45 protein-coding genes and 3 pseudogenes are annotated in these 49,172 nt (G+C 40.6%); 28 read left to right on the top strand and 20 right to left on the bottom strand.

What is annotated here, in order from left to right; genetic code table 11:
* Window positions 1–320: 320 nt before the first annotated feature.
* Window positions 321–1,766 carry a DEAD/DEAH box helicase gene (locus OMHG_RS04615; RefSeq protein WP_010648732.1) on the top strand — a complete coding sequence of 482 codons (1,446 nt, stop codon included), beginning with the start codon at window positions 321–323 and terminating at the stop codon, window positions 1,764–1,766.
* Between the two features lie 91 nt (window positions 1,767–1,857).
* Here the strand turns inward: OMHG_RS04615 and OMHG_RS04610 are convergent, their stop codons facing one another.
* On the bottom strand, window positions 1,858–2,664 hold the full coding sequence (locus tag OMHG_RS04610) for a YitT family protein (protein ID WP_010648730.1): 807 nt from the start codon (window positions 2,662–2,664) through the stop codon (window positions 1,858–1,860).
* Between the two features lie 269 nt (window positions 2,665–2,933).
* On the opposite strand from OMHG_RS04610, the gene OMHG_RS04605 reads away from it, so the two are divergent.
* On the top strand, window positions 2,934–3,485 hold the full coding sequence (locus OMHG_RS04605) for a hypothetical protein (RefSeq protein WP_010648727.1): 552 nt from the start codon (window positions 2,934–2,936) through the stop codon (window positions 3,483–3,485).
* Window positions 3,486–3,865: 380 nt separating this feature from the next.
* Here the strand turns inward: OMHG_RS04605 and OMHG_RS04600 are convergent, their stop codons facing one another.
* The 6 genes and pseudogenes from OMHG_RS04600 to OMHG_RS04575 all read right to left on the bottom strand — a co-directional run bounded on the left by OMHG_RS04600 (window position 3,866) and on the right by OMHG_RS04575 (window position 11,849).
* The gene (locus OMHG_RS04600; RefSeq protein WP_010648725.1) at window positions 3,866–4,585 is read right to left on the bottom strand and encodes a YebC/PmpR family DNA-binding transcriptional regulator; all 720 of its coding nucleotides are present in this window, start codon (window positions 4,583–4,585) and stop codon (window positions 3,866–3,868) included.
* A gap of 734 nt (window positions 4,586–5,319) precedes the next feature.
* Window positions 5,320–6,326 (bottom strand): annotated as a pseudogene (locus tag OMHG_RS04595) (FecCD family ABC transporter permease).
* On the bottom strand, window positions 6,323–7,327 hold the full coding sequence (locus tag OMHG_RS04590; protein ID WP_010648719.1) for a FecCD family ABC transporter permease: 1,005 nt from the start codon (window positions 7,325–7,327) through the stop codon (window positions 6,323–6,325). The pseudogene OMHG_RS04595 and the gene OMHG_RS04590 overlap by 4 nt, the downstream one beginning before the upstream one ends.
* A gap of 40 nt (window positions 7,328–7,367) precedes the next feature.
* Window positions 7,368–7,931: pseudogene (locus OMHG_RS04585) on the bottom strand (ABC transporter substrate-binding protein); the annotation flags it as partial.
* Between the two features lie 95 nt (window positions 7,932–8,026).
* Window positions 8,027–10,978, bottom strand: a complete 2,952-nt coding sequence (locus OMHG_RS04580) for a Tn3 family transposase (protein ID WP_010648716.1) — start codon at window positions 10,976–10,978, stop codon at window positions 8,027–8,029.
* Between the two features lie 40 nt (window positions 10,979–11,018).
* Window positions 11,019–11,849, bottom strand: coding sequence for a tyrosine-type recombinase/integrase (locus OMHG_RS04575; protein WP_010648715.1), 831 nt, complete (start codon window positions 11,847–11,849; stop codon window positions 11,019–11,021).
* Window positions 11,850–12,298: 449 nt separating this feature from the next.
* Between OMHG_RS04575 and OMHG_RS04570 the strand changes: the two genes are divergently transcribed.
* From OMHG_RS04570 to OMHG_RS04545, 6 genes are all read left to right on the top strand, one after another.
* Window positions 12,299–13,132 carry a class I SAM-dependent methyltransferase gene (locus OMHG_RS04570; protein ID WP_010648714.1) on the top strand — a complete coding sequence of 278 codons (834 nt, stop codon included), beginning with the start codon at window positions 12,299–12,301 and terminating at the stop codon, window positions 13,130–13,132.
* A gap of 82 nt (window positions 13,133–13,214) precedes the next feature.
* Complete coding sequence (locus tag OMHG_RS04565; protein WP_010648713.1) at window positions 13,215–14,024, top strand: class I SAM-dependent methyltransferase; 810 nt, start codon at window positions 13,215–13,217, stop codon at window positions 14,022–14,024.
* Window positions 14,025–14,406: 382 nt separating this feature from the next.
* Entirely contained in the window at window positions 14,407–15,603 is a 1,197-nt protein-coding gene (locus tag OMHG_RS04560) for a hypothetical protein (RefSeq protein WP_010648712.1), read from the top strand.
* Window positions 15,596–16,834, top strand: a complete 1,239-nt coding sequence (locus OMHG_RS04555; RefSeq protein ID WP_010648711.1) for an arginase family protein — start codon at window positions 15,596–15,598, stop codon at window positions 16,832–16,834. The genes OMHG_RS04560 and OMHG_RS04555 overlap by 8 nt, the downstream gene beginning before the upstream one ends.
* On the top strand, window positions 16,812–18,077 hold the full coding sequence (locus tag OMHG_RS17475) for a cupin domain-containing protein (protein ID WP_010648710.1): 1,266 nt from the start codon (window positions 16,812–16,814) through the stop codon (window positions 18,075–18,077). The genes OMHG_RS04555 and OMHG_RS17475 overlap by 23 nt, the downstream gene beginning before the upstream one ends.
* 206 nt (window positions 18,078–18,283) lie before the next feature.
* Window positions 18,284–19,555, top strand: a complete 1,272-nt coding sequence (locus OMHG_RS04545) for an MFS transporter (protein ID WP_081498487.1) — start codon at window positions 18,284–18,286, stop codon at window positions 19,553–19,555.
* A gap of 233 nt (window positions 19,556–19,788) precedes the next feature.
* On the opposite strand, the pseudogene OMHG_RS04535 reads toward OMHG_RS04545, so the two are convergent.
* Window positions 19,789–20,154: pseudogene (locus OMHG_RS04535) on the bottom strand (ABC transporter substrate-binding protein); the annotation flags it as partial.
* Window positions 20,155–20,166: 12 nt separating this feature from the next.
* Window positions 20,167–20,952 (bottom strand): ABC transporter ATP-binding protein, encoded by a 786-nt coding sequence (locus tag OMHG_RS04530; protein WP_010648705.1) that lies wholly within the window; start codon window positions 20,950–20,952, stop codon window positions 20,167–20,169.
* Between the two features lie 171 nt (window positions 20,953–21,123).
* Between OMHG_RS04530 and OMHG_RS04525 the strand changes: the two genes are divergently transcribed.
* Window positions 21,124–22,173 carry an NAD(P)/FAD-dependent oxidoreductase gene (locus tag OMHG_RS04525; protein WP_010648704.1) on the top strand — a complete coding sequence of 350 codons (1,050 nt, stop codon included), beginning with the start codon at window positions 21,124–21,126 and terminating at the stop codon, window positions 22,171–22,173.
* 103 nt (window positions 22,174–22,276) lie between these two features.
* Here the strand turns inward: OMHG_RS04525 and OMHG_RS18735 are convergent, their stop codons facing one another.
* Window positions 22,277–22,444, bottom strand: coding sequence for a hypothetical protein (locus OMHG_RS18735; RefSeq protein ID WP_010648703.1), 168 nt, complete (start codon window positions 22,442–22,444; stop codon window positions 22,277–22,279).
* Between the two features lie 309 nt (window positions 22,445–22,753).
* Here OMHG_RS18735 and OMHG_RS04520 point away from each other — a divergent pair, with 309 nt between their 5' ends.
* The 13 genes from OMHG_RS04520 to OMHG_RS04460 all read left to right on the top strand — a co-directional run bounded on the left by OMHG_RS04520 (window position 22,754) and on the right by OMHG_RS04460 (window position 33,864).
* Entirely contained in the window at window positions 22,754–23,443 is a 690-nt protein-coding gene (locus OMHG_RS04520) for a GntR family transcriptional regulator (protein ID WP_010648702.1), read from the top strand.
* A gap of 145 nt (window positions 23,444–23,588) precedes the next feature.
* Window positions 23,589–24,011 (top strand): phosphonate C-P lyase system protein PhnG, encoded by a 423-nt coding sequence (gene phnG, locus OMHG_RS04515; protein ID WP_010648701.1) that lies wholly within the window; start codon window positions 23,589–23,591, stop codon window positions 24,009–24,011.
* 22 nt (window positions 24,012–24,033) lie between these two features.
* On the top strand, window positions 24,034–24,630 hold the full coding sequence (gene phnH, locus OMHG_RS04510) for a phosphonate C-P lyase system protein PhnH (protein ID WP_010648700.1): 597 nt from the start codon (window positions 24,034–24,036) through the stop codon (window positions 24,628–24,630).
* Window positions 24,630–25,745, top strand: coding sequence for a carbon-phosphorus lyase complex subunit PhnI (locus OMHG_RS04505; protein ID WP_010648699.1), 1,116 nt, complete (start codon window positions 24,630–24,632; stop codon window positions 25,743–25,745). Before phnH ends, OMHG_RS04505 begins: the two co-directional genes overlap by 1 nt.
* Entirely contained in the window at window positions 25,735–26,601 is an 867-nt protein-coding gene (locus OMHG_RS04500) for an alpha-D-ribose 1-methylphosphonate 5-phosphate C-P-lyase PhnJ (protein WP_010648698.1), read from the top strand. Before OMHG_RS04505 ends, OMHG_RS04500 begins: the two co-directional genes overlap by 11 nt.
* Window positions 26,594–27,436, top strand: coding sequence for an ATP-binding cassette domain-containing protein (locus OMHG_RS04495; protein ID WP_010648697.1), 843 nt, complete (start codon window positions 26,594–26,596; stop codon window positions 27,434–27,436). The genes OMHG_RS04500 and OMHG_RS04495 overlap by 8 nt, the downstream gene beginning before the upstream one ends.
* A gap of 16 nt (window positions 27,437–27,452) precedes the next feature.
* Complete coding sequence (phnM, locus tag OMHG_RS04490; RefSeq protein WP_010648696.1) at window positions 27,453–28,634, top strand: phosphonate metabolism protein PhnM; 1,182 nt, start codon at window positions 27,453–27,455, stop codon at window positions 28,632–28,634.
* Between the two features lie 17 nt (window positions 28,635–28,651).
* Window positions 28,652–29,374, top strand: coding sequence for a phosphonate C-P lyase system protein PhnL (locus OMHG_RS04485; protein ID WP_010648695.1), 723 nt, complete (start codon window positions 28,652–28,654; stop codon window positions 29,372–29,374).
* Window positions 29,364–30,170 carry a PHP domain-containing protein gene (locus tag OMHG_RS04480; RefSeq protein WP_010648694.1) on the top strand — a complete coding sequence of 269 codons (807 nt, stop codon included), beginning with the start codon at window positions 29,364–29,366 and terminating at the stop codon, window positions 30,168–30,170. Before OMHG_RS04485 ends, OMHG_RS04480 begins: the two co-directional genes overlap by 11 nt.
* 123 nt (window positions 30,171–30,293) lie before the next feature.
* On the top strand, window positions 30,294–31,331 hold the full coding sequence (locus OMHG_RS04475) for a PhnD/SsuA/transferrin family substrate-binding protein (protein ID WP_010648692.1): 1,038 nt from the start codon (window positions 30,294–30,296) through the stop codon (window positions 31,329–31,331).
* Between the two features lie 108 nt (window positions 31,332–31,439).
* A complete protein-coding gene (gene phnC, locus OMHG_RS04470) occupies window positions 31,440–32,204 on the top strand; it encodes a phosphonate ABC transporter ATP-binding protein (RefSeq protein ID WP_010648690.1) in 765 nt (254 codons plus the stop codon).
* An 11-nt stretch (window positions 32,205–32,215) separates the two neighbouring features.
* Window positions 32,216–33,001, top strand: a complete 786-nt coding sequence (locus OMHG_RS04465) for a PhnE/PtxC family ABC transporter permease (protein WP_010648689.1) — start codon at window positions 32,216–32,218, stop codon at window positions 32,999–33,001.
* The gene (locus OMHG_RS04460) at window positions 33,001–33,864 is read left to right on the top strand and encodes an ABC transporter permease subunit (RefSeq protein WP_010648687.1); all 864 of its coding nucleotides are present in this window, start codon (window positions 33,001–33,003) and stop codon (window positions 33,862–33,864) included. The genes OMHG_RS04465 and OMHG_RS04460 overlap by 1 nt, the downstream gene beginning before the upstream one ends.
* A gap of 69 nt (window positions 33,865–33,933) precedes the next feature.
* Here OMHG_RS04460 and OMHG_RS04455 read toward each other — a convergent pair whose 3' ends face one another.
* The 3 genes from OMHG_RS04455 to OMHG_RS04445 form a co-directional block, all read right to left on the bottom strand.
* A complete protein-coding gene (locus OMHG_RS04455) occupies window positions 33,934–34,374 on the bottom strand; it encodes a VOC family protein (RefSeq protein ID WP_010648685.1) in 441 nt (146 codons plus the stop codon).
* A gap of 19 nt (window positions 34,375–34,393) precedes the next feature.
* On the bottom strand, window positions 34,394–35,425 hold the full coding sequence (locus tag OMHG_RS04450; protein ID WP_010648683.1) for a S66 family peptidase: 1,032 nt from the start codon (window positions 35,423–35,425) through the stop codon (window positions 34,394–34,396).
* A 170-nt stretch (window positions 35,426–35,595) separates the two neighbouring features.
* On the bottom strand, window positions 35,596–36,129 hold the full coding sequence (locus tag OMHG_RS04445; RefSeq protein WP_010648682.1) for a hypothetical protein: 534 nt from the start codon (window positions 36,127–36,129) through the stop codon (window positions 35,596–35,598).
* A 464-nt stretch (window positions 36,130–36,593) separates the two neighbouring features.
* Here OMHG_RS04445 and OMHG_RS04440 point away from each other — a divergent pair, with 464 nt between their 5' ends.
* Complete coding sequence (locus OMHG_RS04440) at window positions 36,594–37,193, top strand: YpjP family protein (RefSeq protein WP_237566134.1); 600 nt, start codon at window positions 36,594–36,596, stop codon at window positions 37,191–37,193.
* Between the two features lie 51 nt (window positions 37,194–37,244).
* On the opposite strand, the gene OMHG_RS04435 is transcribed toward OMHG_RS04440, so the two are convergent.
* A complete protein-coding gene (locus OMHG_RS04435; protein ID WP_010648679.1) occupies window positions 37,245–37,949 on the bottom strand; it encodes an NAD-dependent protein deacylase in 705 nt (234 codons plus the stop codon).
* Between the two features lie 168 nt (window positions 37,950–38,117).
* Here OMHG_RS04435 and htpG point away from each other — a divergent pair, with 168 nt between their 5' ends.
* On the top strand, window positions 38,118–39,998 hold the full coding sequence (gene htpG, locus OMHG_RS04430; protein ID WP_010648678.1) for a molecular chaperone HtpG: 1,881 nt from the start codon (window positions 38,118–38,120) through the stop codon (window positions 39,996–39,998).
* A 207-nt stretch (window positions 39,999–40,205) separates the two neighbouring features.
* Here htpG and OMHG_RS04425 read toward each other — a convergent pair whose 3' ends face one another.
* The 4 genes from OMHG_RS04425 to OMHG_RS04410 are packed head-to-tail and all read right to left on the bottom strand — an operon-like array spanning window position 40,206 to window position 43,986.
* Window positions 40,206–41,282 (bottom strand): ABC transporter substrate-binding protein, encoded by a 1,077-nt coding sequence (locus tag OMHG_RS04425; protein ID WP_010648676.1) that lies wholly within the window; start codon window positions 41,280–41,282, stop codon window positions 40,206–40,208.
* The gene (locus tag OMHG_RS04420; RefSeq protein ID WP_010648674.1) at window positions 41,279–42,082 is read right to left on the bottom strand and encodes an ABC transporter permease; all 804 of its coding nucleotides are present in this window, start codon (window positions 42,080–42,082) and stop codon (window positions 41,279–41,281) included. Before OMHG_RS04420 ends, OMHG_RS04425 begins: the two co-directional genes overlap by 4 nt.
* Window position 42,083: 1 nt before the next feature.
* Window positions 42,084–42,887: an ABC transporter permease gene (locus OMHG_RS04415; protein ID WP_010648672.1), complete on the bottom strand. Its 804-nt coding sequence runs from the start codon at window positions 42,885–42,887 to the stop codon at window positions 42,084–42,086.
* Window positions 42,877–43,986 (bottom strand): ABC transporter ATP-binding protein, encoded by a 1,110-nt coding sequence (locus tag OMHG_RS04410; RefSeq protein ID WP_010648669.1) that lies wholly within the window; start codon window positions 43,984–43,986, stop codon window positions 42,877–42,879. Before OMHG_RS04410 ends, OMHG_RS04415 begins: the two co-directional genes overlap by 11 nt.
* Before the next feature lie 493 nt (window positions 43,987–44,479).
* Here OMHG_RS04410 and OMHG_RS04405 point away from each other — a divergent pair, with 493 nt between their 5' ends.
* The 3 genes from OMHG_RS04405 to OMHG_RS04395 all read left to right on the top strand — a co-directional run bounded on the left by OMHG_RS04405 (window position 44,480) and on the right by OMHG_RS04395 (window position 46,225).
* Window positions 44,480–44,890 carry a Spx/MgsR family RNA polymerase-binding regulatory protein gene (locus OMHG_RS04405; RefSeq protein WP_010648667.1) on the top strand — a complete coding sequence of 137 codons (411 nt, stop codon included), beginning with the start codon at window positions 44,480–44,482 and terminating at the stop codon, window positions 44,888–44,890.
* A 39-nt stretch (window positions 44,891–44,929) separates the two neighbouring features.
* On the top strand, window positions 44,930–45,214 hold the full coding sequence (locus tag OMHG_RS04400; protein ID WP_010648666.1) for a hypothetical protein: 285 nt from the start codon (window positions 44,930–44,932) through the stop codon (window positions 45,212–45,214).
* Between the two features lie 264 nt (window positions 45,215–45,478).
* Complete coding sequence (locus OMHG_RS04395; protein WP_010648665.1) at window positions 45,479–46,225, top strand: hypothetical protein; 747 nt, start codon at window positions 45,479–45,481, stop codon at window positions 46,223–46,225.
* Between the two features lie 25 nt (window positions 46,226–46,250).
* Here OMHG_RS04395 and OMHG_RS04390 read toward each other — a convergent pair whose 3' ends face one another.
* Complete coding sequence (locus tag OMHG_RS04390) at window positions 46,251–47,318, bottom strand: YkvI family membrane protein (RefSeq protein ID WP_010648664.1); 1,068 nt, start codon at window positions 47,316–47,318, stop codon at window positions 46,251–46,253.
* A 284-nt stretch (window positions 47,319–47,602) separates the two neighbouring features.
* Between OMHG_RS04390 and alr the strand changes: the two genes are divergently transcribed.
* Window positions 47,603–48,736: an alanine racemase gene (gene alr, locus OMHG_RS04385; RefSeq protein WP_010648662.1), complete on the top strand. Its 1,134-nt coding sequence runs from the start codon at window positions 47,603–47,605 to the stop codon at window positions 48,734–48,736.
* A gap of 92 nt (window positions 48,737–48,828) precedes the next feature.
* On the opposite strand, the gene OMHG_RS04380 is transcribed toward alr, so the two are convergent.
* A complete protein-coding gene (locus OMHG_RS04380; RefSeq protein WP_010648660.1) occupies window positions 48,829–49,020 on the bottom strand; it encodes an H-type small acid-soluble spore protein in 192 nt (63 codons plus the stop codon).
* Window positions 49,021–49,172: the final 152 nt, after the last annotated feature.

The following is a 49,172-nucleotide window of genomic DNA, read 5'->3' as shown; positions in this document are numbered from 1 at the left end:
CGATTTTGGAGCTTATTCCGCGCGCCGCTCGATAATTCCGCGGTTTTGGAGATAATTCCGCGCGCCGCTCGATAATTCCGCGATTTTGCAATTAATTCCGCGCCTCGCCCGGTAATTCCGCGGTTTAGGAGATAATTCCGCGCGTCGCCCGGTAATTCCGCGGTTTAGGAGATTATTCCGCGCGCCACTCGATAATTCCGCTTTTTTCCCTTAAACAATCGCCATATCAAAAGAAATGGTATGATTGCTTTCCGTTGAACTGTATAATGAAAGAATCTGTATGGAAATAATAAGTGAAAACTTAAAAAAGAGGCTAAAGAATGAGTATGCAAAGTTTTAACGAATATAACTTAAGTGAAGAGATCATAAAGGCGTTGACCAATCTAGGGTATGAAACACCAACAGAGGTTCAAAGCAAGGTATTATCGCTTGCTCTGGATAAGAAAGATCTCGTTGTGAAGTCCCAGACAGGGAGCGGTAAGACGGCATCGTACGGGATTCCCGTCTGTGAACTGGTGGACTGGAAGGAAAATAAGCCCCAGGCATTGGTTCTGACACCGACAAGGGAACTTGCTGTCCAGGTGAAGGAAGACATTACAAACATCGGCAGATATAAACGTATCAAGGCAACGGCGGTATATGGCAAACAACCGATTGCCATCCAAAAGACAGAATTGAAACAGAAGACACATGTTGTGGTTGGGACGCCAGGACGCGTCACCGATCATATTGATAGAGGGACACTGTCATTGGATAAGATAGACTATCTAATCATTGATGAAGCGGATGAGATGCTGAATATGGGCTTTATTGAGCAAGTGGAGGCCATTATTAAAGAATTACCGGAAAATCGTGTGACCATGCTATTTTCGGCAACCCTGCCTGAGGCGGTCAAGCGGTTATCCCATCAATATATGAAATCGCCAATTGATATTGAGATCAAGGCAACAGGCCTTACCACAGAGAAGATTAATCATGTGCTCTATGAAATACATGAGAATGACAAATTTGATCTGCTAAAGGATGTATCGATTATCGAGAATCCGGATAGCTGTATCATTTTCTGTCGTACGAAAGACCGCGTGGATACCATCAATGACCAGTTAAAGAAGTCTGGATATAGCTGTGATAAAATTCATGGTGGAATGGAACAGGATGACCGTCTTGCTGTTATGAATGGTTTCAGAAGAGGGGAATTCCGTTATTTGGTTGCGACAGATGTAGCTGCCAGGGGCATTGATATTGATAGCATTACCCATGTCATCAACTATGATCTGCCGCTTGAGAAGGAAAGTTATGTACATCGTACGGGAAGAACCGGACGGGCTGGGCAGAAGGGAAGGGCAATAACTTTTGTTACTCCGTTTGAAGATCGATTTTTAAAGGAAATTGAGGCATATATCGGTTTTGAAATTGAGAAAATAACTATCCCCGCCAAAGAGGAAGTTTCGAGGAAAAGATCGGCCTTTCAAGCGAAAATGCAGCTAGAGCCGATTGTTAAAAAGTCAAAAGGCGAGCAATTAAACAAACAAATCATGAAGCTTTATTTCAATGGCGGCAAGAAAAAGAAGCTGAGAGCTGTCGACTTTGTAGGTACTATCGCCAAAATTGATGGTGTTTCAGCGGATGATATAGGCATCATTACGATAAAGGATACCGCTTCCTATGTGGAGATATTGAATGGTAAAGGTCCGCTTGTATTGAAAACAATGAAAGATACAAAGGTGAAGGGCAAACAGTTGAAGGTTTTTGAGGCCAATAAGTAAACAGAATCAAACATTGTCAGTCCTGCAGGCGTTCTATAGATACTGCCTGTAGGACCTTTATCATGCGATTTATTACAAAATTCAACCCCGCCTAATTCCGGGCGAACTCCCCATCAACCTCTACGGTTTCAAATATGTTAATAAAGGCATTCTTATCATGTGAGCGAACAATATTCTTTATTTGCAATGTCTCATATCGTGTAACGACCATCATCAATATCTGCTTACGTTCCTGTGTATAGCCGCCATAGCCATCTGTAATGGTTATGCCGCGATAGATTGATTCAAGCAATTCCTCGCGAATGGCATCCCCTTTTGTCGTCACAATCTGCATCGTCAATTTAATATGGTTGGTATGGACCTTGTCGATCATTCTGCCTGTCAAGTAGATGGATAACAGTGTATACAGTGCAATATCCCAGCCGAAAACTAGGCCGGAAATGACCACAATGATTCCATTCATAGCTGTCAGCAATAGACCGACACTGGCATTGCTTTTCCGTGAAATAATGATGGCAATGATGTCTAAGCCGCCGGATGTACCGGAATACTTCATGACCGTTCCGATTCCAATCCCGCTTATTACCCCGCCGAAAATGGCTGCCAGCAATATATTGTCGGTGATCATAACGACCGGCAGTATGTATAAAAAGAGAGAAAGTGTCACTACACAGATCATTGTATTGATTGTTATATCCTTACCGAGTATGAAATAGCCAAGAAGAAGTATGGGCAGGTTAAATACGAAATTCAATATACCTGTATCGAAAGGCGTGATTAGACCAAACAGGATTGCAATCCCGCTAATGCCACTGCTTAGAATTTCAAAAGGTACGAGGAAAAAGTTAAAAGCAACAGCGATGATTAATGAGCCTATAATAACCATGAGATTTTTCATGTGCTGGATATACCTCCTAAACGATTATGTTGTATGCATGGATGCAGAGGATTTTAAGATATCACTAAAATAGTTTACCCGAAAAAAGCAGTCATGTCAGCAAATATACTATTTAGGAACGAAATATTTCTGGGGTTATGTTAATTTTCCTCACATGCGGCATGATTTATGCTCGATCGGCAGTACGGAAAAATATTTTTATGGTATTATTTTTGATAGCTGACAACAAGTAATTGATAAATTAAGAACTGGATAGGAGGAATGATAGAATGGATAGTACCATTCAGATGTATTTTGCCAATTTGGAGGCTCCAGATAAGCAAGCCCAATATGAAGCTTTTAACCAAATTCTTGCGGTTATTGAGCATGAAGTGGACTGGAGCTATGAAGTGTGGGATGAGCTGATTGAAGGACTGACTTCGGCTGATAATCATAAGCGTTCCAGGTATGCCCAGTTCCTGTCCGGATTGGCGAAAAGTGACCCGGAGAAACGGATGCTGGCAGACTTCCCTAAGCTATGGCAGGTGACCAAGGATGATAAATTCGTTACTGCAAGACATGCATTGCAGACAATCTGGAAGGTTGGTCTTGCCGGAGAAGAGCAAAAAGAGATGGTCGTGGGTCATCTAGCCGAGCGGTATAAAAACTGCGAAGATGAAAAAAATACTACATTGATACGTTTCGACATTATTCAGGCACTGCGAAACCTTTACGATGTGCAGGCGGATGGTTCTATAAAGCAATTGGCACTCGATTTAATCGAACTGGAGGAGGACCCGAAGTATCAGAAAAAGTATGCGAAAGTATGGAAAAATGTCTAGCGTAGCGTGGAATAGAAAAAGAGGCTAGGACAACATATTTAAGTTAAAGTAAAATTCGAACTAGGTAAATCAGTTCGAATTTTACTGTTTGGATGTTTGCATAACAAGCTATTAAGCTGCCTGATTGAAGTGGAGGGCAGTCGACTCCTGCGGGAACAGCACGTGTCTGAAGACCCCGGATCGGCGGTCTACCATGAGGAGACTGAGGCCGCGCCCTAAGGTGTGTGACTGCCCGGAGCGAAAATCAACGAAGCAGTCACTTCGTAGTTTATAGAATATATATTAATACTCAACCGCTAAAAATGAACTTTCAGAGCTTCCTTCTCTATAATCGTTCGTCTTTAGATTGGTGATTTTTAGTAATGTCCTGCCTCCCCTTATTATTCGGCTAGCTCGACATTATGGTAAACCTGCTGCACATCTTCTAAATCTTCCAATGCGTCGATCATCTTTTCGAATTGCTCCTGATCGTCAGAAGAGAGAGTTAGCTCATTTTGTGCGAGCATCGTCAGTTCTGCAACTTTAAATTCTGTGATTCCGATGGTTTTAAAGGCTTCCTGTGCTGCCTGGAATTGATCGGGTTCGGTATATACAATGATTGTACCGTCCTCCTCGGAAATATCGCGGACTTCAACATCGGCTTCCATAAGCAATTCAAGTATTTCATCCTCTGTTTTACCTACAAGCCCGAATACTGCAACATGATCAAACATATATGCAACAGACCCGCTCACACCCATGTTTCCGCCATTTTTTCCGAAGGCGGCACGTACCTCAGATGCAGTCCGGTTCACATTGTTTGTCAGAGTATCGACAATGACCATTGAACCATTTGGCCCGAAGCCCTCATAGCGGTTTTCGTCATAGTTTTCCTCAGAACCGCCTTTTGCTTTTTCGATGGCACGGTCAATAATATGTTTAGGTACACTGTATGTTTTAGCACGTTCAAGCACAACTCTTAGTGATTCATTTGATTCGGGATCCGGTTCCCCCTGTTTTGCGGCAACATAGATTTCCCGTCCGAATTTAGCATATATACGACTAGTATTGGCATCCTTTGAAGCTTTCTTTTCCTTAATATTATTCCATTTACGACCCATTATGTTCACTCTCTTTCAATTGACTCTATATAAAACTATAAAACTTTGTCGGCGACATTGCTAGTCTTTTTTCAAAAAGGCTGTTTTCTCAAAGATTGTTGTTTTTACATAAAATATATAAACTGCAACGTACTAGTAACTGCCGATTTCCGCGGGCAACGCTTCAGCTTCCTCGGAAGAACCCCACTTCCTGCGGGATCTTCAGCTGTTGCTTTTCTTGCTGTACTTCCCTGGTTTCTATCAGCCGTCTAAAATTATTTATAGATTTATTCTAATACAATCGAATAAGAATAAAACTCAATAAATAAGATAACCGCTTCGGCCGATTTCCGCTCCGGGCAGTCGCTTTCCGCGGGCAACGCTTCGGCTTCCTCGGAAAAAACCCACTTCCTGCGGGATCTTCAGCCGTTGCTTTTCCCGTTGGAGTCGAATGCCCTGCGCTCCAATCAATCAGCTTAATAATTATCAGTAATTTGATTCAGAAAACCCAATTATAGCGGAGGAAATACATGGAGACTCCAGCGGGAAAGCGCAGTGTATTTCCGGAGCGGGGATAAAGCACCAATCATTTCTTGTTATGTCACAATTTCCATCAAATACAAAGTTAGAAATAACAACAATACTTACGAAAGAGCCTTTCATAAAGGGGCGTGAATTGCGTTTTTCGATTTGCCTGATCAGTGTCAAATCAAATATAAAAAGCCCGCAGCCGAAGCTGGAGCTTTTCGAATAAATTATTTGCGCATCAATAAGTAGAGAAAGTATGGTGCACCGATCAATGCAACGATAATCCCTGCTGGAATCCCGTCAGGATCAACCAGATTTCTGCCGATGGTATCGGCAATCAATAATAACCAGCCGCCTAATAGAATGGCTATAGGGATATAAAGCTGATTCCTCGGTCCTACCATTGCCTTTGCTATATGTGGTGCCATGAGTCCGACAAAGGCGATTCCGCCTGTCACAGATACGGCAGAGGAGGCAAGAGCAACCGCAGTAATCAGCAGGAGGATGCGTTCCTTTTCAATGGCGATTCCCACACCAATTGCTGCATGCTCACCAAGACTAAGGATATTTAGCCGATTTGCTTTGTACAGGGCATATGGAATAAGAACGATCAGCCACGGCAGAATCGCTATAATAACCGGCCAGTCCGATGCTCCGATAGTCCCTGCCAGCCATTTCGCAATGAAATCGACTTTTTCCCGTTCCTGTGAGGAGATCAGTACAATCATAACCCCGGAAAGCGCCATGGAAAATCCAACCCCGATTAGTACCAGACGGATCGGTCGAAGTCCGTTATTTTTTCATAAGAAAACAGATAGATCAGAAACGCTGTCAGAAATGCTCCGGTGAAAGCGACGATTGGCTGCAGATAAATCAAGGATCCTGCCTGCACGGGATAAAACAGAAAGAATATAGCAACTGCCACACCGGCTCCAGAATTGATGCCGATTATACCGGGATCAGCAAGGTCGTTTCGGGTTATTCCCTGCAGAATTGCCCCAGATAGTGCAAGCGCCATGCCGACGAGCAGCGTGATGATGATTCGGGGCAATCGGATAGAAAATAGGATAAACGATTCTTTGAATGAACCTTGGCCAAACAATGCCGGAATGATGCGGTTATAGGCCATGGAAGCATCGCCAATCCCCATACCAATAATAATGGTAATGATGATTAGAATGGCTAAGAGACATAAAATAATGCGCTGTTTTTTCAGTAAGGCCGGATTAATCATGTGAATGCTTTCCCTCCTTTACGGATGATCATCAAGAAGAAAGGCAGCCCCATGATTGATACGATCGCAGCAACCGGTGTTTCCCATGGTGCATTGATTGTACGGCCCAATGTATCGGCAAAAAGCATTAGTGCCCCTCCGGCAAAAGCGGACATTGGAATGATATACCGGTAGTCTGTGCCTGTGATTGCGCGGACAATATGCGGTACCATTAAACCGATAAAAGTCATATTCCCAACCAGGGCCACCGAAGCACCTGCAAGCACAATAATCATGATAAATAGGATGGCCTTAATCAGCGCTGTCTTCTGGCCGAGACCAACCGCAACTTCTTCATTCAGACTTAAAATTGTGAGCTGTCTTGAAAGCCCTACTGCAAGGATGATGGTTACAATAATGAACGGAGCGATAATCTGCAGCTGTTGCCAGGTTGTTCCGATTAGCCCTCCAGCAGTCCACATAGATACATCCTTGGATACCTTGTAATAGATTCCAATCCCTTCAGCAATGGCTTGAAGAAAGGCAGAGACAGCTGCACCCGCCAGGACAATCCGAAATGGGGAAAGTCCCCCGAATTTGGCCGTGCCAATCCCAAATACAAGTAGTGCTCCGGCAGCCGCTCCGATAAAACAGGCGATCATGATTCCGAAGTAGTTGATCGCCGGGATAAAAACGATTGTAACCGCTAATGCAGCATTCGCTCCTGCAGTTAGGCCAAGCAAGCCGGGGTCCGCTAGCGGGTTTCGGGTCATCGCCTGCATAATTGCTCCCGCTACAGCTAATGCTGCACCAACAAAGGCAGCTGCAACTTCGCGGGGTAAGCGGATTTCCCGGACAATGGAAATGTCACTCCCTTCCGCATTGGAAACAAGTGACATCCATACATCCCTCATGCTTACATCCGCTGCACCAAACACAATGGAAGCGATAAACATGACTATGAAGATAAACAGGACAACTAGCAGTTTCATTATAAATGGTACAAACGATTCTTTCTTCATGGATTATCATCTTTTCTTTTCAGTAATAGTTACTTCTTGCTTACTCACCAAGGAATGATTTTTTGAAAAAATTCAGCTGATAATCCAATGTGAGCGGGTCGTTAAAATTAAACTCATAGCCATTTACTTTAAATACGTGATCGTTGGCAACTGCTGGTATGTTTTGATAGGTATCTGTTTCCATAAAAGCGTTGTCCCCTTCGTCGTACTGGCTGAAAACGATATAGTCACCGGCATATTCAGGGAGCAGTTCTTGAGACAGAGCGTAATAACCTGCTTCGGTTGTTGCTTCTTTTACTTTTTCCGGCATGTTTAAACCCATTTCCTGATAAAGGATTTCTGTGCCGCGTCCCCAGTTCTCTCCAAAGACATAAACCTGTTTATCATAGGTTTCGATTGCAGAAATGGTTGCATCTTGTCCGATTTCGGCTTTGATGTCATCCCCTATTTCCTTTGCGCGCTGTTGAAAATCTTCAACCCATGCGGTTGCTTCTGCTTCTTTGTTTAAAAGCTTGCCGATCTCAATATGCTGTTCTAAATAGTCCAATGAACCATAGGTATACGTAACGGTTGGAGCAATTTGGCTTAACTTTTCGTAGTTCTTGGGGTACCGCCAGCAAAACGCGGAAAACGTACGCTAAGCAAAATTTGACACAAAAATAGCCGTTCTTCCGTACGTTTAGAAGAACCAGCTATTTTTTATTTTACATTTAAAGGGCGTAGCGAATCGACGGTTGTTTGAGTTTTAGATTCAAATCGATATTCCCCAAGGAAGTTAATATGCTCCCATCCCAAAGGAGAAATATGGTTCAATAGTTCCTCCTTTAATTCTCCTTTTTCTCTCAGGATAGTTACGGCTTGCTCCAAATAGACCGTGTTCCACACGGAAATGGCATTGATGATGATGTTTAGTGCACTGGCACGTTGAAGCTGATCTTGAAGAGCCCGTTCTCTAAGCTCTCCATGCTTACCAAAAAAAATAGCTCGTGCTAATGCGTTCATGGCTTCTCCCTTATTTAGTCCCTTTTGAATCCTTCGACGCATAGAGGTATCTGCAATATAATCCATAATGAAAATTGTTTTTTCAATTCTTCCCATTTCCCGTAATGCTTTACCAACCTTATTTTGACGAGCGTAGGAACCCAGCTTCCCCATAATAAGAGCACCGGATACCTTCCCGACTTGAATAGAATGGGCTAAGCGTAATACATCGTCGTAATTCTCACGAATTACTTTTTGGTCAATTTTCCCTTTTAAAAGGGATTGAAGCTTAGGAAACTCACTAGGTGGATTCATTGTAAATAGTTTTGAGTCTGATATATCTCGAAGTCGTGGGGCAAAGCGAAAACCTAACAAATGGGTTAAACCAAAAATTTGGTCAGTATATCCAGCCGTGTCCGTATAATGTTCTTCGATACTTAGGTCTGATTCATGATGAAGCAATCCATCTATTACATGAACGGCATCCCTTGCGTTAGTATTAATAACTTTATTATAGAAGGAAGTGAATTGATCACTCGTAAAACGATAAATCGTTGCTCCCTTGCCTGTTCCATAATGAGGATTAGCTTCTGCATGTAAAGAAGAAACTCCCACTTGTACACGCATTCCATCAGAAGATGATGTCGTTCCAGTTCCCCAATAGGATGAAAGGTTCCGTTTGTGATGAAAATTAACAAGGGTCGCTTGAGCACGATTCATCGCATCTTCGTACATTCTCCACTGAGAGGTATTGGCCATTTGACGATAAGTTACATCTGGAGTTGCTTCAGCCATTTTTGTTAACCCAATATTAGTTCCCATGGCCATTAAGGTAGCTAATAGTATTTTCTTTTCGCCTTTATCTGGGATTCGTTCGTTTGAAGCATGAATAAATTGCTCATCAAAGCCTGTCCAATTAGTTACTTCCATTAATAAATCGGGAAGTTTAACTCGAGGAAGCATAGCGTAAAGGGATAAACTAAATTCTCTTGCTTCTTCAGGAACATCTTTCTCTAGACGCTGTATATGCAGTTTTCCCTTATCCAAGTTAATGCCTTCCAAGTCATTACTGTTTTTGGATAACCAATGAAGCCTTTGATTCAAAGATTTTTCTCTTTCAGCCAAATAAGTGTCAGAAGAGATAGGCGTAGCTAGTTTAATCTCTTTGGAGCAATCGGTTTGCCATTCTTGTTTCGTAACAAGATAATCCTCAATGTCTCTATGTTGCCTGCTACCAACAACTGAAACATCTCCAGAACGAATGTGGTTTTTTAATTCTGTTAGTGCGGCCATCTCATAATAATGTCGGTTAATGGTTCCATTTTCATCATATACATGTTTCTCCCACCGTTTTGGGACAAAGCCAAGTGGTGATCCCTCTGGTATTCTTCGTTTTCCTGATTCATTCATTTCATGTATAGTATTAAGCGCCTGCATCAATGGTTTGGCTGCTGCAGTCGAACGGAATTCTATGGACTTGAGTAACATTGGTGTATATTTTCGCAGATAAAAAAACCGTTGTTCCAACAAATCAAGATAATCGTAATTAGACGGACGGGATAGGTCCTTAGCTTCCTCAACTGACTGAATCACTTTCTCCCAAGACATAACTGCTTCTATAGTTTCAAAAGGATCAAGTCCTTCTTTTTTTGCCTTAATAAGAGCTGAGCCTAGATTAGTAAAGTGAATTAACTTTTCATTTACAGTTTTACCATTCTGTTTTTGCATTTCATCCTGTGCTTTTCGTCCTTTATTCTGAAGGGAAACAATCTGCTTATCATGTATATCAATCGCCTGATCTATTAAGTCTTGACCCAAATCCAATATGTAAGTAACTAAAACACTGTATTTTTTGTCCGGTTTAAAGCGACGAAATGCATAAGGTTCATATCTAGCGCCTAATCGGGATAATTGGCGGAAACGATTAGGGTGAATTTTATGGGTATTGATCTTTAATCCAAGTTTGCGAATACACTCCAACCGTTTAATTACTTTTAAAAATGTATCAGGTGAGGAAGTACCTGGATTTTCCTTTAACCATGCTAGTGGCGTCTTTCCATTATCCATTGTTGGCTCTAAAAGAGAGTCTAATTGTTGTTTTTGTTCCGTTGATAGCGCATCGTTAAGAACTTTGAAAATAAATTTTTCCGCTTGATCACGTGCATTCCAGATAATCCGTTCGATAGTGGTCATACCAGGTAAAATGACTTTTCTCTTACGTAATTCCTCAATTGCTTGTCGAATAAGATGTAATGTATTTCCATTTTCAATGGCCTGTTGAAATAAATATCGGGTGATGAAACGGTATTCACTTAAAGAAAAGTTTTGATATCCATATTCTTGTCTAATTTCTTCAAGATGTTCACGTCGAGTAGGTTCTCGTTGGGCATATAGGGAGAATGTTTCGGGATCAAGATTTAGCTGTTTTGCTAGATAAGATAAAATTAATGGAGATACTTCTTTTACATCGGATAAAGACCACCCCGGATATCGAAGAAGACATAATTGAACTGAAAAACCCAAACGATTGTGGTCCCTACGATGGCGGTTAATAATATCTAAATCATGATTAGAAAAGGTGTAAAAAGTGGCGAGTTCCCATTCTGTAATGTCAGATGGACGCAATAATTCTTCCCGTTGTTCAGGTGTTAGTAATTCTTTTCCCCTCATACATTTACTCCTTCCGATTATAACAATTCCATTTTACTTTTTAACTTTTTTGGTTCGGATTTGTATATAAAAGGGTCGTATTTACGTTTGAATGACCTGCTTGGTTCGCAACCTCATGAATACTAAACCCCTTTTCAATTGCATTTGTACAAAAAAAGTGACGAAGTTGATGTGGTGTAATGGTTTGGCTATACATATTAAAGAGTCGATTTACGACCGTGCGCTCAAGCTGTTCCCTTTTTTTGCTAATAAATAAGTAGGGTGATGTTTGAGAAACAGCTGAATGATTTCTTTCTTTGAGGTATCCCCCGACCGCATGAGAAACTCTACTATTTAAAAGGGTGACGCGTTGTTTTTCTCCCTTTCCATTTCTGATGATACATTCTCCCGTTTGTAGGTTAAGGTCTCTTAACTTTATGGATAGGGCTTCCGAGATTCGTAGTCCAGTATAGGCAAGAAGAACCGCAATCGCATAGTTTCGTTTATTTTTGCTTTCCAAAATATTTTGTAGGAATTGTTTTACCTCTATCTCGGAAACTTTTGTAGGAGAAGCATAGGCAGTTTGAACCTTAAGCATGTCGGTTTTATAAATCACCTTTTCCTCTTGTACCTTCTGATCAATAAGAAACACATTGAACTTTGTAAGGCTACTGATTTTGTGGTTAATGGTTTTTGCATTTTGAACCTTAATATTTTTTAAAAAGCTAATGTACTCCAAGACGTTCTGTCGATATAACGAATTGCATTCTAAACCATATGATGCCTCAAACCATTTAATATATTGTTGAACATTTAAAAGGTAACCTTTAATCGTATTTTCACTTTTTCTTTCTTGCTTCAGGTAAAAAGTGAAATCCTCAGTAAATTTCATAGTACTCAACCTCACTAAAATAATTGTGTTGCATTAGAAATAGACGTACTTGTTATAAATTGTGTTGCATTAACCAACCAAAGTATAACCTAGAAAGCCAGCTAATACAACACAATTAATATTGTGTTGTGTAATTTAACTTTGGTATGAGAATCAGACATTATTCATATTTACAATGATATGCTAATTTCAACAAATAACTGTACAACTCACTATTCATAAATAAGTTTAAGATAGATGGGTAATATTTCCTGTTTTTTACAAAAATAAAGGTTATTAACAAAAGGTGTCGAAATTATCAATTATTAACACCTAAAAAAATGTAGCTTAGGAACTATGGGGTTTAACGCAGCTACAAGATATAGAAAGGTTAGTTATTACAGCGGAACTGGAGGCATTGGAGCAGATGCTTTGGACAAAATTATACAAATGTGGAAGGCGGTAATTTTATGGACGAAATTTTCGAACTGCTAAAACCCCCTAAAATTTATGAGGAAGGTTCAAGTGAATACTGGACTAACCCCTTGTTAATGGAAAGAATTCTAAATGGACACTTGAATGAAAATATTCCAGGAGGCAGTAAAAGCAACTCATTTATGGAAGACTCCATAAGTTTCATTACGAATATTGTTCCTAAAACTAAGTACCCGGAAGTTATTGATCTCGGCTGCGGACCTGGCTTGTATTGTCAAAAACTTGCTCGTATAGGATACAAAGTTACGGGAATTGATATTTCATCAAATTCAATTCGTTATGCAAAAGGAGTGGCAAATAATGAAAATTTAAGTATTAATTACAGAGTTCAAAATATTTTGGACTTGAAGGAAACCAACAAATACGACATAGCTTTATTAATCTACCACATTTACGGAAGTTTTAGCCCCAACAATCGTAAAAGACTAGTACATAATGTTTATAAAAGCCTAAAAAAAGGAGGGATTTTTATTATAGATGTTGCCTCTGAAGTGAGTTTGCAAGACTATAATGAGAAGAAAACTTGGGATTTTGTCCATACGAATGAAGCTTTACCTAAAGAGTCGCAGTTGAGTTTGAGACAAGACGTCATCTATCCTGATAACGTGCTTCTCAAACAAACGAATATTTTGATTAAAAATCAGTTTCCAATGACATTTAATATTTGGGAACAATATTTCAAGAAAGATTGTTTGATAAAAGAATTTAGTCAAGTTGGGTTTGAAATAAAAGGTATATACTCGGACGTATGCGGAAAGCAGTACAACAAAGGAAACGAAGAAATCGCGATAGTTTTAGAAAAGGTTTGATAAATCGATTCGGTTCTAAGAATATTGAAATTTTAAAGTCACAAAATGTTCGTTATTTAAACCTTCTTAAGGAGAGTGAACAATGACCTTTAACATAAGTAATATTGAAAAGTTACTAAAAATCAACAATATATCGGGTCACGTATATGGGTCTGAAACGCTCTCTCTTTTTTTATATACACTTATAAAACGAGAGAAACTCTCCAACATAGTAGAGTTAGGAACCGGATTAGGAACCACTTCGTTATGGATATGCCAGGCTTTAATGGAAAATAACAAAGGGAATTTGACTACCATTGATAATGGGAGGGATATTCAAGAGTTAGTATCTTTTATTCAAGAGATTAGCGAATTATTAGAGATTGATCCTCCTTCTATTAAAGATTCTACTACAATTATTTATTATCAGAACTTCATTTATAAAACTTTTAAATCTTTAAACTTAGATCAGTTTCTAGACTTCAAGAACATAGATATAAATTTACAAAATTATTCTTTTGCAGAAGATAATATTATTACAGTCGATGAAAAAATTGATATGCTTTTTGCTGATATTGCTCATGGACCTGACAATATAATTGATATTTTCCGTTGCTTCTTACCATTAATGAATGATTTTAGTCACATTTTAATAGATAGTGCTTCTACAAAACTTCGTTCATATTTAACTCTTGAACAATTGGTTGCTGATTTAAATAAGGGGAAAGTATCGCCACGGTTATTAAGCCAGAACGATGAACAAAACCATTATTTAATTCAACTTGTGACACAAAGAAAGTTTAGGTTAAATCATCTAACAGAAAAGGAAAAGCAAACTCAAAACAGTACAGCTTGGATTACTCTTGAACCAGTAGATTATAGGCCTAACCCCGAAGTTACCACTTTACCATAAAGTATCAGAGTGAGGGTCACAACTTTCCAGAAGGAGGGTATAAAGATGGAGGAAAATAAAAAGAATGAAGAACTAACATTGGAAGACCTTGACATCCGCGTATCGGAACTAACCGACCAGGAAGTTTATACACGCGACGTAAATCATGTTGGACATTAAGGTATTATATAAAGCGAAATAACAAGATGGAGCAAAAATTTAAAAGTACGAGAAACTGATACTTGAGGATCTTGATATCCATGTATCAGAACTAACCGATCAGGAAATTTTTCCACGTGATGTAAATCATGTTTTGCATTAAAGTATCATATTGAACTAACTAAAAATTGTGACCCTCACTCTTCTACTTTGTACTATTAAATAAATAAAGGAGGGAAAAAGAGTGTTCCATAAAATTAGAAATAAATCAAAAGACTTTAAAGAACCATGTTACATTGATTCGAAAAAAAACGAATATGAATTTTTAAAAAGTGGATTGGTTCAGATCTTTAAGAAGTTTAATTCATGTTCTGAGGAATTAATTACAGAAAATGTACGAATTTACATAGATGGCACACCTAGATATGACCTTCATGGTTTATTAAAGAATGATATCCCTGATCGATTCGAGGATATTAAGACTTGGTGTGAGAATATTTTTGAAGGTCATAATTTCTTAATTTTGATAAATAAAGCAGAAAAATGGAATGATTTATTAGCGCAAAAATTTTCCAGTGAATTTCATGATATAAATTCAGAAATAGATAAAACTCCTGTTCACTTAGAAGCCACTTATTTTATTGGAAACTCAAAATACACACCTTTTGGGGCCCATATTGATGATATTTCTGATGCTTTTCATTATAATTTAGGACCAGATCGAAGAGAAATGATTTTGTGGGATAGAGAAACCTATATAAAATCGAGGGGTTCTAATGCCCCTCTACAAAATCCAGAGAATCTCATAGAATATGGTAATAGGTTTCCTATAGATTGTATGCAAAAGTTTTTTCTTCCTGCACGTAATTATTATCATGTGGGAGTAAATAATTCTTTTAATATCTCATTTGCACTAGCATTTATTAAATATGATATTAAAGAATACATGCAGCAATCTATATTAATGAAAGCAAAAGAACTAGGAATAGAATATAAAAAAGTAGAAAATTACATCGAAGAACATATTTATAAGGGGGAGTTAAAGGCCGAAGGTTTAGGTTATGATTTAGGTCGTTTTTCTATTGGAGAAGCAATAACTGAAAATGTTATGAACCTTATAAGTAAAGGTGGGTTCCGGGAAGCTCCATTCGCTAATGATAATATAGACGATATTGATGAGAAAATAAAAATTGTAAGAAAAGTCCCTTTCCAAGCATACACACTGTCAAAAGGAAATCAAATATTTGTATTTGTAAGAGGAACTAAAATACAATTACCGAAAAAATCAGAGTTTCTCTTACTTATAAATAAAATTAATTCAAATATAGAGCTGAAGTTTGGAGACTTAATAAAAGAAAGTGAACTACCAAAAGAGATTATTTGGAAATTAATCTCACTTTTTTATAAATATAATTTGATTGAGTTAAAGCGGAATGAGTGATACAACCTATGTATTAAACCCCGCAGTTAAAATTATATCAACACAGGATGACAAGGTCGAACTATTTTTAATAGGTACAAATAAAAAAATTATGGCCACATCGCAAATTTTAAAAATTCTAGACTTCTTTAGAATTACTCGAAGCATTAATGAGGTTAATCAAATTGATGATAAAATTTTGAATTTCTTATTTAGTGAAAATCTGTTAATCAAAAATAATACCCTAAATTATTATAAGTATGGCCTGGTAAAGCCCGATATGAACCCTATAGGGTTTTCCGCCAATATCAATAATATTGAAAATAAACATAATCACGAAAGTCCTTGGTGTGTATTGGGAGCCCCATTTGCATTCGATTCCCCCGTAGGAACGGATGCTTCAACTGGACCAGCAGCCATTAGGAATACTTTAAAGATGTTTAGTAGTGAGAAATTGCTTCATGATGGCCAGATAAATAAAGAGCATGTCATATTTGATTGGAATCGTAAGAAGGAATACCTGAGTTACTTAGTACTGCCAAAAGATCTTGGTAATATTATTTTTAATAATAGAGAAGAAACATTTAAAGATACTCAAGATAAGATAGCTTATACAACTTACCAGGTTTTAAACAAAGGCTTTAAACCTTTAATTTTGGGAGGAGATCACTCCATTTCTAAGCCTATAATAGATTCCATTTTAAAAAAGTATAAAAGGATTAATATTATTCATTTTGATGCCCATACCGATAGGTATAGCGAAAAAATCATAAATAAATTTATGCTAACTAGAGGAAATGTCTTTAGTGAAATAGTTAAACATTCTAGAGTAGAAAGTTTATACCAAATTGGAATAAGAGAATATGAGCCTGGCGTAATAAAACGTGATTCTAGCTCAAGTAAAGTTAAAGTAATTTCTAGTCGTGAATTAAATGATTTATCTTTTACCAATCTTTTTGATGAAATCCCGAAAGATATCCCTGTATACCTTTCAATTGATGCAGATGTATTTGACCCCGTTATCGCACCAGAGGTGTCTTTTCCTGTAATGGGTGGGCTTACATTTTATCAAATGTATGAACTTATTAATCACATTACAAGTCATTTTGAAATTGCTGGAGCTGATTTTGTAGAGGTTAGTGGACCAGAAAAGGGGAAAAACCTAGCTGCTTCTTGTATTGGTAATTTAATAACCCTACTTTTATTAAACTTAGGAGGTAATAGTTCACATGAAAAACGAAACGAAACTTAACAATGATGTGGTGTTGGATAATTTTTTTAGTGAAACTTGGTTAGAACGATTATTGGAAGCTACTGATAACTTTTCTGCTTATTCACTCATACACAGTACAATTAAAGATCCAGAAAGAATTACCAAGATGTTAAAAGAAGCAATTAGTAATGTAGAGTCTAATCCTGAAAAAGCAATTATGAGAGTATTTGTAGAGGGTGGCCAAAATCCTCAACTACTCGAAGAATTAAGGAATACTAAATTTGATCCAAATTGGGATTTGGATCAGTGGATACAAAAAACTTTAGGGAAAAATGAATACACAACTACATTTAACGGGGTCTCTAGGTGGCATGATAGGTTACACTCTGTTATTACAGAAGAAGTAGTTAATCCCATTACAAAAAATGTAGGTGAATTATTATCCGGGATTGATACCTACGCCTTTATGGCTAATTCAGGTTATACACCATTCGGTGTACATGATGATCATGATCATTCTTTAATTTTTCATCTAGGACCAAAAGAAAAGCATGTATGGATTTGGCCGAGAGAAGAATACCTTGAAATGACCGGAAGTGATGATCGAGTATTCGAAATTGAAGATATCAAAGAATATGCCTCTCATTATGCTTTACAACCGGGAGACTGCTTATTTATACCAAAAGGGGATTTCCATATATTTAGAAATGACGGTTTTTCAGCGTTTTTAGGTTTTATTTTATTCCCTACTAACCAAGAAAGTCTATTGAAAGAAGCTATGAAAAGTATCGCAGGTAAACAACCTAATGAATTGAGCTACTTTGTAAAAGAAGATGATTTTGAGAGACAAGTCGAAAATACACTTGGGAAATTATTAGATAGAAGCGACGATATTTATGAACAAATAAAAGAAGCTATCAAAACAAATTACTTTCTTCTAAAGGGTAATGGTTTTTCAATACATTCACCAATAATCTTGGATATTGATAAAGTAACTGATCTTGAAGAAAGAACTTTTTGGAAGCCTAAAACCTTCCCTATAATTTACTCAAAAACCAGAGAAAATAGAATCAATATATTCTTGAGAGGCAGAACTCTTAATTTAAATTATAAAACAGAAGTAGTAAATTTGATTAATTCACTTAATCAATCGGAGTATTATAGTTATTCTGAATTAATATCAGTTTTTACAACTTACCTAAGTAGTTCTAATGCAAAACAGCTTGCGCAATTGTTCATGAAATATAGAGCGATTATTCCATTAGAAAAAAATGAAGGCTGATTCATCACGTACCAAGTTTTCAAGCAATGGACAAGTGAACTTGTTGTCACTAGTAAACGAATCCAGAAGTAACCAGTCTATAACAATAATATATAACAATTAAATATTAGAAATTAAAACCTACTTTAATTTAACCAATAATTAGTGGCTAGATTATAGATGGTGTAGAAAGAGACCATACTAAATTTAAATAAAAGGGTGCATGAATTATATTAAGACAGATATTTCGTAGGCTTCTCATATTAGATAGTAAACCATTCACGCTTTACTGGTTAGGTACAACGATATCATTTTTAGGAGATAGTTTAATCCCAGTTGCAGCTACTTTTGCTGTTTTACATCTAGGCGGAAGCGGTACTGATGTGAGTTTGCTACTTGGAGCGCTTTGGGGTACAAGAGTACTTTTCATCTTGGCGGGTGGGGTTTGGTCTGACACTTTTTCAAGAAAACAAGTTATATTTTGGACGGATATTATTAGTGGTTTTAACCATTTATTAATTGGTTTAGCTTTCTTTTCTGGTCATATAGAGATTTGGCATCTCATTTTGTCAGCAGCGTTTTTTGGTGCTGCTAGTGCCATCTCATCTCCGGCTTCTATAGGTTTAATATCAGAGATTGTGACTAAAGATAGGTTAAAGAGGGCAAATTCCTTGGTCAGTATCTCAAAAAATGGGTTACTTATATTCGGTCCAGCATTAGCTGGGTTTTTAGCATCTTTTATTGGATACGGCTTCATTTTTACCTTAGATGCCGTCACATTCTTTATTAGTTCAATATGTTTATTTTTCCTAAAAATTCCTAATGCCAATAAGCTAGTTGGAAAATCAAGCCCACTCATGGATTTACGGGAAGGCATTTCTGAATTTAGTAGAAAATGGCTTTGGACTTCAGCGGTAGCTTTTGCTTTAGGTAATATGGTGGTTGCTTCTTTTAATGTTCTAGGTCCATTAATAGCAGAAGAAAGTTTAAATGGTGCATCGGATTGGGGATTAATTGCTTCATCGGGAGCTGTAGGAGCCTTATTAGGAGCCTTATTATCCCAATATATAAGGCCTAAGACCCCACTGTTTTTCAGCTTTCTATTAAAAGGAGTGTTTGTTACTTTACAACTTATCGCCTTACTACAGCCATCTCCAATTTGGGTAATAATGTTAGTATCTGGGCTTGCGAGTGGTAGTATGATCACTTCCACTATACTTTATGATACAATCGTCCAGATTAAAATCCCTGGACACTTAATCTCAAGAATAGATTCCATAGAGTCATTAATCTCATATGTTCTCATGCCTATTGGATTAATTGCTGTAGGGCCGATGGCTGAAAATATTGGATATGACTATACATTAACTATATTTATTATTATTTCCATTCTTACTAACTTCATAATGCTGACACTACCAGCAATAAGAAAAATTAAAAGTGAATCTGAAGAGTCTCGTGAAGGGGTATATAATGAAAAAACTAACTCCTCAAACTGAATTTCTCCCTGTCAGGAAGACAGGGAAGATCAGCTCTCCTTTGGGATGGGAGCATATTAACTTCCTTGGGGAATATCGATTTGAATCTAAAACTCAAACAACCGTCGATTCGCTACGCCCTTTAAATGTAAAATAAAAAATAGCTGGTTCTTCTAAACGTACGGAAGAACGGCTATTTTTGTGTCAAAATTTGCTTAGCGTACGTTTTCCGCGTTTTGCTGGCGGTACCCCTTCTTGATGTTTGAAAGTCCGATAATCAAATCGGGTTCTAATTCAATAAGCTTTTCCAGGCTTTCGTCTGTTACCTCTGTAACGTCACTTAATTCATCTTCCCATTGCGGATTTAATTTTGCCCATGAATCAACACCGATCAAAGGAACATCCAATGCCATGACATTGCCGGCAAAGGTTCCAAGGACAGCAACCCGCTGCGGGTCGGCAGGGACTTCTATCGGTCCGTTTTCAGATTCATAGGTAACCGTTTCTGGGCTGCCATCTGATGAAGTGTCGCTGCCTTCTGAAGAATCATCTGCTGTATCATTGCTGCAGGCCATTAAAAGGAATGCTAATAGTACGAATGGAATGAATAATTTTTTCATTTTTTTACGCTCCTATTTTATGAGATTGTACGTTATGCACATTGGCTTATTTGTTCTCGGGTCTCTGCCGATTTCGGCATCGATCTGAAATACTTGCTTCAGTACATCCCGTGTCAGGACGGATTCGCTGTCACCTGATTGAATGATTTCCCCATCCTTCATAGCGATAATGAAATCGGCAAACCGGGCTGCCTGGTTAAGGTCGTGCAGCACCATGACAATTGTCCGTCCCTGCTCCTCGTTAAGCTTCTGCAGGAGTTCGAGAACCTCGAGCTGATGTGCCATGTCTAAGTATGTGGTAGGCTCATCCAGAAATATGATCTCCGTCTCCTGGGCAAGTGCCATGGCAATCCAGGCACGCTGCCGCTGCCCGCCTGACAGGGATTCCACTGGCCGGTACTTAAATGCTGCTGTACCGGTAACTTCCAGAGCCCAATTGATAATGTCATAGTCTTTCTTATTTAAACGTCCAAATCCGCTCTGATAAGGAAAGCGGCCGTATGATACAAGTTCGCCGACAGTCAGGCCATTGGAGCCTTCCTGCGATTGGGGCAGGATTGCCATTTTTTGTGCAAGCAGCTTCGTGTTTTGCTTGGAGATATCCTCTCCATCTAAAACTACCGATCCTGCTTGATGCGAAATAATTCTCGTTATCGCTTTCAAAAGTGTCGATTTTCCACAACCATTTGCGCCAATGATCGTAGTTATTTTTTTATCGGGTATCTCAATGCTAAGGTCTTTAACAATGAGACTCTCTCCGTAACTGATGCTGATGTTCTCCGTCTGCAGACGAAACATACTTGCCCCTCATTTCGATTGTATAATTGATAATGATTCTCAATACCATGATTAAAACTATAAAGTGCATTTTTTATTTTGTCAACACATAAATTAGATTGAAAACACTTCACTTATCGGCTATAATTGAGAATGATAATCAATCGGCTCGTTTTTAAAGGGGAGAATGAAGTGAAACAGGATGAATTATTTGATGTGACGGTAATTGGAGGAGGGCCAGCGGGGCTCTATTCAGCCTTTTATAGTGGCCTAAGGGAAATGAAAACCAAAATTATTGAATTTCAACCAGTTTTGGGCGGTAAGGTCCATGTATATCCTGAGAAAATGATTTGGGACATTGGTGGGTTGACGCCAACACCAGCTGCTAAACTGATTGATCAAATAACGGAACAGGGCCTGACATTCAATCCAACGGTCGTATTGAATGAGAAAATCGTGTCTATCCAAAAGAATGAGGAGGATATCTTCATTTTGCAGGCAGAGTCAGGGGATGTGCATTTCTCGAAAACCGTGATTATGGCTGTTGGCGGAGGGATTTTAAATCCGCAAAGACTGTCGATTGAAGGAGCGGAAAGATTTGAGGTCTCCAATCTAAATTATACCGTGAAATCACTGCAGCGTTTTAAAGATAAAACAGTCATTATTTCAGGCGGGGGGAATTCAGCCATTGATTGGGCGAATGAATTGGTGGACATTGCAAAGAATGTCTATCTAACCTACCGGAAGGACGTCCTGCCAGGGCATGAAGCACCGGCCAGCCGTTTAATGGACAGCAATGCCGTTTGTTACTTTAACTGCTCCATTACCAAATTGATATCCCATTCGAACAAGGATATGATTGAGCATGTGGAGCTGACAAACCATCATACAAATGAAGTGCTTTCCATTCCGATTGATGAAGTCATCATCAATCATGGCTATGAACGGGATGCATCTCTGATGGAGAATAGCCCATTGGATATTGAAATGGTTGATGGCTATTTTATCGCAGGTAATCCAAAGGGTGAATCTTCCATTCCTGGTTTATATGCAGCAGGGGATATCTTACACCATGAAGGCAAGCTTCATCTGATTGCCGGGGCATTCCAGGATGCTGCCAATGCAGTGAATAGGGCGAAGCAATTTATTGAGCCCAATGCTGAGAAATCGGCTATGGTGTCATCGCATAATGAGCTATTCAAAGAGCGCAATAAAGCGATTGTAAGACAGCTGGTCAATTAAACGAAATAGACAACTTTAAATAGATGGCTGTCCTTAAGTCTTGAATCGACTTTGGGACAGCCATTTCTGGTTTAAGGGATTACCCCTTTTTTTCGTCTTATGTTTATTCTTCTTCCTCTACATCATCTGTTTCTTCAGTATCCTCTTGCTCAGCTGGATCTTCCGTTGCTGGCTCCTCGGGATTCTCCTCTTCATCTCCACATCCAGCCAGCATACCTGCTGAGAGGATGGCAATCATTAGGGCCAATGATAATTTCTTCAGTTTCAACATTATCACCTCTCTTAATTTGGATTCCATTTCAGTATAAGATATCAGTATTAATTTAATATGAAGCGGAAGTAATAATATTTAAACAAACATCAAACAGGTTAAAAGCTGCTAGTCTGGCAGGTAAAGAGAAATACGCAAGCGACCTCCTGTTTAAAAGCGTCAGTCCACTATTTTGCAATGATAAAACAGACTGATAAACTAATAGATGGGATGATATAATATAGCAGATGGAAGTGAATTATATTAGGTAATAAATGAAAACGAATAAGGGAGTAGATTCTTATCTCAGCAGAAAAAGAAACTATAATCGTGGATGAACTACTGCATAGCATTGTGGCAGGAAATTTAAAATCAGGTTCAAAGCTTCCCTCAGAAAATGAACTTTCCGAGCAATACCAGGTTCCGAGAATGACGGTGCGAAATGCACTAATCAAACTGGAAGAGCGGGGATATATCTTCTCCAAACAGGGGAAAGGCCGTTACATAAAGCAAAAGTCAATTCCAATCCAATTGCATTTAACAGGGAAAATTAGCTTTACAGATAAGATGAAACAGCTGGGGTACAACCTGACTACACATAATATCTATTGTGAAAAGATTGGCTATGACGAGAAAATTTACCGGGCATTAGCTGCTGGCCAAGATGATGCAGTCTATCAAATCTCAAGAATGCGTTATATAAATGAAGAACCTATTGCAATCCATAATTCGTTTATCAATGAATCAAATTTTCCAATGATCAAAGGGGATGGTCCGAAAATAAAGTCCATGTTTGCCTATTATCGTAAGCTTGGCTATCGGGAGTTTTCAAGCGGCAAGACCCTATTGAGCATTACCTTTCCCACAATCCGTGAGCAGCAATTGCTTTCCTGTAAGAGTATGGTGCCGCTGATTGTTGTGGAGAGCGAATGCATCGATTCTCAATCGGAGAAAATATTGGAATACACAAAAATTCTATACCGGAGTGATAAGTTCAAATACGACATCACAATGGACTAGCTATTGTAAAGGTAAGGAACCTAAGGGCTCCTTACCTTTTTTCATATTCTGAAGTCATTAGATTTACAAATACTTTACCATAACTTAAAACACATCAACTTGGCGACAAGTTACGATGGAGCTGTGAAGGAGGAGGCATCGAATAATGAAGAGACGAAGAAGAACTGAAATCCTTATCCAAGGGGACCCGGAGCTTGCCGGAAATTTGGCTGAAGAAATCATGAATCGCTATGAATGCCAGGAAATCATTGCACCGCATTATGGGCTGACCATGATTAAAATGCGGGAAACGGCCAAAAACGCACTATTCTATATTGGAGAAGTTCTGATAACGGAAGCAAAGGTTGAAATCAATCGCTGCATAGGTATCGGTATTGTGACAGGAATGCAGGATGATTTGGCCAAACACCTGGCAATTATTGATGCTGCCTATAAAGCTAATCTGCCGGAAACATCGGAATGGGATTCCTTACTGAAGGAAGCAGAACGGCAGATAAAAAGGAAGAAGGCAAAAGAGCAAGGGGAACTGTTTGAAACGAAGGTCAACTTCGAGACGATGGATATATAACAGATGATGAGGGAGAGGTATTATGGCTATTGATCAAGTTCATGATTTGCAGGAGGTATTCCGTAAATTGCTGCACAGTATGTCAAGACCAGGTTCCATTTCATCCATTCAGGATACGGCACAGCGAGTAGACTATGATCTCTCTTGCTATGATGCAACCCTGCTTTGTGCACTGACACTATTGGATGGCGAGGTTACGTTTCATATTCTTTCAGACAAGAATCAGCACCTGACTGGGAAAATATCGGAGTATACGTTAGCAAGGCATGCCCCAATCGATGAAGCTGACTATGTCATTGTTTTCCAGAATGATACGGAATCGGACGTTTTGCATGCCCTGGAACGATGCAAAAATGGCACTCTGGTTAACCCCCAGCAGTCTTCCACATGGATTATGGAGAGTATGCACTTAACGAATGACGATGAGATTAAATTGAATGGCCCCGGGATTAAAAACTGTGCACACCTGCAAACCGGCTTTAGCTCAGCAATATGGCATGCAAGAAACGAGCGGACGAATGAGTATCCATTGGGAATGGATCTTATTTTGACGGATAGTGAGGGGCATGCGGCATGTGTACCCCGTACAGCCAAAGTTGAAATGACGGAGGTGAGATAATGGGTTATGTTGCAGTGAAAGGCGGCACGATGGCAATTGATGCTTCTATTAAACGATTGACATATGAACGCTTAAAAGGGGAGGAAATAATCGAAATCAGAACGATTCTATCGAGCATGAGGGGGCTGGTTGACCAGGTCATGTCGGAAAGCAGCCTATATTCTCCGTTTCTGGCTGCGCTGGCAATAAAGCAGGCAGAAGGAAGTATGGAAGAAGCGGTATTCCTCATGCGTGCCCATCGTTCGACTTTGCCCCGTCTCTATTACAGTCAAACTGTCGAATCAGAGACGATGTTTGTGGACCGGCGTATTTCGGCAAGCTTCAAAGATATTCCTGGCGGGCAGCTTTTGGGAGCTTCCCGTGATTATACACATCGACTGCTTGATTTTCATTTGCTTACGGAAAGTGTAAAAGATGTCCGGCAGTGGCTGGAAAGCTATAAGGATGAACTGGAGCCGATAGAAGCAGTGGATGAAGTGGGTTATTTTCCAAAGGTAGTCGATTATTTACGCGATCAAGGGCTGTTCAAAAGATACGAACCGGACAATTCACAACCAACCGACATTACCAAACAGAGCCTGCAATTTCCGGCTCCCCGCAGTGCCAGGTTACAAGTGATGACCCGGGGCCAGACCGGTACGGTTACATCACTGGGATATGCCTCCATGAGGGGATATGGACAAGTGCATCCAACAGTCGGGGAATTGCGTGTCGGATCGATACCAATTTATGTCGATCACCCGAACGAATCGGAAAAAGAGAGTGAAGAGGACTTCTATATTGGTGAGATACGGGTAACGGAAGTCGAATCCATTGTTCCGGTATCAGTAAAGAATGAAAACAATGAAGATGAGCTCGAATTTGAGATTGGTTACGGCGTTTGCTACGGGCAGAATGAAACGAAGGCGATTGCAATGAGCATTTTGGATCAATGTCTTGAGCATCCCGAGTCGGACTTTCCAACACATGATGAAGAGTTTGTCTTATTGCATATGGATTCGGTCGAAACGACAGGGTTTATTTCACATTTAAAATTGCCGCATTATGTGACCTTCCAATCTAAATTGGACAGTGTTCGCCAAGTTAAAAAGGAGGTGCAGCCGAATGAAAATTGATTCCCATTTTGCATTCTTTGATGAAGGCTCGAAAAAAGAAATTCGCCGTTCGATTTTGAAAGCTGTCTCCATTCCCGGTTACCAAGTGCCGTTCGCATCAAGGGAAATGCCGATAGCCCGCGGATGGGGAACAGGCGGATTACAGATTACACTTTCCATCATTGGGAAGAAGGATGTGCTTAAAGTGATTGACCAAGGTGCTGACGAGTCCGTCAATGCAGTGAGCATCAAGAAGCTGGTGAATGCAACCACGGGAGTTAAGCTGGTTGAGCGGACGCTGGATGCATCCATCATTCAATCAAGACACCGTATTCCGGAAGTGCCACTCACAGAAAATCAAATTCTTGTATTACAAGTGCCGGAACCAGAGCCGCTTCGAAAGGTTGAGGCGAGTGAATACAGGACGAAGATTCTCCATTCGGAAGAAGATTATAGTGGCGCATGGCTCATGCTTTTTGAACAGATTATGAAGTTTGGAAAGACAGCAACTGGAGCCGATCATCCGGTTTACGTAAACGATAGGTATGTGATGGCACCAAGTCCGATACCACGATTCGATAATCCAAAAATGCACCAATCGGATGCACTGATACTTTTGGGAGCGGGGAGAGAGAAGAAAATCTACGCCATCCCGCCATACACAGATGTACATTCATTGGCATTTGACGACCATCCGTTTTCAGTCGAATCTTTTGCAGGTAAACATTGTCATTTATGTGGTGCGGAAGATGTTTTCATGGATGAACTGATTGATCCGGCCACAGGTGACACGATCTATCAATGCAACGATACAAGCTATTGCATGGAACGCTTGAACGAAAATCAGGAAATCGAGGTGGGAGGCAACTATGCATGAAGAGCCAATACTACAAGTGAGGAATTTACATAAGCAATTTGGACCTGGCTGTTCCAGGTGCAGCAATAAACTGGACCGGCAATTGGAGAAGAACTATTGTCCCAATTGCGGTACTGTCTATGCCTGTCAGGATATCTCGTTTGATTTATTCCCTGGAGAGATACTTGGAATCGTTGGGGAAAGCGGCAGCGGAAAATCGACATTGATGCAATGCCTGTACTTTGATGCAGATATAACATCCGGAGCAGCGTTCATTCATGATGGCCTTGCATTCGAATCCCAAAATGTTTTCGAATTATCATCACAGCAGAAACGATTTATTCGAAACCGCAAATATGGAATGGTTTATCAAAACCCGGTACACGGACTGAAGATGAATTTCTCCTCTGTCGGCAATATTGCCGAAAAGCTGATTGCGGCAGGCAACCGAAATGTCGCCGATATGGAATCGACGAGTAAGACGCTGCTGGAAAGCGTCCATATTCCATTGTTCCGTATGAAAGAAGCACCGAAGAATTTCTCTGGCGGCATGCAGCAGCGGGTTCAAATCGCAAAAGCATTGTCGAATAACCCGCCCATCCTGTTTCTGGACGAAGTGACGACGGGATTGGATTTGTCTGTACAAGCGAATGTACTGGATTTAATCAAAAAAATCCAACGGGAACTGGGAATCAGTATGGTCGTTGTCTCTCATGACCTGGCCGTCATACGAATGCTTGCCGATCGGACTGTCGTCATGCTGAACGGCAGGATCATTGAGAATGGCTTAACCGATCAGATACTGGAGGACCCGCAGCATGCTTACACGCAACAACTGGTTTATTCGTTATTATAGGGGGGGGATTTATGCGATGTATATCATTCATAACGGAAAAATAATAACCGAAGAGAAAATCCTGGAAGCAAGTGCCGTTGTCGTTGAAGGCGAGTTTATTCAGGCAATCATTCCAGAAGATGCTATCCCGAATTATCCCGGTGCCGAGCTGATCAATGCAAGAGGCGGCTATATTTCACCCGGGTTCATCGATATTCATTCGGACTATATAGAGGGTATCGTATCGCCTCGGCCAACCAGTATGATGGATGTCCATATTAGCCTGAGAGAGGCTGAGAAAATACTGATCAGCCATGGGATTACAACGATGTTTCACTCGCTGTCATTCTATCGGGAAGATGTCTTCACACATAAACCGATGCGTTATCCGGAAAATGCCCAGCGGCTGGTGGATGCGATTGATGCAACACACCATGAACTGCATCTGATTCGTCATCGCCTGCATGCCCGGTTCGAAATTGACAATATCGATCAGGTTGATCGTCTGGTTGCGAATATCAAGAGTGACAAGGTACATTTATTATCCTTTATGGACCATACGCCAGGTCAAGGGCAGTACCGCGACCTCGAAGTGTATCGCCAGACATTGCTGGGTTACCAGGATCTGACCGATTCAGATGTCCAGACAATTATAGACAAACGTCAAAGCAGCACGTACTTGACGATTGAGAAAATTAAAGAAGTTGCAGATATTGCCCTATCCAGAGGGATCTCAATCGCATCACATGACGATGATGATATTAAAAAACTGGAATTGGTGCAATCATTCGGCACGACGATAAGTGAGTTCCCTATTACATTAGAGGTTGCCATGAAAGCAAAGGAAATGGGGCTGCAGACGATTGCGGGGGCTCCGAATGTGCTGTTGGGCGGATCCCACTCGGGGAATCTGTCAGCAGCTGAAGCGATTGAACATGGTTGTATTGATATTCTTTGCAGCGACTATTATCCAGCGGCATTGCTGCATGCCATCTTCACGCTGAGTGAAAAGTACGGAAACGACCTGCACCGGATATTCATGATGGTCACATTGAATCCGGCGAAGGCAGTACGAATGGATGACGAAATAGGCTCCATTAAGCCTGGTAAAAAGGCAGATATCCTCGTAATAGAGAGAATGGATGATGGCTATCCCATGCTGACGGCAACCATGGTCAATGGCGCCATCATTACAACAACGAATTACCGGACAAAGTAGGAAAGGGTGGTAATTGGATGAGTATGCTGGAAGTAGCTGACTTTGGCAAGCGTTTTACGATTCATCATTTAAATCAGACCATGCATGCGGTTGAACACATTGATTTCTCACTGGAGAGAGGGGAATTCATCGGCATTGTGGGGAAAAGCGGCAGTGGAAAATCTACTATATTAAAAAGCATCTATCGTACGTATCTCCCTGATGCTGGAAAAATCATATATGATTCGGAACGGTTTGGCAGCATCGATCTATCGGCGGCAACGGAACGGCAAATGCTTTACCTGCGTAAATATGAAATTGGCTATGTATCCCAGTTTCTCAATGTCATGCCAAGAACAACCTCAAGGCAATTGGTTGCACAGGCCCTGCTGGAAATGGGGGAATCCGAAAAGGCTGCCCATATAGAGGCTGAGAAGGCCTTGATGCATTTTGAACTCGATTCGAAGTTATGGGACAGCTATCCGAATACGTTTTCCGGTGGAGAAAAGCTGCGACTGAATATTGCAATGGCTACTGTGAAGAAACCAAGGCTACTGCTGCTAGACGAACCGACAGCAAGTCTTGATCATCAGTCAAAGATAAAAGTGCGAGAGATTATTGAAAAATTGAAGGCAAACGGGACAACATTGGTAGGGATTTTCCATGATATTGAGTTTATGGAAGGGCTTTGTGACAAGGTGTATGACATGAAAGCGAGACGGTTAGTTCAACAACAGGCGGGTGTTGTTGGTGAAAGCTGATTTACATATTCACAGCAACCATTCAGATGGTTCAAGTTCCACCATGGAGATTATGCAATCTGCACGGGAAAAAGGTGTTACCCATTTAAGCATTGTCGACCATGATACGGTGGAGGGTCTCCCTGAAGCAGTCAGAGTGGGGAGAAGCTTAGGAATAAAGGTAATCTCAGGCATTGAAATTTCAGCCTATGACTTTAAACGGAAACGCAAGGTCCATATTTTAGGATACAACTATCACTTAGATGCACAGCATATTAGAACAGTTTGTGAGCCATTACGAAAACGGCGCCATCGCCATTCACGATGGCAAATGGAACAAATCCAGGAAGCGGGATACAGCATTGATAGAAGCAGGATTGAACAACAGGCACAGCCAAGTGATACGGTTTACAAACAGCATATCATGGATTGTTTGACGAAGGCATCCTATCCATCAGAAGAATATCAGCAGCTATATAAAAAGTTATTTAAAAACGATGGGGCAGCCTCGGGAGATATTGAATATGCCGATGCTTTTAAGGCAGTACGTGCCATCGTTGCTGATGGTGGACTTGCTGTTGTTGCACACCCAGGCCAATTGGATTCTTATGAAATCATTCCAGAACTTGTTGAAGCGGGCTTAGGAGGGATTGAACGTAACCATCCAGACCACACTGCACAAGACCACAAAAGAGTGGAGGATTTGGCGCGGGAGCATGATTTAGTGATGACAGGCGGTACGGATTACCATGGACGGTTTGGTGCCAATGTAGAAATAGGAGATAGTGTAAGTCCTTTAAATTTTTTGTGTGAGTAATGTAAACAACGTTAAAGATTCGTTAAATGACTGTGAAAATACCTTTTGGGGCTATGTTTTATGTTTCAATAAGACTAGCAATAGCAGTAATACCAATTTTGAACGGAAAAAGGAGAGTCAATGATGAAACAGAGATGGTCTTTATTGGCAATGTTACTCGTATTTACAATTGGTTTGGCGGCATGTTCCGAAAGCAGTGCTGGAGGGACAGAAGTGGATGATGTGATTGATATTGTCTGGTATCCAAATGAATCCGGGTCCGATATGAAATCATCCCGCGATGAAATCGGCAATGTAATAGCTGAAGCTACAGGGAAGGATGTCGAGCATCATTTAACAACGGACTATGCGGTTGCAATTGAAACGATCATCAATGACAATGCAGACTTGGCATTTATGGGAGCGCAGGGCTATATCGAAGCTAAAAACGGCAACGATGCAATCGTACCATTGGCAGTGCCATCTGGTGCCTCAGGGACTTTGGATGATGCGGTGTACCACAGTTGGTTGGCTGTTAACGTAGATGAACAGGACGATTATAAAATAGACGGGGAATTTTCACTGGATACGATAGCAGATAAGCGTTTTTCATTTGTATCCAATAGCTCCACATCCGGGTTCAAGGTTCCGTCATCCAGTATACTGGCTCATTTTGCGCAACAGGATGAGTATGCTGGATTGGCAGAAGAAGATCTAATGGAAGGTGGACCATTATTCTCCCAGGTTCTATTTGGCGGATCACATCAAGGATCAGCAGTTAATCTATTAAATGGCAATGCAGATGTAGCAGCATTCTGTGATACCTGTGTAGAAAACTATGTAGAGGTTGCAGAGGGTGATGTCAATACAGTCGGTGCTGTCTATAAAGTCAAGGGAGATGCGGCAGAACCCTTCAATACGGTCACAGGCAGTGAATTCACATTGATGAGTGTTACACCTGTATTAAATGCACCGTTTGCAGCGAATATGGATGTTCTGGGCCAGGAAGATTTTGATACGTTGAAGGAATTATTCACTTCAGATGAAATTGCTGACAATCAAAAGATTTTTGTGCCGGAGGATTCCGGAGAAGCAGGTTTATTCTTTAAATCAGATAATGAGAGATTTGTGGAAGTAGAAGATTCATGGTTTGACCCGATTCGTGAACTATCAGATGAATAGGTGCGCTTGCTGGCAGCTATCTGAACTCTGATAGGAAAATAGAGTATGCTCATGCCGGGGCAATGCATACTCTAATCTATTAAATCAATCTTTAAAGGAGCCAATAACATGTCATTGCTGCAAGTTGAAGGTCTCGGTAAGTCGTATGATTCAGAAACAAAGGTATTGAAAGACATCAGCTTTGAGGTTGGTTCAGGGGAATTCGTATCGATCATTGGACCTTCTGGTGCCGGAAAATCTACTCTATTACGCTGTATTAATCGGATGGTGGAAATAAATGAGGGAAAAGTGATGTTCGATGGCCAGGATGTTGGTGAATTGAAGAAACGGGAATTACGCAAATTACGTACGAATATCGGAATGGTATTTCAGCATTATAATCTTGTTCCGCGCTTAACCGTAATTGAAAATGTGCTGCATGGCCGTTTCGGCTATAAAACGACAATGCAGGGGATTTTGGGACGGTTTACAGAAGAAGAGAAGGAACATGCATTTTTCCTGCTTAAGAAATTAGGCATTGAAGAGCATGCCTATAAACGCTGTGACCAGCTAAGCGGGGGACAACAGCAGCGCGCAGGGATTTGCCGCGCCCTTATTCAGGAACCTAAATTGGTACTCTGCGATGAACCGATTGCATCACTTGATCCCAATTCATCGAAAATCATTATGGATCATCTGAAATCAATTACCACAGAGCTTGGCATCACCTGCTTGGTGAATTTACACCAGGTGGAGGTTGCACAAGACTATTCTGATCGGGTGGTTGGTTTGCGAAAAGGTGAAATTGTCTTTGATGGACCAACAAGAATGCTGCATGGAGATCAGATTAACAACATTTACGGTTCCGAAGTTAGAGAATTAATAACGGTATAAGGAGAATTACAGTGAATGAAAAAACGATACGAAAAACCTGGGGCAAATCAACGATCTTTCTAATCATAATTACCGTGATCACGTATCTATCCACAGTGATTACGGAATTTAGTTTCATCGAAGGATTGAGAACAATACCAAAAGCAATAGGATGGATTGGTGCAAACCTTATCATTACCCAGGAGACCTTGGAAAGGCTGCCCTCGATAATGGAAAAATTGATGGAGACCATTTTCATGTCCATTGCTGCAACGACACTTGCAGCAGTGCTCTCGATCTTTTTGAGCTTAATGGGTTCAAAGACGACAAAAGTAAATGGCATATTAAGTACGTTTGCACGGTTTATAGCATCCCTTTCCAGAAATATTCCTGTCGTCGCATGGTCCCTGATTCTGCTCATTTCTTTTGGACAGAATTCCGTTACAGGCTTCCTTGCGCTATTTGTCGGTACCCTTGGATTTTTGACCCGTGCCTTTATCGAATCTATTGATGAGGCGAGCCAAAGCGCTGTGGAGGCATTGAAGGCAACAGGAGCAACATATTTTCAAATTGTCAATAAAGCGGTTATTCCCCAGAGTCTGCCTCAGATGCTAAGCTGGATACTCTTTATGATCGAAACAAATATTAGAAGTGCAACACTGGTAGGAATCTTAACTGGTACGGGAATCGGCTATGTGTTCGATTTATATTATAAGTCGCTCAATTATAATGCTGTTGCGCTGGTGACATTCACAATTGTCCTCGCCGTAATCGTTATTGAAATGATATCAAACCGGATACGGAGGGTCATTCTATAATGGAAATCATGAAGGTAAAGGAAGAAACCTGGATAAAGAGAACAAAGGCAGGCAGAATCAATATTAAATCCGGGAATAGAATTGATGCCGTTACGAAGTGGACCATCATGATACTGGGGCTATTAACGGTTATGTCTTTTTTCTTTTTTGATTATACAGGTCTGCAGCTTGGCAGAGCTGTTTCGGAAACCGTCTATAACTTGAAAGCTATGTTCTTTGAACCTGCCTTGAACCATTTCAGCTGGGGAGAGGCCCTTTACCAAACCGGAATCACGATAGGACTGGGATTCTTGGCTACTATTATTGGAGCGGTTATTGCCCTCTTTCTGTCCTTTATGGCAGCAGAAAATTTGTCGAAGCCGTGGATTTCCAGCACGGTAAGAATTGGTGTTGCTTTTATCCGTGCCGTACCAACCGTGTTATGGGTTCTCATTTTTGCCATTGCATCTGGACTGGGCAGTGAAGCGGCTGTGCTTGGAATGCTGCTCCATTCCATCGCTTATTTAGTTAAAGCTTTTTCCGAGTCCTTTGAAGAAGTTGATCAAGGAATCATCGAGGCTTTACGGGCTACCGGTTCCAATTGGTGGCACATAGTGACACACGGCGTACTGCCATCAACATTTACCTATCTATTATCATGGACTTTCTTACGATTTGAGATTAACTTTGGTGTTGCGGTTGCAATGGGTGCCGCGGCAGGTGCTGGTGGGATTGGCTTTGAACTGTTCATGGCATCAGGATTTTATTTTGATTTACGCGAGGTTGGATTCATCACCTATGCCATTTTAGCGATTGCGATTGTACTTGAAGTGATTTCAACCCAAATGAAAAACCGTTACTTTCCATCGACTGCAGTAAAATAATGTCTCATAAATCAAAAGCCCATAAACAGACGGTATTCAATCCGTTTTATGGGCTTTAACATGGAAAAGCTAATTTATAATCAACATATCATTCTCATCAAATTGCCAATTCTCCCCGTAGGCAACTTCCCAGTAAATGCCATTCGGATCCTGGAAATAACCACTATATCCACCCCAAAAGACAATTTCTGGTTTCTTGGCGATCGTTGCGCCTGCCTGTTCAGCCATGGCAAATATGTCATCGACTTCTTCTTTAGACTTTCCGTTATAGGCTAGTGTAATCCCGCCGAATCCCTCTGCAGGCGCAGGCGGATTTTTCTCATTAATATCCTTGGCCAGCTGCTCCAGCGGGAACAGGGATATCTTGGTGCCGCCATTATTGAAGAATACGACATCGGGATTGGATTCATCCCCGTATACGACCACATCGAACCCAAGTCCTTCCCGATAAAAACGGATGGACTCGACAATGTCCTTCACACCCAGTGTAATTAAATTTAAACGATTCATATCATCAGCCCCCTATTATTTATTCGACTCCACTTTCTAAAATGGAAAAGGTTGCTCTATCACAATTCAGTTCTGCGATTCTCCCGTACGGCAGGATGATTTTTGGTTCGGTATGACCAAAATTAAGATTGTAGAGAATCGGCAAATCCGTTAATTTATACTCTGCCATAACACCCTGAATCTCAACTTTATATTCTTCATAGAATGCCTCATCATATGGCTTCGCAAAGATGATTCCATTGATACTGTGTAAAATGCCCTGGGCTGCATAATTTCTCAGCCAGTATGCAATATAGTCAGGACGGGCCTTTTCCTCTGAAGTCTCAAGGAAGAGAATAGCATCATCCCAGTAGCTCTCATCTGGCCAGAGTGTTGTCCCTTTGGCGAACTCCAGGACATCCATACAGCCGCCAATCAAGCGGCCCTGCACAATCCCTGTTCCTTGAAGTACTTCATATCCCTGATTCAGTTTCATTTTCCGTTTGATCGATTTATTATCTTCCTTCCATTCCAAGTGCTCGCTTGTCCATTCCTTGGCTGGCTGGATTTCGCCAATTACTTCATTGGAGAATAAAGTGCGTTCGATCATTTCCACTGTATAGGGATTCATCTCCAGATTTTCGGCAAAATCAACTAATATGGAAGGACCATAAAACGAAGATAAGCCAGCTTGAAGGCAGAATAAATGAGCTATCGTCACATCGGAATATCCCATGAAGATTTTCGGGTTATCGCGAATGATTTGAAAATCGATATAAGGAAGCAGACGGATGCTCTCGTCACCGCCAATATTGGCAATGATCGCTTTAATATCCTCGTCCGAGAACGCCATCATAAGGTCTTCTGCACGAGCCTGTGGATTCTCATAAAGAAAATCCGCTCCCTTCAGACTGTTCGGCATCGCAACAACCTCCAGTCCGAAGTTATCCTCAAGCCGCCTTACTCCCTGTTCATATCGCCATCTCAATTCTGGCTCACCAGCACCTCCCCAGGAAGGACTAACGGTAGCGATTTTATCTCCAGGCTGCAGCCTTTTTGGTTTTAATAACATATGATCACCTGCTTTTTTGATATATGTATATATTCGCCCTCATAACTTCAAATCCTTTTTTTACCTATAAATAGTGATAAAAATCCGACTAGCATGAAGGGATAACCACTAGTCTTTCGCTGCAAGGATTTACTGGTAATTTCATTTATTGATAGATGAGAGAATAACCATCATCCATGTTTTCGGTTTTCTTGGATGGTTGAATGATTGGAGTGTTTACTTTTATGGTCGGTAATGCAGATATAAATGGTAAGCACGATGCAGCACAGCAGTGTAAAGTGGAAGAAGGTGTGGAGGGTATTTGGCACAATACCATTCATGGTAGGAAGGAAAGCGTGTGTGTCTCCAAACATAGCAGTATATCTCTCTATTTTCGCCTCGGCATTAATGCCGGTTAGATATGGAATCCACCAGGACCAGATCGCACCAGCCAAAATACAAGACGGGTGAATAATCAGCCATAGTTTTGCCCAAATAGGATAATGCTTGCCAATAAATAGAAGGGAGAGTCCAATTAACATCATAATTTGAATCACACCAATCAATGTAGTGATAATCAATCCAGTTGTGGAATTTTCCATCTTGACGGCCGCAATATCATTCAATTGTCCAAGGGGTACCAAGTCTTGTATGAACATGAATAATAGTATAAGACCATAACCTGCCAGCAATAATCTTTCAGCAGTTCGAACATTTCGTTTCATAATAACCTTCCTCTCTGGAATGGGATTTTTAGTGAATCTTTGCTGATGGCAGGACGTGCGAGTACTATTCAATTGTTCATCTGATTGATTGGAGCGCAGGGGCAAGTCGAGTCCATCGGGAAAAGCAACAGCTGAAGATCACTCAAGAAGTGGGTTGCTCCTGAGGAAGCGGAAAGCGCCCGACGCGTAAAGTGCCTGCCTGGAGCGCAAATCAGTAGAATCGCTACACTGCATTTGGAAGATAATCCTTCGAAAACACCCAAATTAAATATCATAAATAGCTTATCATAGAAGAAAATATATTTACATAAATTTTTTGTAAATTCAATCATTTAATCACGAAAAGAATAGTTGTGTAAAATTTATGTAAATATTAAAACTATTATGGACAAACAGATGGAACGTGATAGAATTATAGTAATAAGCAGGTAAAATTAAGAAGGTGAAATTCGATGAAGCTCTGGATGAGAAAACTAGTTGTAGTCCTCGTTACAATTGCAACATTGGGCATCTATACACCGAGTGCCCTCTTACAAGTAGATGCAGAAGAAAATAAAGATACTTTCTCCTCTAATACCGACGTTAATGAATCTGTCTCCGAATCAGCGGAAGCAGAAAAGATTGATTTTAATTTTGAACGAGCGGAAGAATACAGCATTGATTCCGTTTTAAATCAACTGACGGAAAAAGCGAAGCAACAAACCATTACAAAATTCGGACCGAAAATTGCTGGTCAGGTGGAAGATGAATTTTCTTCTATTATCCTGCCGAATATCGAGGCAGTCCTTCAAACAATTGTGGAAGATTCAGCAACAGCGGATAATTTCACTTATCTTGAAATCACAGAGGATCCGGCCAAAGGCTATGGAGAACGGATCTTTAATGTATATGACAGAAAAAAAGAGCAGAATATCGCCAAATTCCATGTCAGGCGTGATCATCGGCCATTGGAAGGATACTATTTTAATTTCCATTATCACATAAGCAGTGACGGCTTTAAGGAGCATCATGATATTGGTGAAATATACTGGGATAAAAATACACCGCCAAAGTGGATGGCATAATAAAGAAGAATCTCTTTCTATGTATAGAAAGAGATTCTTCTTTATTGCAAGCTATTGATTCAATTCCTGTAAGAGCACGCCAATTTTCTTGTTATGGATTACCAGATCGGCATATGCGTCCAGTTCTGTCTGCTCCTCATTGACGATTACCATTCTTGCGCCATTTTCTTTTGCAATCAGCGGAAACTGGTTCGCTGGAGTAACACTCAGAGATGACCCCAATACGATTAATAAGTCAGCTCTTTGTGCCTCGTTCAATGCAAGCTGGAAAGCATCTTCGGGCAAAGTTTCGCCAAATAATACGATCGATGGACGAAGAACCCCTCCACAGCTGCAATGATATTCCTGCTTGATATATTCATTGCTGTCAAAAACCTTCCCGCATTCCTGACAATGCAGCTTTTGCAATGTGCCATGAAGCTCTGCAACCCGCTTACTCCCTGCCAGCTGATGGAATCCATCTACATTCTGCGTGATAATCGACTGGATAATGCCCAGTCTCTCCCATTCCGCCAAAATATAATGTCCTTTATGCGGGTGGTATTCCGTAACGCCAAGGACCCGCTCCCGGTAAAAAGCTGTGAAATCTTTGACATTATTATTCAATGCATCAATACTAGCAATTTTGCTAGGGTCTTTTTTCTCCCATAGTCCCTGATTGGAGGACCGGAAATCAGGGAGTCCGCTTTCTGTCGACATCCCGGCCCCCGTAAAAACGACCGTATAGTGAGAGTCTTTTAACCATTCTTTCAGCATATGATTTCCTCCCGAATTTTAGTTGAATTTATTATATAACGATACCCGCTTAGGCTGCTATTATCATTGACATAAAAAAATGAATATGGTATTAAAAAGATAGGGATTAGCACTCTTGTGCCGAGAGTGCTAAAGGCTAGCATATAATTTTGAAGGAGCGAATATATAATGGGGAAAAGAAAATTTAAAGCAGAGTCCAAAAAACTCTTGGATATGGTAATTAACTCTATTTACTCGCAGCGTGAGGTATTCTTGAGAGAACTTATTTCCAACGCGAGTGATGCAATCGACAAAATCTATTACAAGGCATTGACCGACGAAAATCTAACCTTCAATAAGGATAGCTACTACATAAAAATTGATGCTGATAAGGATAACAGAATTTTAAAGGTCAGTGATACTGGAATTGGGATGACGAAGGAAGATTTGGAGAACAATCTCGGAGTCATCGCCAAAAGTGGATCCCATGCATTCAAATCAGAAAATGAAATCAAAGATGGCCATGATATTATTGGTCAATTTGGTGTTGGATTCTATGCAGCATTTATGGTTTCCGATAAAGTCACTGTAATCAGTAAATCGATCGATAGTGATGAAGCTTTCAAATGGGAATCCAAAGGCTCTGATGGCTATACGGTTACACCTGCCGAAAAAGCAGAAGTGGGTACGGAAATCATCTTGGAAATCAAAGACAATGGGGAAGATGAGGATTATGATGAGTTTCTTGAACAACATCGTCTGAAACAGATCATCAAAAAGTACTCTGATTTCATTCGCTACCCGATCAAAATGGATGTTACAGAAAGCAAGCTTAAAGAAGGAAGCGACAATGAATACGAAGACATTATTGAAGAGCAAACACTTAACACCATGGTTCCAATCTGGAAGAAGAACAAAAGTGAGCTGGCGGATGAGGACTATGAGAACTTTTACAATGAAAAGCATTATGGGTATGACAAGCCGCTAAAGCACATTCACATAAATGTTGATGGCACAATCCGCTATAATGCCATTCTCTTTATACCTGAAAATGCGCCATATAACTATTACACAAGAGAGTATGAAAAAGGACTCGAACTCTATTCCAATGGCGTTCTGATTATGGATAAATGTGCAGACCTGCTGCCGGATTACTTCAGCTTTGTCAAAGGTATGGTAGACTCCGAAGACCTTTCTCTAAATATATCAAGGGAAATGCTGCAGCATGATAGACAACTGAAGCTAATTGCAAAAAATATCAACAAAAAAATTAAAACACAGTTACAGAGCGTCCTTCGTGATGAAAGGGATAAATATGAAACGTTCTATAAATCCTTCGGTCAACAGCTGAAATACGGTGTCTATAGTGACTATGGACAAAATAAAGAGCTGCTGCAGGATCTATTGCTGTTCTACTCATCAAAAGAAAAGAAACTCGTCACACTGGAAGAATATGTATCCAGAATGCCGGAAGATCAAAAATATATTTACTATGCAAGCGGGGAATCGAATGAGCGCATTGAAAAGCTTCCGCAAACAGAGCTTGTTGCAGACAAAGGCTATGAAATCCTCTACTTCACCGATGAAATTGATGAATTTGCCATCAAAATGCTGATGAATTATCAAGAGAAAGAGTTTAAATCGGTATCAAGCGGCGACCTTGGCATTGAGGACGATGACAAAGAATCTGCAGAAGAAGACGCCAAAGAAAATAAAGCTCTATTTGATGCGATGCAAGCCGTCCTATCAGGAAAAGTGAAGGAAGTAAGAGCATCTAAACGATTAAAATCCCATCCCGTTGTACTGACAGCAGACGGAGAGATTTCCCTTGAAATGGAAAAGATCATCAACGCCATGCCGGATGATCAGAACATCAAGGCTGATAAAGTGCTGGAGATCAATGTAAATCATGAAGTATTTGAGACACTGAAGAACGCCCATGAGTCGGATGAAGAAAAACTGAAGCTTTATACAAACCTGCTTTACAATCAGGCTTTACTCATCGAAGGACTCCCAATCAACGACCCAGTTGAATTCACAAACGATATATGTAAAATAATGGTTTCATAAAAATAGCAATGGCCACCGGTTGAAATATTCAGCCGGTGGCCATTTTAATGTCTCAGATGGGTAGCGTGTGAAACAGGTTAGGTATAGCTTTAGATTCGCGCAATCCGGGTCAGAACTCGCGCGATTCGGGGTAGAATTCGCGCAATCCGAGCAGAACCCCATGTCTCTCCTATAAACAGCCTATCGCACGGCCGCTTTCTGCCGTTTTTATTTCCGGTACATCTTAAACTGCAGAAACAGTTCATTGTAATAAGCGAGATGTTGCTTGCCGAGGTTTTCATAGACCTCCAGCCGTTCGGTAAGTTCTGGTTCAGGATAGAATCTTTCGTCATTGACCATATCTTCCGGCATATATTTAAGGGCTTCTTTATTAGGTGTTGAATAGCTTACATATTCTGTATTCTGTGCGGCAACTTCCGGATCGAGCATAAAGTTGATAAATTGATGTGCAGCATCTACGTTTTGTGCTGTTTTTGGAATAACAAAGTTATCGAACCATAAGTTGGAGCCTTCTTCTGGTACAACGTAGTCAATATTTTCATTTTCCCACATAATATCCCGTGCGTCCCCGGACCAGCCGACGGCGATTGCTGCTTCATTATTTTCCATCAGCATTTTATTCTCATCGCCTACGATTGCTTTTACATTTGGCGTTAACTCTTTGAGCTTAGTCAAGGCCTCCTGCAGATGATCCTCATCGGTATCATTTAGTGAGTATCCAAGGCTGTTCAGACCCATACCTAAGATTTCACGGGCGCCATCGATAAGAAGAATCTTATTTTCAAGCTCTGGATCCCATAGATCATTGAAGCCGGTAATTTCTTTTCCTTCCGGTAACAGGGTTGGATTATAGATGATACCAACCGTCCCCCAGAAGTATGGGACGGAATAGTTATTGCCTGGATCGAAGGCCAAATCCATAAAACGCTCATCAAGATATTTTACATTTGGCAGTTTGGAATAATCCAGTTCAACCAGCAAATCCTCTTCCTTCATCTTCTCGACCATATATTCAGAAGGTACAGCAACATCATAGGTAGTTCCTCCTTGCTGCACCTTTGTCATCATCGCCTCGTTTGAATCAAACGTTTCATAAATAATCGTAATCCCGGTTTCTTCTTCAAACCGGTCTATCAATTCTTCATCAATATAGTCGCCCCAATTATAGACGGTTAATGTATTACCGCCTGAGAAGCCTTCTGATGCGTTCAATCGATTGATGGCAATGATAAGGATAAGCGATACAACGGATATGGCCACGAATGCTCTTATAAGATTCTTCATCTTCTAAAGCCAACTCCTTTCGTGCCGATGCGCTGCGTGAGATAGTAATAGATGATAACCATCAGGATGGTCACGACAAACATGATGGCGGATAAGGCATTGATGTTCAAGGAGATACCTCTGCGCGCAAGGGAATAGATTTCCACAGAAAGTGTGGAGAAGCCATTTCCGGTTACGAAAAAGGTAACGGCAAAGTCATCAAGCGAGTAGGTTAGTGCCATGAAAAAGCCAGCGAATATTCCAGGCGCGATATATGGCAAAATTACTTTCGTCAATACATTCCACTGATTTGCCCCAAGGTCCCGGGCGGCATCGACAAGTGTCGGACTCATTTCCATCAGCTTAGGCAGCACCATCAATACAACAATGGGAATGCTGAATGCAATATGGGAAAGCAACACAGAGTAAAAACCCAGTTGAATCCCTGCCATGGTGAATAGGATCAGAAAGGAAGCACCGATAATGACATCCGGACTAACAATCAATACATTATTGAGTGACAATAGCGTGTTTTGGGTCTGTCTGCTCCTAAAGGCACGGATTCCAATGGCCCCAAGGACTCCAACGACAGTTGATATAAGGGCGGACAGCAATGCAATAACCAATGTGTTCAGCACAATGATCAGAAGTCTTGTATCATGAAAAAGTTCCTTATACCAGTCGAAAGTAAAACCAGAGAAATTACTCATCGTTCCCCCACTGTTGAAGGAGTAAAAAATCAAGTAAAAGATAGGTGCATACAGAATGAAAAAGATAATAATCAGGAACAAGTTTGCAAAACGAGATGGGTACCTCTCCATGCTACACACCCCGCTTTCTAAAATTGGTAACGGCCATAAATGCAAACATGATAAGAATCAGGAATACGGCAATTGTCGAACCCATTCCCCAGTCCTGTGTGACCAGGAAGTGCTGCTCGATAGCAGTACCAAGCGTGATGACCCGGTTTCCTGCAATCAGCCTCGTCAGCATGAATAATGAAAGGGCAGGAATAAATACCACCTGACAGCCGGATTTGACCCCATCCATCGTGAGCGGCAGAACCACCCGTTTAAACGTAATCCATTTAGATGCGCCCAGATCCTTCGCAGCATAGAGAAGGGACGGATTGAGATTGTCCAATGCATTAAAGATAGGAAGAATCATAAACGGAATAAATATATAGACTGCAACAAATACAAAGCTGAAATCGGTGAATAGAAGCTGCCTTGATTCGACACCGATAAATTCCAGAAAGCTGTTGGCCGCGCCATAGGTTCCGAAAATGCCAATAAATGCGTATGCTTTTAATAGTAGATTTATCCATGATGGAACGATAATCAGCAACAGCCATAAATGCTTATGCCTTGTCCTTGTTAATAAATAGGCGGTAGGATAGGCAACGAGCAGTGATATTGCGGTAATGAGAAATGCATACCAGAATGAACTCAGTGTCATCTGCAAATATACAGGCGTAAAGAAATTTTTGTAATTGACGAATGAAAAGTTGCCCTCAATATCAAAGAACGAATAATAGACGACAAGAAGAATCGGAGCAACGACAAATAGGATAATCCATAGTCCATAAGGAATCATGTAGAGATTGCGTGAAACTTTATTGTCCATTTGCTTCCCCCTCCGAATACGAATCCAAACGGCGGTCAAAGTCTTCTTCCGTTTCATTGAAGCGCATAACATGGATGGATTCCGGATCGAAGCGAAGGCCGATTTCGTTACCAACCGTTACTTTTTTGGTTGATTGGACAAGCCATTCATTTCCTTCTTTATCATAGCCAGTCATTTCATAATGCACACCGCGGAATAACTGTGATTCAACCTTTACCTTCAGCATGCCGTTTTCCACGGAAGTGATTTCCAAATCCTCCGGTCGGATAACCACTTCCACAGGTTCATTCGGATTCATACCCATGTCCACACACTCGAACCTATTTCCGCCGAATTCAACAATATAGTCTTCAATCATCGTGGCTTTTACGATATTGGATTCCCCGATGAAATCGGCAACAAAGCGGTTGATTGGTTCATCATAGATATCATTTGGTGTTCCGCTCTGTTGAATTTTCCCTTTATTGATAACAAAGATCTCATCGGACATTGCCAGGGCTTCTTCCTGGTCATGTGTGACAAAGATAAACGTTATTCCAAGCCGGCGCTGCAGTTCACGTAATTCGTATTGCATTTGATAACGCAGCTTAAGATCGAGCGCCGATAATGGTTCGTCTAACAGAATTACTTCTGGTTCATTGACGATTGCCCGAGCGATTGCTACACGCTGACGCTGACCGCCTGACATATCCTTGATCTCCCTGTCCTCATAGCCAATTAGATTTACAAAGCTCAATGCTTCCTTTACCTTCGCGGCAATGGCTTCCTTTTTCATTTTTTTGATACGTAAACCAAAAGCAACATTCTCAAAAACATTTAAATGGGGAAATAATGCATAATCCTGAAAAACAGTATTTACCTGACGCTTATTTGCAGGGATATGATTGATCTTTTTCCCGTCAAAATAAATATCCCCGGCAGTGGCTTCCGTAAACCCTGCAATTAGACGAAGGATTGTCGTCTTCCCGCAGCCAGATGGTCCAAGCAAGGTGTAAAATTTTCCTCTTTCAATTTCGAAGTTGACCTGGTTCAGTATGGCCGGGTCATGATCAAATTGCTTTGTAACATTGTGGAATTGAATAATAGCAGTATTCGTCATAGCAATCTCCTTTTTATGCATGTAGTATTAATAGAATTGTTCAGGAAACAGGAATAATTTTTTCTTGAACAAGAAGGTATGGTAGAACCTGTGAACCAGTGGCTGGCAGGTTTGTGATTAAAAGGTAAAGGAATAGGGAATAGATGAACTGCATGTTGCTCTTTTCCCCTATCTCATATTTGTTACTCATTTGTCAGATTCGAAATAATTATACATGAAAAGAATAAAAAAGGAATCAGTTTTTTTGGCGATTGGCCAACAGTGGAATTTCGGTGGTGCAAGTAGGGGCCTTCTCTATATTCGGTCATAAAATTGACATAATTCCTTTAAAAAAGTGACACATTGTCATTTGAAGGATTGACATATGACATTGTGTCACTTATCATTAAGATATAAACATCGTGACAATGTGTCACTTACAGAAGAAAGCGCTGCATAAAAAAGAAAAAACAAGGAATTCCTCAAATAAAAACGATGAAATGAGGTATGATGAATGACAGTTACAATTTATGGGGCTGCCTGTTCGTCCACAAGAAAAGCAAAGCAATGGTTTACAAGGCAAGGCATTGAGTATGTGGAAAGAAATGTCATTAAGGAGCCGTTGTCTGTAGATGAGCTTCAAAGGATTTTACGAATGACGGTCGAGGGTACCGACGAAATTATCTCTACAAGATCCAAAGTGTACAAGGACTTGAATTTGGATATTGAGTCTTTATCGCTGCAAGAGCTGCTTGAATTAATTCAGGAACAGCCGCGCCTGCTGAGAAGTCCAATTGTGGTTGATGAGAAGAGACTTCAGGTCGGCTATCACGAGGATGATATCCGCCAGTTCCTCCCAAGGAAGACAAGGGAGTTTCTCTGGTTGCAATGGCGGACAAACCATTTGCAGCTGGCTGAGGGTTAAGCGATTTAAATAAACGAAATAAGGGAAACGGAGGGTCATATGAATCTGATAGCGGAACAATCGTACATAAAAATCGTGAGGGAATTAAGCAGTCTTGAACAAAAAGATGTTGAACATCAGCGCAAGCTCTACTTATACGATCAAAAAATCGTAACACAGCACAGAGAGTTTCCTTTGAAAGACGTGCTGGATATTTCCTATCGCTTTATTGGAGGGGAGGGAGGACTGCTCTATTTACATACAACAAAGGGCGTGTTTTCTTATATCGTAAAGACCTCTCCGGCAGAGTTTGTCGAGGCCTACAAAAGTGTTCGAGGTAAGTAAAATGACTGAACGGGCCAAAAAGCGCACATGTAACCACTTACTATTCTCTCCATCCAACGAAAGACTGCTAGCTCTAACCAGCACGTCGATGTGTTAAGAGGCTATCATGATCGTTCCCATCTGAAGATTCAACAAATCAAGCGCAAAAAACGGCCGTTTTCATTGATAGCCGTTTTTTGTTTTAATAAGTAGAATCCACTTCTGAAGTCCCAAACATCTAGCGATTGCATAGAATAATACAGTAATGGATAAGGAGTGCAATCGATGGGATTATATATTAATGATTCAAACCATGAGAATATGTATAAGAATAGCGAGAATATCGAGGAGCCTAATCAAGGTTTTTTTATAAAAAATCATGTTTCTGAAATGATTCAGGAGCAACAGCGAATTAATAGTCTGCTGCAGCGTTCGTTTCAAGGAATGAAAAACATGTATGAAAAACAGGAACGCAGGAATGATTTCCAATGGGAGAAGATAGGCAATAAACTGAATGAGCTGGAAGAAATGGATGCCCACCATGAAGTGATGGGAAATAAAGTCACCAATCAGCTAAAGACATTGGAATCCAATCATGGGAAGCTTCTGAAACTTATGGAAGAGAACCAACTGTCAGAACAGCAGGTGATGGGACAGCTTAACCAGGTTCATGCTTCCCACGAGGTAATGACCAATCTGATGGAAGAATTTAAACAGGCCAATGAAGAACTAGTATTGAAAATAGATGCCCAGACAGATGCACAGAATCAACTATCGAAGCTGGTGGATGAACAAGACGAGACACAGAAAAACATTGCCAAACGACTGGATAGTCAGGAAGCACTGACGGAAAAAATCATCAGACAGATCGATCATTTCCGGGGACTTTTATTCGAACGTACAAATTATCTCTCCGAAAAGATTGAACAGACGTCATCCTATATCCTCAGCTTGATTTCCGGGGAGAGTCAGCTGAAAAGGGGATTCATTACATCGGATAAAGCGAGGGAAAAGGAGAAAAGCATGAAATAAAGGGAAGGCACCTGCCTTCCCTTAGCTATTGTTGATCGCTTGTAGACCTTTTTACCTTCTCAATGCGGAACGAAGCTACAATTAAGGTTATAATCAGTACCAGTCCAAGATAGCCAATTAGTGGATAGAAGTAGCTGACAAGGTCTGTAAACCCGAAGAAGCTTAATGCATATGCTATCACCAATGAGATAACGAGGAAGAGCTTGAACTTGCGTGTCCCCATTTCGGTAAAACGTGAACTGAATGAAAAGAACATACTTACGGCAGTATTGAAGATCATGCTGAAAAGGACAATCGACATAACGAATCCTAAAGTAGGTGAAACGATATTCGCTAATTGCAGCATGGGCATCTCTCCCTGCAGCGCATCAATATTTGAAAAGATGGCAAGGTGGCTCAATAGAATAAGAACTCCTATTCCAAGTCCGCCAACAAGACCGCCGAGTGCTGCTGTTTTTTCATTATCTTCAGCACCACCCATCACAAGAGCCATGGAGGCACCAAGTGCAATATTGAATGATACATAATTGATTGCAGAGATAATCCAGTTAGGCAATGATGTTGGATGTTCTTTTGCAATGGTATCCAAGGAGGCAAAAGAGCCATCCATTGTTACAAGACTATAAATCGAAAGAATCACCACAATAAGAATCAGAAAAGGGGTAATGCCCCCTACAATGGCAACAACCCGATCTACCTTCAGCATACCGGTCAATAGGACAAGGATAAACATAAGGCTTGTCCCGATAAAATAAGGGAAATCGAATTGCTGATTAAGGTTTGACCCAGCCCCTGCAATCATGACAACACCGACTCCAAATAGGGTGAAGATGATAACATAGTCGATAATCAGACCGAGATAGCGTCCACTGATTCGATAGATAACTTCTTTATGAGAAGTTGTCTGCATCCTGCTTCCCAGCCGGATTAAGATCATGCCGAGATAGCCAAATAAAATCGTGCAAACAATCGCACCCATTGTTCCAGCCAATCCAAAACTTGTAAAATATTGCAGAATCTCCTGTCCAGAGGCAAAACCAGCCCCGACAATGACGCCAATGAAGGCACTGCCCAGTTGTAAAATCTTCTTCATGTTGTCCTCCTTCTAAGCTGTTGCTACACTTGCGTTTAAAGTTGTTATTGTTATTTGCCCTATAGTATGAAGGCTCTTTCAGCAAGTTTTTCTGTTTTGTAATCTTTGCATTGGATGGAAACTGTGACAGGCTGAGCGAAAGAACTATTCATCTAAATAAAGGGTTTATGCCCTAAGGGAAATAGTATCATTATAGCATAACGTTCTGTGATTTCCTTTTTCAGCGTGGTAAAATGATTCTTATGTCACAGCATAATTCATTTTCGTTAAGGAGGATCAACTTCATGAAACACGGAAGTTACCGTGATACGTGGGTGGAAGTATCCCTGGATGCCATTGAGGCAAATGTCAAAACCTTCAAGGAGCACATCCAGCAAACCAGCAGATTAATGGCAGTAGTAAAAGCGGATGGCTATGGCCATGGAGCAGTACAGGCAGCAAGGACTTCAATTGACGCGGGAGCAGATTATTTAGCGGTCGCTTTTTTGGATGAGGCTCTGCATCTCCGAGGAGCAGGTATCACTGAACCGATTCTGATCTTAGGCTATACACCACCGAGTGCAGTCCAGAAGGCGATAGAAAATGATATAACGTTAACCGTATTTTCTGAAGACGTTATCGAGGAGATCAATCAAGCCGTACAGGCATTGAATAAAAAGGCTAAAATCCATCTTAAGATTGATAGTGGAATGAACCGGATTGGAATCCAAAATAAAGAAGAGGCATTGAAAATGAGCAGATTGCTGGGCTCTCCCAACATTTTGCTGGAAGGTATTTTTACACATTTTGCCGATTCGGACAATCTTGACCCAATCTATACATACAATCAATTCAAGAAATTTATATCGATTACCGATCATTTGGAAGAGCATCATATTCATATTCCAATCAAGCATTGCTGCAACAGCGCTGCCACCATTTCCTATCCGGAAATGCACCTGGACATGGTACGTGTCGGTGTAAGTCTATATGGACTTTACCCTGAAGATCATCTGCAATCAAAGATTCGCTTGCAGCAGGCAATGAGCTTTAAGACAAAACCCGTCATGGTCAAAACGGTTGCAGCAGGAGAACCAATCAGCTATGGCTGTACGTACACTCCCGAGAAAGAATCGGTGATTGCAACGATACCGGTTGGATATGCCGACGGATTCTCCAGACAGCTTTCAAATAAAGGCTGTGTAACGGTAAAAGGCAATAGAGCGCCCATTGTAGGCAGAGTATGCATGGACCAGTCGATGATTGATGTTTCAGGCATTGAATCTGTAGCCAAATCGGATGTGGTAACGCTTTTCGGTGACCCAGCCAATGGTTATGTCTCACTCAAAGAGGTTGCAGATCTTATGGCTACGATTCATTATGAAGCCGCCTGCTTGATTGGTGAACGGGTGCCGCGGGTATATATCCGGAATGCGTAGCCTGTATAGATGTGCAGAGGCTGCCCTGTTTTACCTGAGCAGCCTCTGCAACTATAAATTTCTGGCTTCATGTTTGCATAAATGCTGGGCAGCTATTTACCTAATTTCACTTCATCCAAGCCGCTCAATTCTACGGATTGCTCATGATTCATATTATCAAGCGGAAAAACGTTCGCTGTTCCGCTATCCTGATCGAGTGATTGAATATAGACAGGTATCCCCCGGTAATTCACATTAATCATATAGGCAGATTGCAATATTTCCATTGCACGTTGATCGTCCATCGTTTCCTCCTTTTTATGGCTATACGTTATTTTTTGATAGCGGGCCAGCATTTATTCGAAGCAAAATTTACATATTTTATCTCATTGCGGCCGATGGGAAAAGGATGATTTTTTAGGTGCTTTTTGTAATTTTGTTGATATTTCTAATGCTG

It is taken from the genome of Oceanobacillus massiliensis str. N'diop, from assembly GCF_000285495.1.
In the GTDB taxonomy this organism is placed as follows: Bacteria; Bacillota; Bacilli; order Bacillales; family Amphibacillaceae; genus Oceanobacillus; species Oceanobacillus massiliensis.
Note: the sequence above shows the minus strand (reverse complement) of the source record. Positions and strands in the feature narration are given on the sequence as shown.

What these genes read in the sequence shown, in the direction of transcription:
- OMHG_RS04605 (WP_010648727.1), top strand. Translation starts at nt 2,934, where the DNA reads ATGGATAGTACCATTCAGATGTATTTTGCCAATTTGGAGGCTCCAGAT.
- OMHG_RS04410 (WP_010648669.1), bottom strand. Translation starts at nt 43,986, where the DNA reads ATGACGAATACTGCTATTATTCAATTCCACAATGTTACAAAGCAATTT.
- OMHG_RS18735 (WP_010648703.1), bottom strand. Translation starts at nt 22,444, where the DNA reads ATGTTGAAACTGAAGAAATTATCATTGGCCCTAATGATTGCCATCCTC.
- OMHG_RS17475 (WP_010648710.1), top strand. Translation starts at nt 16,812, where the DNA reads ATGAAAAACGAAACGAAACTTAACAATGATGTGGTGTTGGATAATTTT.
- OMHG_RS04610 (WP_010648730.1), bottom strand. Translation starts at nt 2,664, where the DNA reads ATGAAAAATCTCATGGTTATTATAGGCTCATTAATCATCGCTGTTGCT.
- phnM (WP_010648696.1), top strand. Translation starts at nt 27,453, where the DNA reads ATGTATATCATTCATAACGGAAAAATAATAACCGAAGAGAAAATCCTG.
- OMHG_RS04575 (WP_010648715.1), bottom strand. Translation starts at nt 11,849, where the DNA reads ATGAAATTTACTGAGGATTTCACTTTTTACCTGAAGCAAGAAAGAAAA.
- OMHG_RS04425 (WP_010648676.1), bottom strand. Translation starts at nt 41,282, where the DNA reads ATGAAGAATCTTATAAGAGCATTCGTGGCCATATCCGTTGTATCGCTT.
- OMHG_RS04590 (WP_010648719.1), bottom strand. Translation starts at nt 7,327, where the DNA reads ATGAAGAAAGAATCGTTTGTACCATTTATAATGAAACTGCTAGTTGTC.
- OMHG_RS04400 (WP_010648666.1), top strand. Translation starts at nt 44,930, where the DNA reads ATGAATCTGATAGCGGAACAATCGTACATAAAAATCGTGAGGGAATTA.
- OMHG_RS04500 (WP_010648698.1), top strand. Translation starts at nt 25,735, where the DNA reads ATGAAAATTGATTCCCATTTTGCATTCTTTGATGAAGGCTCGAAAAAA.
- OMHG_RS04435 (WP_010648679.1), bottom strand. Translation starts at nt 37,949, where the DNA reads ATGCTGAAAGAATGGTTAAAAGACTCTCACTATACGGTCGTTTTTACG.
- htpG (WP_010648678.1), top strand. Translation starts at nt 38,118, where the DNA reads ATGGGGAAAAGAAAATTTAAAGCAGAGTCCAAAAAACTCTTGGATATG.
- OMHG_RS04460 (WP_010648687.1), top strand. Translation starts at nt 33,001, where the DNA reads ATGGAAATCATGAAGGTAAAGGAAGAAACCTGGATAAAGAGAACAAAG.
- OMHG_RS04380 (WP_010648660.1), bottom strand. Translation starts at nt 49,020, where the DNA reads ATGGACGATCAACGTGCAATGGAAATATTGCAATCTGCCTATATGATT.
- OMHG_RS04415 (WP_010648672.1), bottom strand. Translation starts at nt 42,887, where the DNA reads ATGGACAATAAAGTTTCACGCAATCTCTACATGATTCCTTATGGACTA.
- OMHG_RS04600 (WP_010648725.1), bottom strand. Translation starts at nt 4,585, where the DNA reads ATGGGTCGTAAATGGAATAATATTAAGGAAAAGAAAGCTTCAAAGGAT.
- OMHG_RS04440 (WP_237566134.1), top strand. Translation starts at nt 36,594, where the DNA reads ATGAGAAAACTAGTTGTAGTCCTCGTTACAATTGCAACATTGGGCATC.
- OMHG_RS04475 (WP_010648692.1), top strand. Translation starts at nt 30,294, where the DNA reads ATGAAACAGAGATGGTCTTTATTGGCAATGTTACTCGTATTTACAATT.
- alr (WP_010648662.1), top strand. Translation starts at nt 47,603, where the DNA reads ATGAAACACGGAAGTTACCGTGATACGTGGGTGGAAGTATCCCTGGAT.
- OMHG_RS04485 (WP_010648695.1), top strand. Translation starts at nt 28,652, where the DNA reads ATGAGTATGCTGGAAGTAGCTGACTTTGGCAAGCGTTTTACGATTCAT.
- OMHG_RS04445 (WP_010648682.1), bottom strand. Translation starts at nt 36,129, where the DNA reads ATGAAACGAAATGTTCGAACTGCTGAAAGATTATTGCTGGCAGGTTAT.
- OMHG_RS04530 (WP_010648705.1), bottom strand. Translation starts at nt 20,952, where the DNA reads ATGTTTCGTCTGCAGACGGAGAACATCAGCATCAGTTACGGAGAGAGT.
- phnH (WP_010648700.1), top strand. Translation starts at nt 24,034, where the DNA reads ATGGCTATTGATCAAGTTCATGATTTGCAGGAGGTATTCCGTAAATTG.
- OMHG_RS04455 (WP_010648685.1), bottom strand. Translation starts at nt 34,374, where the DNA reads ATGAATCGTTTAAATTTAATTACACTGGGTGTGAAGGACATTGTCGAG.
- OMHG_RS04450 (WP_010648683.1), bottom strand. Translation starts at nt 35,425, where the DNA reads ATGTTATTAAAACCAAAAAGGCTGCAGCCTGGAGATAAAATCGCTACC.
- OMHG_RS04580 (WP_010648716.1), bottom strand. Translation starts at nt 10,978, where the DNA reads ATGAGGGGAAAAGAATTACTAACACCTGAACAACGGGAAGAATTATTG.
- OMHG_RS04555 (WP_010648711.1), top strand. Translation starts at nt 15,596, where the DNA reads ATGAGTGATACAACCTATGTATTAAACCCCGCAGTTAAAATTATATCA.
- OMHG_RS04405 (WP_010648667.1), top strand. Translation starts at nt 44,480, where the DNA reads ATGACAGTTACAATTTATGGGGCTGCCTGTTCGTCCACAAGAAAAGCA.
- phnC (WP_010648690.1), top strand. Translation starts at nt 31,440, where the DNA reads ATGTCATTGCTGCAAGTTGAAGGTCTCGGTAAGTCGTATGATTCAGAA.
- OMHG_RS04565 (WP_010648713.1), top strand. Translation starts at nt 13,215, where the DNA reads ATGACCTTTAACATAAGTAATATTGAAAAGTTACTAAAAATCAACAAT.
- OMHG_RS04420 (WP_010648674.1), bottom strand. Translation starts at nt 42,082, where the DNA reads ATGGAGAGGTACCCATCTCGTTTTGCAAACTTGTTCCTGATTATTATC.
- OMHG_RS04615 (WP_010648732.1), top strand. Translation starts at nt 321, where the DNA reads ATGAGTATGCAAAGTTTTAACGAATATAACTTAAGTGAAGAGATCATA.
- OMHG_RS04395 (WP_010648665.1), top strand. Translation starts at nt 45,479, where the DNA reads ATGGGATTATATATTAATGATTCAAACCATGAGAATATGTATAAGAAT.
- OMHG_RS04505 (WP_010648699.1), top strand. Translation starts at nt 24,630, where the DNA reads ATGGGTTATGTTGCAGTGAAAGGCGGCACGATGGCAATTGATGCTTCT.
- OMHG_RS04495 (WP_010648697.1), top strand. Translation starts at nt 26,594, where the DNA reads ATGCATGAAGAGCCAATACTACAAGTGAGGAATTTACATAAGCAATTT.
- phnG (WP_010648701.1), top strand. Translation starts at nt 23,589, where the DNA reads ATGAAGAGACGAAGAAGAACTGAAATCCTTATCCAAGGGGACCCGGAG.
- OMHG_RS04390 (WP_010648664.1), bottom strand. Translation starts at nt 47,318, where the DNA reads ATGAAGAAGATTTTACAACTGGGCAGTGCCTTCATTGGCGTCATTGTC.
- OMHG_RS04570 (WP_010648714.1), top strand. Translation starts at nt 12,299, where the DNA reads ATGGACGAAATTTTCGAACTGCTAAAACCCCCTAAAATTTATGAGGAA.